General features: G+C 67.3%; 37 protein-coding genes. 16 read left to right on the top strand and 21 right to left on the bottom strand.

From position 1 onward, the window contains the following. The 5 genes from lpxB to N5E02_RS08245 all read left to right on the top strand — a co-directional run. A partial coding sequence (gene lpxB / locus N5E02_RS08265) for a lipid-A-disaccharide synthase (RefSeq protein WP_279946164.1) occupies positions 1-1,167 on the top strand: 1,167 nt, incomplete at its 5' end. Further along, positions 1,164-1,823 carry a ribonuclease HII gene (locus tag N5E02_RS08260; RefSeq protein ID WP_005415842.1) on the top strand — a complete coding sequence of 220 codons (660 nt, stop codon included), beginning with the start codon at positions 1,164-1,166 and terminating at the stop codon, positions 1,821-1,823. The genes lpxB and N5E02_RS08260, both read left to right, overlap by 4 nt. 237 nt (positions 1,824-2,060) lie before the next feature. Continuing rightward, positions 2,061-5,654: a DNA polymerase III subunit alpha gene (dnaE, locus tag N5E02_RS08255; RefSeq protein ID WP_065177437.1), complete on the top strand. Its 3,594-nt coding sequence runs from the start codon at positions 2,061-2,063 to the stop codon at positions 5,652-5,654. A gap of 55 nt (positions 5,655-5,709) precedes the next feature. Next, on the top strand, positions 5,710-6,579 hold the full coding sequence (locus N5E02_RS08250) for a hypothetical protein (protein WP_171955921.1): 870 nt from the start codon (positions 5,710-5,712) through the stop codon (positions 6,577-6,579). Positions 6,580-6,692: 113 nt separating this feature from the next. Continuing rightward, positions 6,693-7,652: an acetyl-CoA carboxylase carboxyltransferase subunit alpha gene (locus N5E02_RS08245; protein WP_065177439.1), complete on the top strand. Its 960-nt coding sequence runs from the start codon at positions 6,693-6,695 to the stop codon at positions 7,650-7,652. Positions 7,653-7,965: 313 nt separating this feature from the next. Here N5E02_RS08245 and N5E02_RS08240 read toward each other — a convergent pair whose 3' ends face one another. Further along, on the bottom strand, positions 7,966-8,421 hold the full coding sequence (locus tag N5E02_RS08240) for a CopD family protein (protein WP_279946163.1): 456 nt from the start codon (positions 8,419-8,421) through the stop codon (positions 7,966-7,968). A gap of 187 nt (positions 8,422-8,608) precedes the next feature. On the opposite strand from N5E02_RS08240, the gene N5E02_RS08235 reads away from it, so the two are divergent. Both N5E02_RS08235 and phaZ read left to right on the top strand, forming a co-directional pair. Continuing rightward, complete coding sequence (locus N5E02_RS08235) at positions 8,609-9,199, top strand: class I SAM-dependent methyltransferase (RefSeq protein ID WP_065186374.1); 591 nt, start codon at positions 8,609-8,611, stop codon at positions 9,197-9,199. Between the two features lie 93 nt (positions 9,200-9,292). Next, positions 9,293-10,600, top strand: coding sequence for a polyhydroxyalkanoate depolymerase (gene phaZ, locus N5E02_RS08230; RefSeq protein WP_065177441.1), 1,308 nt, complete (start codon positions 9,293-9,295; stop codon positions 10,598-10,600). A gap of 108 nt (positions 10,601-10,708) precedes the next feature. Here phaZ and N5E02_RS08225 read toward each other — a convergent pair whose 3' ends face one another. Together N5E02_RS08225 and N5E02_RS08220 are read right to left on the bottom strand one after the other, a co-directional pair. Next, positions 10,709-11,698, bottom strand: coding sequence for a sensor domain-containing protein (locus N5E02_RS08225; RefSeq protein WP_065177442.1), 990 nt, complete (start codon positions 11,696-11,698; stop codon positions 10,709-10,711). Further along, positions 11,695-12,060, bottom strand: coding sequence for a PadR family transcriptional regulator (locus N5E02_RS08220; protein WP_004150914.1), 366 nt, complete (start codon positions 12,058-12,060; stop codon positions 11,695-11,697). Before N5E02_RS08220 ends, N5E02_RS08225 begins: the two co-directional genes overlap by 4 nt. A 136-nt stretch (positions 12,061-12,196) precedes the next feature. Here N5E02_RS08220 and N5E02_RS08215 point away from each other — a divergent pair, with 136 nt between their 5' ends. Continuing rightward, positions 12,197-13,099 (top strand): peptidylprolyl isomerase, encoded by a 903-nt coding sequence (locus N5E02_RS08215; RefSeq protein ID WP_279946162.1) that lies wholly within the window; start codon positions 12,197-12,199, stop codon positions 13,097-13,099. A 590-nt stretch (positions 13,100-13,689) separates the two neighbouring features. Here the strand turns inward: N5E02_RS08215 and N5E02_RS08210 are convergent. Continuing rightward, entirely contained in the window at positions 13,690-14,562 is an 873-nt protein-coding gene (locus tag N5E02_RS08210; RefSeq protein ID WP_065177444.1) for a DMT family transporter, read from the bottom strand. Between the two features lie 115 nt (positions 14,563-14,677). Between N5E02_RS08210 and N5E02_RS08205 the strand changes: the two genes are divergently transcribed. After that, positions 14,678-15,622, top strand: a complete 945-nt coding sequence (locus N5E02_RS08205) for a LysR substrate-binding domain-containing protein (protein ID WP_279946161.1) — start codon at positions 14,678-14,680, stop codon at positions 15,620-15,622. Positions 15,623-15,690: 68 nt separating this feature from the next. Further along, positions 15,691-15,984, top strand: a complete 294-nt coding sequence (locus N5E02_RS08200; RefSeq protein ID WP_279946160.1) for a hypothetical protein — start codon at positions 15,691-15,693, stop codon at positions 15,982-15,984. A gap of 31 nt (positions 15,985-16,015) precedes the next feature. Here N5E02_RS08200 and N5E02_RS08195 read toward each other — a convergent pair whose 3' ends face one another. Both N5E02_RS08195 and N5E02_RS08190 read right to left on the bottom strand, forming a co-directional pair. Next, positions 16,016-16,831 (bottom strand): DUF4349 domain-containing protein, encoded by an 816-nt coding sequence (locus tag N5E02_RS08195; protein WP_065186376.1) that lies wholly within the window; start codon positions 16,829-16,831, stop codon positions 16,016-16,018. Next, the gene (locus N5E02_RS08190; protein WP_053497067.1) at positions 16,828-17,184 is read right to left on the bottom strand and encodes a GFA family protein; all 357 of its coding nucleotides are present in this window, start codon (positions 17,182-17,184) and stop codon (positions 16,828-16,830) included. The genes N5E02_RS08195 and N5E02_RS08190 overlap by 4 nt, the downstream gene beginning before the upstream one ends. A gap of 112 nt (positions 17,185-17,296) precedes the next feature. On the opposite strand from N5E02_RS08190, the gene N5E02_RS08185 reads away from it, so the two are divergent. Then, positions 17,297-19,105 (top strand): DUF885 domain-containing protein, encoded by a 1,809-nt coding sequence (locus N5E02_RS08185; RefSeq protein ID WP_065186377.1) that lies wholly within the window; start codon positions 17,297-17,299, stop codon positions 19,103-19,105. 86 nt (positions 19,106-19,191) lie between these two features. Here the strand turns inward: N5E02_RS08185 and N5E02_RS08180 are convergent, their stop codons facing one another. The 4 genes from N5E02_RS08180 to N5E02_RS08165 all read right to left on the bottom strand — a co-directional run bounded on the left by N5E02_RS08180 (position 19,192) and on the right by N5E02_RS08165 (position 24,664). Beyond that, positions 19,192-19,626 (bottom strand): hypothetical protein, encoded by a 435-nt coding sequence (locus tag N5E02_RS08180; protein WP_005415827.1) that lies wholly within the window; start codon positions 19,624-19,626, stop codon positions 19,192-19,194. Positions 19,627-19,777: 151 nt separating this feature from the next. After that, the gene (gene agp, locus N5E02_RS08175) at positions 19,778-21,046 is read right to left on the bottom strand and encodes a bifunctional glucose-1-phosphatase/inositol phosphatase (RefSeq protein WP_005415826.1); all 1,269 of its coding nucleotides are present in this window, start codon (positions 21,044-21,046) and stop codon (positions 19,778-19,780) included. 67 nt (positions 21,047-21,113) lie between these two features. Next, the gene (gene smrA / locus N5E02_RS08170; RefSeq protein ID WP_065186380.1) at positions 21,114-22,946 is read right to left on the bottom strand and encodes a multidrug efflux ABC transporter SmrA; all 1,833 of its coding nucleotides are present in this window, start codon (positions 22,944-22,946) and stop codon (positions 21,114-21,116) included. 155 nt (positions 22,947-23,101) lie between these two features. After that, on the bottom strand, positions 23,102-24,664 hold the full coding sequence (locus N5E02_RS08165; protein WP_279946159.1) for a serine hydrolase: 1,563 nt from the start codon (positions 24,662-24,664) through the stop codon (positions 23,102-23,104). A 110-nt stretch (positions 24,665-24,774) separates the two neighbouring features. Here N5E02_RS08165 and N5E02_RS08160 point away from each other — a divergent pair, with 110 nt between their 5' ends. Together N5E02_RS08160 and N5E02_RS08155 are read left to right on the top strand one after the other, a co-directional pair. Further along, positions 24,775-25,218, top strand: coding sequence for a VOC family protein (locus N5E02_RS08160; RefSeq protein WP_065177450.1), 444 nt, complete (start codon positions 24,775-24,777; stop codon positions 25,216-25,218). Next, positions 25,215-26,087, top strand: a complete 873-nt coding sequence (locus N5E02_RS08155; RefSeq protein ID WP_164093554.1) for a DUF72 domain-containing protein — start codon at positions 25,215-25,217, stop codon at positions 26,085-26,087. The genes N5E02_RS08160 and N5E02_RS08155 overlap by 4 nt, the downstream gene beginning before the upstream one ends. Here the strand turns inward: N5E02_RS08155 and N5E02_RS08150 are convergent. Beyond that, complete coding sequence (locus N5E02_RS08150) at positions 26,008-26,622, bottom strand: Pr6Pr family membrane protein (RefSeq protein ID WP_164093555.1); 615 nt, start codon at positions 26,620-26,622, stop codon at positions 26,008-26,010. The genes N5E02_RS08155 and N5E02_RS08150 overlap by 80 nt on opposite strands. A 79-nt stretch (positions 26,623-26,701) precedes the next feature. Between N5E02_RS08150 and N5E02_RS08145 the strand changes: the two genes are divergently transcribed. After that, complete coding sequence (locus N5E02_RS08145; RefSeq protein WP_279946157.1) at positions 26,702-27,649, top strand: DMT family transporter; 948 nt, start codon at positions 26,702-26,704, stop codon at positions 27,647-27,649. Positions 27,650-27,679: 30 nt separating this feature from the next. Here the strand turns inward: N5E02_RS08145 and N5E02_RS08140 are convergent, their stop codons facing one another. The 6 genes from N5E02_RS08140 to N5E02_RS08115 form a co-directional block, all read right to left on the bottom strand. Next, a complete protein-coding gene (locus tag N5E02_RS08140; RefSeq protein ID WP_279946156.1) occupies positions 27,680-28,840 on the bottom strand; it encodes an AAA family ATPase in 1,161 nt (386 codons plus the stop codon). Between the two features lie 117 nt (positions 28,841-28,957). Continuing rightward, complete coding sequence (locus tag N5E02_RS08135; RefSeq protein ID WP_065186382.1) at positions 28,958-30,028, bottom strand: sensor domain-containing diguanylate cyclase; 1,071 nt, start codon at positions 30,026-30,028, stop codon at positions 28,958-28,960. 133 nt (positions 30,029-30,161) lie between these two features. Then, the gene (locus N5E02_RS08130; RefSeq protein WP_005408708.1) at positions 30,162-30,884 is read right to left on the bottom strand and encodes a pseudouridine synthase; all 723 of its coding nucleotides are present in this window, start codon (positions 30,882-30,884) and stop codon (positions 30,162-30,164) included. Between the two features lie 34 nt (positions 30,885-30,918). Beyond that, positions 30,919-32,583 carry a GGDEF domain-containing protein gene (locus tag N5E02_RS08125; protein WP_065177455.1) on the bottom strand — a complete coding sequence of 555 codons (1,665 nt, stop codon included), beginning with the start codon at positions 32,581-32,583 and terminating at the stop codon, positions 30,919-30,921. 108 nt (positions 32,584-32,691) lie between these two features. Further along, on the bottom strand, positions 32,692-35,115 hold the full coding sequence (locus tag N5E02_RS08120) for an EAL domain-containing protein (RefSeq protein WP_262090880.1): 2,424 nt from the start codon (positions 35,113-35,115) through the stop codon (positions 32,692-32,694). Positions 35,116-35,333: 218 nt separating this feature from the next. Beyond that, the gene (locus tag N5E02_RS08115) at positions 35,334-37,280 is read right to left on the bottom strand and encodes a DEAD/DEAH box helicase (protein WP_005415815.1); all 1,947 of its coding nucleotides are present in this window, start codon (positions 37,278-37,280) and stop codon (positions 35,334-35,336) included. A 268-nt stretch (positions 37,281-37,548) separates the two neighbouring features. Here N5E02_RS08115 and N5E02_RS08110 point away from each other — a divergent pair, with 268 nt between their 5' ends. Further along, positions 37,549-37,770: an RNA-binding S4 domain-containing protein gene (locus N5E02_RS08110; protein ID WP_014036469.1), complete on the top strand. Its 222-nt coding sequence runs from the start codon at positions 37,549-37,551 to the stop codon at positions 37,768-37,770. Positions 37,771-37,781: 11 nt separating this feature from the next. Here the strand turns inward: N5E02_RS08110 and ubiM are convergent, their stop codons facing one another. From ubiM to N5E02_RS08090, 4 genes are all read right to left on the bottom strand, one after another. After that, complete coding sequence (gene ubiM / locus N5E02_RS08105) at positions 37,782-38,960, bottom strand: 5-demethoxyubiquinol-8 5-hydroxylase UbiM (protein ID WP_262090879.1); 1,179 nt, start codon at positions 38,958-38,960, stop codon at positions 37,782-37,784. 79 nt (positions 38,961-39,039) lie between these two features. Next, a complete protein-coding gene (locus N5E02_RS08100; RefSeq protein WP_262090878.1) occupies positions 39,040-39,429 on the bottom strand; it encodes an MAPEG family protein in 390 nt (129 codons plus the stop codon). Positions 39,430-39,440: 11 nt separating this feature from the next. After that, the gene (locus tag N5E02_RS08095; protein ID WP_005415810.1) at positions 39,441-39,986 is read right to left on the bottom strand and encodes a DUF4019 domain-containing protein; all 546 of its coding nucleotides are present in this window, start codon (positions 39,984-39,986) and stop codon (positions 39,441-39,443) included. Positions 39,987-40,044: 58 nt separating this feature from the next. Then, complete coding sequence (locus tag N5E02_RS08090; protein WP_065177460.1) at positions 40,045-41,208, bottom strand: hypothetical protein; 1,164 nt, start codon at positions 41,206-41,208, stop codon at positions 40,045-40,047. 426 nt (positions 41,209-41,634) lie between these two features. Here N5E02_RS08090 and N5E02_RS08085 point away from each other — a divergent pair. After that, a partial coding sequence (locus N5E02_RS08085) for an Ada metal-binding domain-containing protein (RefSeq protein ID WP_279946165.1) occupies positions 41,635-41,739 on the top strand: 105 nt, incomplete at its 3' end.

Raw genomic sequence — 41,739 nt, 5'->3', positions numbered from 1 at the left:
GAGCGCCCGTTGCGGATCGCGCTGGTTGCCGGCGAAGCCTCCGGCGACCTGCTCGGTGCGGGCCTGGTGCGTGAACTGAAGGCACGCTTCCCGAATGCCGAGTTCGCCGGTATCGGCGGCGATGCCATGCGCAGCGCCGGCTGCCAGACCTGGCACGATGCCAGCGAGCTGGCGGTGATGGGCCTGACCGAAGTGCTGCGCCACCTGCCGCGCCTGCTCAAGCTGCGCTCGGCGTTCCGCCAGCGTGCGCTGGACTGGCAGCCGGACGTGTTCATCGGCATCGACGCCCCCGACTTCAACCTGGGCATCGAGCGCTGGCTGAAGCAGCGTGGCGTGCGCACCGTGCATTACGTCAGCCCGTCGGTCTGGGCCTGGCGCGAAAAGCGCGCCGAGAAAATCGGCAGCAGCGCCGACCTGGTGCTGTGCCTGTTCCCGATGGAGCCGCCGATCTATGCCCGGCACGGCATCGACGCGCGCTTCGTCGGCCACCCGATGGCCGATGACATTCCGCTGCAGGGCAACCGCGAGGAAGCACGCGCCGCGCTCGGCCTGCCGGCCTCGGCCAAGGTGCTGGCGGTGTTGCCGGGCAGCCGCCTCGGCGAGATCTCGCGCCTGGGCGAACCGTTCTTCGAAGCCGCCTGGCAGGTCTCCGAACGCATTCCGGGCCTGCATGTGGTGGTGCCTGCCGCCAACCCGGCCTGCAGGCAGCTGATCGAAGAACAGCTGTCGCGCTCGGCGCTGCCGGTGGCCTACTCGCACGTGCTTGACGGCCAGGCGCGCAACGCGATGATCGCCGCCGACGTGGTGGTGCTGGCCTCCGGCACCGCGACCCTGGAAGCCATGCTGGTGAAGCGGCCGATGGTGGTCGGTTACCGCGTCAACGAACTGACCTATCGACTGGTCAAGGCGCTTGGCCTGATCAAGGTCGACCGCTTCGCCCTGCCCAACATCCTGGCCGGCCAGGACCTAGCACCGGAGCTGATGCAGCACGACTGCACGCCGGACAGGCTGGCCGCGGCCATCCAGCAGTGGTTCGACCACCCGCAGCGGGTGATCGACCTGCAGGACACTTATGTGCGCCTGCACGAGCGACTGCGACGCAACGCCTCGGCGCGTGCCGCCGATGCCGTCGGCGAGCTGCTGATGCGCGACCAGGCGCAGGCATGAGCCGCCGCCACGCCGCAGCAGCAAGCCTGGCCCTGTTCGACGGTACGGCAGTGGTCGAGCCGGAGCGCCTGGTCGCCGGTGTCGACGAGGCCGGGCGTGGCCCGCTGGCCGGGCCGGTGGCGGTGGCGGCGGTGGTATTCGATCCGTCACGGCCACGGATCAACGGCCTGGATGATTCCAAGCAGTTGACCGCTGCCCGCCGCGAGCAGCTGCATGACCGCATCGTCGAGCGCGCCCTGGCCTGGCATGTGGTGCTGGTGGACGTGGACACCATCGACCGCCTGAACATCTACCAGGCCACCCTGCAGGGCATGCGTGACGTCGTTGCAGCGGTCGCCCACGTGGCCGGCTTCGCCCGCATCGACGGCAACGTGGTGCCCAAGGGCCTGGTACTGCCGGCGCAGGCGCTGGTCGGCGGCGATGGCATCGACCGCGCGATCATGGCCGCCTCGATCCTGGCCAAGGTCTCGCGCGATCGCTACATGCAGGACGTGCACGCCCGCCACCCCCAGTATGGGTTCGAGCAGCACAAGGGCTATGGCACTCCGGCCCACCTGGCCGCCCTGCGCGAGCACGGCCCCTGCGTGGAGCACCGGCGCAGCTTCGCCCCGGTGCGCGAGTGCCTGGAAGCGCCGGCTGTCGCGGCCATCGCCTGAGCCTGCTGGCGTTGTAGCGCCGAGCTCATGCTCGGCAGCTGTGGACAGCCGAGCATGGGCTCGGCGCTACAGAAGGCGGCCTCCCGCACGCCTGAATCCGGCGCCACGCCGTGCCCCTGTCAAGCCTTGTGGCAACCCCCTGCCCTCGCTACCCTGACCGGGCATTCCAGCGCTTCCCGACCCCGGCGACGAACCTCCGTCAGCACCCGGGGCCCGCGCGCTCCAACCTGGTCCGGCATGTCCAACTCCCGCTTCGTACATCTCCACGTCCACACCGAGTTCTCGCTGGCGGACTCGACCATCCGCGTGCCGGCCAAGCCGGACCAGGCGGACCCCAAGAAGGCCAAGCAGGCCAACCTGCTGTCGCGCTCGGTGGAGCTCGGCCTGCCCGCGCTGGCGGTGACCGATCTCAACAACCTGTTCGCCCTGGTCAAGTTCTACAAGGCCGCCGAAGGCGTGGGCATCAAGCCGATCGCCGGTGCCGACGTGCTGATCGCCGAGGAAGGCCAGGACCCGTGGCGGATGACCCTGCTGTGCCGCGACCGCGAGGGCTACCTGAGCCTGTCGCGGTTGCTGACCCGCGCCTGGATGGAAGGCCATCGCCCGGAAGGCGGTGTGGCCATCCACCCGGACTGGCTGAAGGCCGGCAACGCCAACCTGTTCGCGCTGGCCGGACGGCAGAGCCTGGCCGGGCGCCTGGCACTGGACGGCAAGCATGAACTGGCCGAGCAGCAGCTGGCCGACTGGCAGCGCGTGTTCGGCGATGGCCTGCACCTGGAGCTGACCCGTACCGGCCGCGAGGGCGAGGAAACCTTCAACCAGTTCGCGCTGATGGCCGCCGGCCAGCGCGGCCTGCCGGTGGTCGCCAGCAATGACGTGCGCTTCCTGTCGCCGTCGGATTTCAGCGCGCACGAAGCGCGCGTGTGCATTTCCACCGGCCGCGTGCTGGACGATCCCAAGCGACCGCGCGAGTACAGCGACCAGCAATACCTGAAGTCGGCCGAGGAGATGTGCGCGCTGTTCGCCGACATCCCCGATGCGATCGACAACACGCTGGCGCTGGCCGAGCGCTGCAACATCGAGATGCGGCTGGGCACCTACTTCCTGCCCAACTACCCGGTGCCCGACGACGAGACCCTGGACACCTGGATCCAGAAGATGTCGCGCGATGGCCTGGAAGAGCGCCTGGAGAAGAATCCGCTGGCGCCGGGCAAGACCCGTGAGGAGTACTTCGAGCGCCTGGAGTTCGAGCTCAACACCATCATCAAGATGGGCTTCCCCGGCTACTTCCTGATCGTGGCCGACTTCATCCAGTGGGGCAAGAACCAGGGCATCCCGATCGGTCCCGGCCGTGGTTCGGGTGCCGGCTCGCTGGTGGCGTGGGCGCTGAAGATCACCGACCTGGACCCGCTGCCGTACAACCTGCTGTTCGAGCGATTCCTGAACCCGGAACGCGTGTCGATGCCCGACTTCGACATCGACTTCTGCATGGACCGCCGCGACGAGGTGATCGACTACGTCGCGCGCAAGTACGGGCGCGAGCGCGTCAGCCAGATCATCACCTACGGCACCATGGCCGCAAAGGCGGTGGTGCGCGACTCCGGCCGCGTGCTCGGCTTCCCGTATGGCCTGGTCGACGGTGTTTCCAAGCTGATTCCCAACATCCTGGGCATCCACCTGAAGGATGCGCTGGGCAAGGGCAAGGAAGGCCCCAGTTCGGAAATGGCGTCGCCGGAACTGATCCAGCGCTATGAGACCGAGGACGATGTCCGCGACCTGATCGACCTGGCGCTGCAGCTGGAAGACCTGACCCGCAACGCCGGCAAGCATGCCGGCGGCGTGGTGATCGGGCCCGAGCCGCTGAGCGAGTTCTGCCCGCTGTACGCCGAACACGACGAGAACGGCCTGGGCAAGAACCCGGTCACCCAGTTCGACAAGAACGACGTGGAAGAAGTGGGCCTGGTGAAGTTCGACTTCCTCGGCCTGCGCACGCTGACCATCATCGACTGGGCGGTGAAGGCGATCAACAAGCGCCACGAACGCGCGGGCATTCCGCCGGTCGACATTGCCGCGATCCCGCTCGACGATGCGCCCACCTACAAGGACATCTTCGCCAATGGCAACACCGGCGCGGTGTTCCAGTTCGAATCCTCGGGCATGCGCCGCCTGCTGAAGGACGCGCGCCCCGACCGCTTCGAAGACCTGATCGCGCTGGTGTCGCTGTATCGCCCCGGCCCGATGGACCTGATTCCCTCCTTCAACGCGCGCAAGCACGGCCAGGAAGAGATCATCTATCCCGATCCGCGCACCGAAGCGATCCTGAAGGACACCTACGGCATCATGGTGTACCAGGAGCAGGTGATGCAGATGGCGCAGATCGTCGGCGGCTACTCGCTGGGCGGCGCTGACCTGCTGCGACGCGCGATGGGCAAGAAGGTGCCGGCGGAAATGGCCAAGCACCGCGAGATCTTCCGCGAAGGCGCAGCCAAGGGCGGCGTCGACGGCCCCAAGGCCGACGAAATCTTCGACCTGATGGAGAAGTTCGCCGGCTATGGCTTCAACAAGTCGCACGCCGCTGCATACGCACTGGTCAGCTACCAGACCGCCTGGCTGAAGCGCCATTACCCGGCCGAGTTCATGGCGGCCACGCTGTCTTCAGACCTGGACAACACCGACAAGGTGGTCGGCTTCCTCGACGAGGTGCGCAACCTCGGCCTGACCGTGCTGCCGCCGAAGGTGAACCAGTCGGCCTTCATGTTCGAAGCGGTCACACCGGACACGATCCAGTACGGCCTGGGCGCGATCAAGGGCGTCGGCCAGGGCGCCTGCGAAGCGGTGGTCGAGGAACGACTGAAGGGCGGACCGTTCAAGGATCTGCTGGACTTCTGCACCCGCGTCGGCTCGGCCAAGCTCAACCGGCGCACGCTGGAAGCGATGATCAACTGTGGCGCGCTCGATGAGCTCGGCCGCAACCGTGCCTCGCTGATGCTGCAGCTGCCGGAAGTGATCAAGGCCACCGACCAGATGGCACGCGAGCGTGCGTCCGGGCAGAATTCGCTGTTTGGCGGGCCCGATCCGAGCACCGTGTCGATCCAGCTGGACCTGCCCGAGGCCGAAGAATGGCCGCTGCTGCAGCGCCTCAACGGCGAGCGCGACACGCTGGGCTTCTACCTCAGCGGCCACCCGTTCGATCCCTGGCGCGACGATGTGCGCGACCTGGTCGGCAACGACCTGGGTTCGGTGGAGAAGATCTGGAGCGCCAACAGCGGCGGCGGCGGCGGTGGCGGCGAGAAGCGCTGGCGCCCGGAAGTGCAGACCGTGCTGGCCGGCCAGGTGGTCGGCGTGCGCCGCAAGGGTGAGAGCCAGATCTTCATCCAGCTGGAGGACGGTCGCGGCCGCGTGGAGTGCAGCGCGTTCTCCGATGCGATGGCCGAGTTCGGCCACCTGATGACCAAGGACCGCATCCTGGTGGTCAAGGGCGGCCTCCGCGAGGACGAATTCAACGGCGGCTACGCACTGCGCATCCGCCAGTGCTGGGACTTCGACGAAGTCTGCGCCAACTACGCCACGCGGCTGTCGTTGCGCCTGGACCTGCGCCAGCAGCGCCCGGTCTGGGAGCGCATCAATGCCCTGCTCGACCGCCATCGCCCGGGGCGGACGCCGTTGCGCCTGGACCTGCTGCTGAAGGGCCCGCACGGCGGTGTCGCCGGCATGCTGGATGTCTCCGGGCAGAGCGCAGTGCGCATCGATTCCAAGCTGATGGAGGCGCTGCGCGCCGACCCCGCCGTACGTACGCTGAAGGTGCGCTACAGCCCGCCGTGGGCCAGCTGAGGCTGGCTGCTTCGTGTTCCTGTTTTCCCGTTCCAGTCATCAAGGACGATCGCCAATGAAGACCCTGCTGTTCCCGTTCGTTGCCGCACTGGCGCTGGCCGCCTGCTCGCCGTCGAAGATCGAGTTCCAGATCGACAACCCGACCGACACGCCGCTGGCGCTGAGCATCGACGGCCAGGACCTGCCGGTGGCCGCGCACGGCTCGCGCCCGGTCTCGCTGGCCATTGGCGAGCATCGCCTGCATACCGACACGCTCGGCGACGTGCGCTTCATCGTCTACGTCGACGGTCGTGGCGGCCTGATCAACCCGACCCTGAGCGAATACGTGATCGCACGCGAGGTCTACGTCACCGACGAGAGCAAGCTGAAGAACTTCGGCACCGGCAAGGCCGGCATCGAGCTGGGCGGCGTCGACTTCGAGGGCCCCTTCGAGAAGCACCACGACCTGTTCATCGACAAGACCTGGACCTACGGCGTGCGCGAACCGTTCCCGAAGGAAAAGGTGGTCGCCCACGTCGATTCCAGTGGTGGCCAGATCATCGCCAAGGTGTTCACGGCACCGGATTTCATCGCCTACGTCGAGGAAGGCATGGGCGAGCCGGGCGCGTTCAAGCGCGAACAGCCGGCCGGCTACGTGGCCCCGGCATACAGCCTTGAACCGGCACCGGCCAGCCTGCCGGCGCTGGCACCGGCCTTCGAGGCGCATGCCGCGCCGCTTCGCGCGGTCTACGCGCGATGGCTGAAGGCCACCACCGCCGATGAACAGAAGGCCCTGCGCAAGCAGGACTTCGCTGCGCAGATGGCCTTCACCTCGGCCACTGCCACCCTGGGCAGCGGCCTGGGCCGGGAGGCCAACGAGGCCTACAACGACTTCGTTTCCCAGCGCAGCCAGTTGATGGGCCGCAGCGCCCTGGTGGTGCCCTGAGCTGACTGGCGCCGCCTGCCCGGCTGCGCTACCGTCGCCTTCCAGACGAAGGCGTACGGGTGGTTTGCACGCATTCGGCTAGAATTGCCCCCTTCTTTACACGACGGCTTCCGATGAATCCGAACTACCTCGACTTCGAGCAACCCATCGCCGACCTGGAAGCCAAGATCCAGGAACTGCGCAACGCCAGTGCCGGGCCGGCGGTCAATGTCGAGGCGGAAGTGCACGCGCTGCAGGACAAGCTGCGCATGCGCACCGCGCAGATCTTCCGCAACCTGACCTCGTGGCAGGTGCTGCAGCTGGCCCGGCACCCGTCGCGTCCGTACACCGCCGACTACATCCGCGTCATGTTCGATGAGTTCCAGGAGCTGGCCGGTGACCGCGCCTTCGCCGACGACAAGGCGATCATGGGCGGCCTGGCCCGCATCAATGGCCGCGCGGTAATGGTGATCGGCCACCAGAAGGGTCGCGACACCAAGGAAAAGATCAAGCGCAACTTCGGCATGCCCAAGCCGGAGGGCTACCGCAAGGCGCTGCGCCTGATGAAGATGGCCGAGCGCTTCGGCCTGCCGGTGCTGACCCTGATCGACACCGCCGGTGCCTGGCCGGGTATCGACGCCGAATCGCGCGGCCAGTCCGAAGCGATCGCGCGCAACCTGATCGAGATGGCCGAGCTGAAGGTGCCGATCATCTGCACCGTGATCGGTGAAGGCGGCTCCGGCGGCGCGCTGGCGCTGGGCGTGGGCGACCGCACCGTGATGCTGGAATACGCGGTGTACTCGACCATCACCCCGGAAGGCTGCGCCTCGATCCTGTGGAAGGACGCCAGCAAGGCCAAGGAAGCCGCCGAGCAGCTGGGCCTGACCGCGCCGCGCCTGAAGAGCCTGGGCCTGGTCGACAAGGTCGTGCGCGAGCCCACCGGCGGCGCCCACCGCAACCCGACCCAGATGGCCAAGCGCCTGAAGGCCGTGCTGCTGAACGAACTGGACGCGCTGGACAAGCTGTCCACCGAACAGCTGCTGGAGCAGCGCTACACCCGCCTGCGCAGCTACGGCACGTACGAAGCGGCCTGATTCATCGGCTTGTTACTTTCTTGCTCGTGCAAGAAAGTAACCAAAGAACACGCCGCCGAACGCGAACCGGTGCTATGTACCGGTTCCCTGCGCTTCTCGGTGAATCAGGGGACGGCGCCGAACTCGCTGCGCTCAGACATCGGCACCTCTTCGCCCCTGGTTCACCTGCGATGCTCGGCTCGCTCATGGCGGACCTGAACATCAAAAGCCACAGCTGCGCCCAGTAGATCCACGCCATGCGTGGATGCCTCTGCTTTGGCGAAGAATCACGCGAACCCGTAGAGCCAAGCATGGCTCTACGGATAACGGACGGTCAGAACGGCTTTGCCAGCACCAGCCACACGATCGGAATGAACGCCAGCAACGGAATCTCGTTGATCCAGCGCAGCGCGCGCGACGACGGCAGCGCCCTGCCCTTGGCCACGCCCTTCAACAGACTGCCGATCCAGCTGAAATACACCAGCAGCACCACCACCAGGCCCAGCTTGGCGTGCAGCCAGCCAGCGCCGCCCGGCGCGACCATGGTCGGGAAATCCGGGATGACCTTGTAGCCCAGCCACAGCACCAGGCCCAGCACAAAGGCCAGGCCGAACATCGAGTGGCCGAAACGGTACAGGCGCAGGCCCATCAGCTGCAGGCGCTCGGTCACCGCCGGCTGGCCTGCGGTCTCGGCCAGGTTGACCAGGATGCGCGGCAGGTAGAACACCGTGGCCATCCACGCCACCACGAACACGATGTGGAAGGTCTTGACCCAGTAGTAGCTCTGCATGCGCTCGCTCCGGCGGCTGGCGTAGATGGGCGCCTATTGTCGCAGTAGAGCCACCTCATGGGTGGCTGCCGCGTCCAATCGCCGCATCAGGACAGCCATGCATGGCGTGGCTCTACTGCGGGTCCGCCACACCCGGGGGCGCAACGCCGTACGATAGGCACCGTTTTCCCTGATCGCGCACCGCCCCATGGACAAGACCTACGACGCCGCCTACTTCCAACGCTGGTACCGCCGCGCCGACATCGGCGGCAGCGCCCGCCTGGCGCGCAAGGTCGCGTTGGCCGTGGCCAGTGCCGAGTACTACCTGGAACGACCGATCCGCAGTGTGCTGGACATCGGCTGCGGCGAAGGCGCCTGGCGCGCACCGCTGCTGAAGCAGCGTCCGAAGGTCGAATACCTGGGCTTCGACAGCAGCGAGTACGCTGTGCGCCGCTATGGCCGCACCCGCAACCTGCACCTGGCCAGCTTCGGCGATTTCGCCTGGCTGCGGCCCTGCGCGCCGGTCGACCTGCTGGTGTGTTCGGACGTGATGCACTACGTGCCCGACCGCGAGCTGCGCGCCGGCCTGGCCGGCGTGGCCGAGCTGACCGGCGGTGTGGCCTTCCTGGAGACCTTCGCCGCCGAGGACGCGTTCGAAGGCGACCACGACGGCTTCCAGGCCCGCCCAGCACGCTGGTATCGGCGGACGCTGGCCCGGCACGGCCTGCAGCCGGTAGGGTCGCACTGCTGGCTCGGCCCCGCCCTGGCAGGCGATGCCGCCGCGCTGGAACGGATGTGAATCCGGATTCATTATTTTCAGCCAACTTAACCTGCGGGACACCCGGATGGGATATGCTGCGCGGCAACATATGACCATACATATTCGGTCGTCATGCTCTATCAACTGCACGAACTGACCCGCAACCTGCTCGCCCCCTGGGTGCACCAGGCCCAGGCCAACGCCAAATTCTTCGCCAACCCGGGCCACTGGTGGTCGCAGATGCCCGGCGCCGATCGTCTGGCGGCGGTCAATGAGCTGTTCCACCGCATCGGCAAGGATTACGAGAAGCCCGAGTGGGGCATCAACGAAATCGAGGTCGACGGCGAGCGCGTGCCGATCGTCGTGCACGAGGAAGTGAGCAAGCCGTTCTGCAAGCTGCTGCGCTTCAAGCGCCACAGCAATGAAGCCGACCAGCTGCACACCATGCTCAACCAGCCGTTCGTGCTGGTGGTGGCACCGCTGTCCGGGCACCACGCCACGCTGCTGCGCGATACGGTGCGCACGCTGCTGCGCGACCACCGTGTGTACGTCACCGACTGGGTGGACGCGCGCATGGTGCCGGCCAACGAAGGCGAGTTCGGCCTGGACGACTACATCGCCTACATCCAGGAGTTCATCCGCCATCTGGGCGTCGAACGCCTGCACGTGGTCAGCGTGTGCCAGCCGACGGTACCGGTGCTGGCCGCGGTTTCACTGATGGCCAGCCGTGGCGAGCCGACACCGCGCACCCTGGTGATGATGGGCGGCCCGATCGATGCGCGCTGCAGCCCGACCGCGGTGAACAACCTGGCCACGCAGAACCCGCTGTCGTGGTTCGAGAACAACGTCATCCACACCGTGCCGGCCAGCTATCCCGGCGCCGGCCGCCGCGTGTATCCGGGCTTCCTGCAGCACGCCGGCTTCCTGTCGATGAACCCCAGCCGCCACTTCAGTTCGCACTGGGATTTCTACACCGACCTGGTCAAGGGCGACCTGGAAGACGCCGACGCGCACCGTCGCTTCTACGACGAGTACAACGCGGTGCTGGACATGCCGGCCAAGTACTACCTGGATACCATCCGCGTGGTGTTCCAGGACTTCCTGCTGCCGCGTGGCGAGTGGGTGGTCAACGGCGAGAAGGTCGACCCGTCGGCGATCCGCGATACCGCGCTGCTGAGCATCGAGGGCGAACTGGACGATATCGCCGGCCTTGGCCAGACCGAAGCAGCGCAGGCGCTGTGCACCGGCATTGCTACTGACCGCCGCGAGCATTTCATCGTCGAAGGCGCCGGCCACTACGGTATCTTCAGCGGCCGTCGCTGGCGCGAGGTGGTGTATCCGAAGGTGCGCGACTTCTTCGCTGCCCATGCCGAGGCACCGGCGGCGAGGGCCACGAAGAAGAAGAGCAACGTCACTCCGTTGCGGCGAAAGGCGGGCTGATTCCCGGCAGGGGTCGGATCCCTTTCCAACGGGAAGGGCACTGACCCAGCATGATGGGATCCGGGGTCAGAGCCCTGTTCTGCGAACAGGAATCCGACCCCTGGCCTGTTACAACCGCACCAGCAGGTTCTTGGCAATCAGCCCGTGCAGCTTGCCGATGCCCCGTGCCAGGTGCATCGTCAACAGCAGCAGCAGCACGCCCACAGCTGCGATCACGATGCCCACCAGCGGCGAGGCGGCCATCGGCAGCACGTTCACGCCATCGACGTAGACACCCGGAATGTCACCGCTGAACAGCGCGGCCACCGGCGCCCAGATGAACCCCAGCGACAGCGACAGCAGCGTCACCGCGATGGTGAAGTAGACCACGCCCAGCGGCAGCATCAGCACGAAGTACAGCAGGGTCAGCCAGGTACGGCCATCGGTGAACATGTCGCCGATGCGCTGCAGCCACGTGCGGCTGCGGTCGGTGTAGCGCGGACGGCGCGGCATGCGCTCGCCCAGCAATGCTTCCACCAGCCGCCCTTCCAGCAGCGCCAGCCCGCGCACCGAGCCGAAGAACAGCACGGTCAGCGGAATGCCGACGATCAGGATCAACAGGCCGAGCGAGAGCGACAGGCCGGTCACCACCCAGGTGAAGAAGAAAATGCCGGTGGCCAGCGACAGCAGCATGTAGAACAGCGCGCCATAGGTATGCGGATCGGCCACCACGCCGAAGAAGCGCGCCAGCAGCGAGCGTTGCACCGGCGCCGGCGGCGGTGAGGCCGGCTCGACGCCACTGGCTTCCGCCGCCGCACGCAGCACCGGCGCGGTATCCGCACGCGGCGTGCGCAGCGCGCGGTTCACTGTCACTTCGGTCTCGCGGTAGATGTCGGCCACTTCGTCCGGCGCGCCATAGCTGCCGGCAACGTCGGCGATCACCTCGGCCTCGCTGCGGCCGGGCTGCGCGGCCAGCTCCGAGCGCAGGTATTCCTCGGCGTCGTACAACGCGTCCTGCACCATCGCCGGATCGGCACCTTCCAGCGCAGCGCGCAGCTGCGCCAGGTACTGCGGAATGGTGGTCGGCAGGGCGCGGCCTGCCAGGCTCGGGTCGTTCATTGCGGTACCCCCTCCAACACGGAATCGACGGAATCGCGGGTGGCCTGCCACGCCTGGCGCCACTGCGCCAGCACCTCGCGGCCACGTTCATTGATGCGGTAGTAGCGCCGCGGCGGCCCGCTGCTGGACGGCTCCACATGGCTTTCCAGCAGGCCGGCGCCCTCCAGGTTGCGCAGCACCGGGTACAGCGCGCTCTGCTTGCCGCTCAGCACGCCCTCGCCCACCCGCTCCAGCTCCTTGGCAATGAGGTAGCCGTACAGCGGCTCCCCGGCCCGGGCCAGCACCGCCAGCAGGGCCAGCGACACCGTTCCGGCGCTGAGCTCCTTCTGGAACTTCTTCAGGTGGACATCGTCCTCGGACATGGCCGGCCCTCCACTACGTTGAAGTCCACAGTAGTGCGAAGTTCGGTATAGCGAATGTGTCGTTAGTCACTCTGCCGGTTGGCGTGACCGGATTGCTCGCGCAGAATCGAAGCCTCGTTCATGTTCCGGGGTTCCCATGCCGCACCGCCGTCGCTTTGCCCTGACCGCCCTCGCCCTCGCCTGCCTGCTGCCCGCCATGGCCAGCGCGGCCTCGCCTTACCGCAGCCCGCAGCAGATCTTGGACGCCTCGCCGGCCAGCGACTGGCGCACGCCGGACCCGGCCAACCTGCTGTACATGGACCTGCCGGCCGGGCGCGTGATCATCGAGCTGGCGCCGCAGTTCGCCCCGCGCCATGTCGCCAACATCCAGACCTTCGCCCACGAGCACTTCTGGGACGGCACCAGCATCTACCGCTCTCAGGACAACTTCGTGGTGCAGTTCGGCGATGCCGACGCCGATGACGCGGCCAAGGCCAAGCCGTTCGGCAGCGCCGCGCGCAAGCTGCCGGCTGAATTCGAGCGCGCCAGCGCTGGCCTGAAGGTCAGCGTGCTGCCGGATCGCGATGGCTGGGCCGCGCAGACCGGTTTCGTCGACGGCTTCCCGGTCGGCCAGGACCCGCAGGCCGGCAAGGCCTGGCTGGCACATTGCTACGGCATGCTGGGCGCCGGCCGCAGCAACGAAGAGGACAGCAGCATCGGTGCCGAACTCTACGTGGTGACCGGCCAGTCACCGCGTCAGCTCGACCGCAACATCACCCTGGTCGGCCGCGTGCTGAAGGGCATGGAACTGCTCAGCGCGACCCCGCGCGGACCGGCGCCGATGGGCTTCTACACCGACCCGAATCTGCGCACGCCGATCGTGGCGATCCGCCGTGCCAGGGACGTGCCGGCGGCCGAGCGCACACCGATCCAGGTACTGCGTACCGACTCGAAGACCTTCGCCGATACGGTGGAGGCGCGGCGCAACCGCGTGGATGATTTCTACAAGCGCCCGGCGGGGCATATCGACCTTTGCAATATTCCGGTGCCGGTGCGGTGATGGTTTCCGCACGTTACGCGTGCTGAAGGTACTTCACTGTTCATGGGCGTCACTTTTCTTTTCGCGCGAAAAGAAAAGTAACCAAAAGAAACGCGCCGCCAGGTCGCGAGCCGCCGTGCTTCGCACGTCGGTCCCCTGCGCTTCTCGGTGAATCAGGGGACGGTGTACAGAAGGCAGCCGACTAACAGTCGGCTCTACAGGACATCGGCGCCTCTTCGCCCCTGATTCCCCTGCGATGCTCGGCTCGCTCAAGGCGGACGCAGTTCAAAGGCCACAGCTGCACCCAGTAGATCCACGCCATGCGTGGATGCTCTTGCTGTTGATCTTGACCTTCCAGTCCGCCTTGAGCGAGCCGAGCACCGCAGGTCCGGCGAGGGCGAAGAGGCGCGGGTGTTTGAGCGCAGCGAGTTCCCGCGCCGTCCCTCGACGGGCCGAGGAGCGCAGGGTACCGGTGCGCAGCACCGGCTCGCGACCTGGCGGCGTGTTTCTTTGGTTACTTTCTTTGCACGAGCAAAGAAAGTGACACCTCCCCGCAGGCGCGGAAATGGGCCCGCCGGGCATGGCGCGGTGCTACCGCTGCGCGCGCGCGCTCAGCCCTTCTGACTCACCGCCACGCTACCCAGAATCAACGCACCGGCAATCAGCATCTGCAGCGTCACCGGCTCATCCAGGAACAACCACGCAAACGCCGCACCGAACAACGGAATCAGGTAGGTCACCGTCGACGCCCGCGACGGGCCGATACGACCGATCAGGCGATAGAACATCAGGAACGCCAGGCCGGTACAGGCCACGCCCAATGCGATCGCCGCGCCCCAGGCCTTCAACGGAATCGCCGCCTGCGGCCAGTGGCTGACCGCCATCGGCAGCATCCACAGCGAGGCGCACGACAGCGTTGCCGCCGCGGCGGCGGCCGACGGCAACCCGGTCATGTGCCGCTTCACCAGGTTCACGCCCAGGCCGTACAGCAGCGATGCCGCCGCACCGGCCAGCACTGCGGTGCCGATGCTCAGGCCGGAGACCTTGGCCGTGGCCAGCACCACCACGCCGGCGAAGCCGACCAGCAGCGCCCCGGCACGACGCATGCCGATCTTCTCGCCGAAGAACAGGAACGCGATCAGCGCGGCGAACAGCACCGTCATCGCATTGCAGATCGCACCGATCGCGGCCGGCGCCTGCTCGGCGGCGTAGGCAAACAGCACGAACGGCAGCGCTGAGTTGATCAGGCCGATCGGTGCCAACCACAGCCAGCGGCGCGGCGGGAACTGCGCGCGAGCGCGCCACAGGAACGGCAGCAGCACCAGCGCGCCCAGCACCAGCCGTACCTCGACCAGCGCGAATGGGCCGAACGACGGCACCGCCACCCGCATGAACAGGAACGAGCAGCCCCAGATGGCGCCCAGCAGGGTCAATTCCAGCGGCGTGCGCCAGTCGCGCTCGGCCGCCTGTGGGATCGCATTCATGTCCTGCCTCCGTCCATCGTCTGTTCCTCGCCAAGGCAGACAGGATCAGGCGCAGACGCCCGCCGCACAAGCGCGTAGTATCGCTGTCAGCCACAAATATGGTTTGAGGCTCGACATGCTGCTCCGTCCTTCCCTGCTCCCCGCACTGGCCGTGTTCGCGGTCGCCGCACGCCACCAGAACTTCGCCCAGGCCGCGCAGGAGCTGCACCTGACCGCCAGCGCGGTCAGTCACCACGTGCGCCGCCTGGAAGAAGTACTTGAAGTTCGCCTGTTCCTGCGCCACGCCCGCGGCGTGCGCCTGACCGCCGAGGGCCGGCAGCTGGCCGACGCCGCCAGCGCCGCCTTCACCGATGTCGCGGCGGTGGCCCATCACCTGCAACCGGATGCCGACAGCGTGCTGCTGCGGATCACCACGCTGCGCTCGCTCTCGTACTGCTGGCTGCTGCCGCGACTGCCACGCTTCACCCAGGCCTATCCACACATCCGCATCGAGCTGCACACCGGCAGCGGGCTGGATCGCTACGACGACAACGGACCGGAAGTCGGCATCCGCTACGGGCTGGGCCAATGGCCGGGCCTGCGTGCGCAGCACCTGATGGATGACTACCTGTTCCCGGTGGCCTCACCGGCACTGGCCGGGGTCGAAACGCTGGTCGATCCGGCGCGCATCGCCGAGCTGCCGCTGCTGACCGACCTGTCGCCGCAGGGCTGGCGCGACTGGTTCCGCCACGCCGGCGCGCGCCCGCCGTCGCCGATGCCGCCGATGCACACCTTCGCCGACAGCACCGACGCGATGCGTGCAGCGGTGTATGGCATGGGCGCGGTGCTGGCGCGCACCCACATCGCCCAGCCCTACCTGCAGCGCTACGAGGTGGTACGCCTGCCCGGCCCGGCATTGAAGGCGCGCTATGCCTATCACGTGGTGCACGCAGAAGGGCAACCGCCGAGCCCGGCCGCGCGCCTGTTCATCGACTGGTTGCTGGAACAGGCGCAGGACGAGCGCACGCCGATTCCGGCATTGCCGGACAGCCTGCTCGGGCGGCCGGCAACGCACGCCTGACTGCGCCCTCACCCGTTCTTTGCCTCACGCTGGCTAGGCTGCTGGCGAACCCACAACGTACCTATGCCATGGCCATGCTGCGACTGCGCATCACCGGAACCGAAGACGACGCCCGCGCCATCAGCGACCTGCTGCTCGGCCTGGACCGCATCGAACATGTCGAAGAAACCGACGACCTGATGCCGCACATGGACGACGACGATTCCAGTTCGGCCGGGCTGTCCGATGACATCGGTCCGGGCATCCACGAGCTGGAAGTGGAAGTCGGCAATGAAAGCACCGCGCAGAAGGTGCGCGATGCGGTGCAGGAACTGGCGCTGGAACTCGATGTGTTCGTCGAGTACGAGACCGACGAGGGCTGATGCCGGCTGACGGCCGGCATCGGCCTTCATCTCAGGGGTTGGGCGGTAGCTTGCGACGGCGGCGACGCCACCATGCCCGCACACCCCAGGCCGCGATCAAGGCCAGCACCGCCACCGGCAGCAGCGCGGCAGCAGCGCGGATCAGGAACGCAATGCTGGTGCTGAGGATGCTGCCCGACTCGCTCAGCGCCTCGCCGATCTCGCTGCGGCTGCGCTGGCCAGAGGTGGTGTCGAAGTGGATCGCCACCAGCTGAGTATCGATGCGCCGACGCTGCTGCGCGGCGTCCTTGTTGGCCTGCTCGACACCCGCCTCGATCTCCGACAGGCGCGTGGTGATCGCCATCAGGTCGTCGACCTTCAGGTCCTTGCGGTCCTGGTAGGACAGCAGGCGGGCGTGCTCCTTTTCAAGCCGCGCCTTGGTCAATGCCGTGTCGGCCACCGCCTGCGCGAGATCCTCGGCGCGCGTATTGCGGGACTGCAGCTTGCCGCCTTCACCAGCCATCGCGATCAGCGGCTCGGTGCCCTTCGGGGCGATGCGCACCTTCACTTCACCGCTGGGCTGCTCGCCGCCGTGCTGCTCGACCTGCAACACTGCACAGTCACCGAACTTCGCGCTCTGGCAGGCCTGGGCGATCTGCTGGATGCGCGGTGCGATCTGCGCCGCCTCCAGCTGCACCTGCACGTCGTGTTCGTAGGCCAGGAAGGCGCCTTCCGGCGAAGCGATGGCCGCCTCCGCGGCCGTGGCGCCCGCATCCCCCACCATGTCGCCCTGCTTGGCGCAGGCGCCCAGCGCCAGCAGCAGTACCGGCAGCGCCGCCCTGCGCGTCCACGCTCGCACCGGCCTCACAGTGCCGCTCCGTCGTAGGAGGTCACCGAAAGGCCAGCCAGATCCACCTGCGGCACGCAGCGCACGTTCACCGCCACCATCGGTGTGCCGGTGCGAGGGTCGACCGCTTCGCTGTAGGGAGCGATACCACACTGGCGGCAGTGGTGGTGGTCGATGTGGGCCTTGTTGAAGTGGTAGGTGGCCACGTCAGCCGGATCGGTGGCCAGCTGGAACGCCGCACGCGGGGCGAACCACAGCAGGCTGCCGCGACGCCGGCACATCGAACAGTTGCAGTCGATGACGTCGCTGATCGGCGCCTCGGCCTGTACGGTGAATGCGATCCTGCCGCAATGACAGCTTCCTTGGTATTCCATGTCCTGCGCTCCTTTGGAGGGTCCTTGAATCCGCCCATGGTAATCCTATGGCACGGGGACAAAGCAGCGACGGGGCCCTATGCTCAGGGTTTGACCCCGTACAGGAATGCCGATGCGCCCGCATCTTCTTGCCCTCGCCCTGGTCGCCGCGCTGGCCGGTTGCCAGCCGGCCGACGCCCCGACCAATGCTTCCACCCCGGCCGCCAGCCAGCAGGCCGGTGACGCGGCGGTCGACGCCGCCTTCGCCGATCTGTCCAAGCGCGCGCTGGACACCTGGATGCAGCTGTCGCCAGTCAGCGCCACCCAGATCGGTGACCACCGCTACGACAGCGAGCTGGACGACCTGAGTGCCGCCGGCCAGCAGAAGACCGTGGCCGCCTACAAGGCGCTGCTGGGCGAGCTGGACAAGATCGAGGTGGCCAAGCTGGGCCGTGAGAACCAGGTGGACGCAGCGATCCTGCGCAACCAGCTGCAGTCGGAAATCTGGAACGCCGAAGTGCTGCAGTCCGGCAAGTGGGACCCGCAGCTGTACAACGGCATCGCCGGCAGCGCGATCTACGGCCTGATGGCGCGCGAGTTCGCACCGCTGCCGGAGCGCCTGAAGGCGGCCACCGCGCGCATGGAGAAGCTGCCGGCGATCTTCGCCCAGGCCCGCGAGAACCTGGACCCGGCCCGCGTACCGAAGATCCACGCCGAGACCGTTGCCAAGCAGAACAAGGGCATCCTCAGCATCGTCGATACCTTCATCACCCCGCACATCGGCGAACTGCCGCAGGCCGACCAGCAGCGTCTGCAAGCGGCCATCGACGGCCTGAAGAAGGCCGTGGACGAGCAGCAGACCTGGCTGGACAAGACCCTGGTACCGAACGCCAAGGGCGACTTCCGCATCGGTGCGGAGAAATACGACCAGAAGCTGAAATTCGCGCTGAGCTCCTCGCTGTCGCGCCAGGAGATCGGTGAGCGTGCGCGCGCCGAACTCAAGCGCGTGCGCGAGGACATGTACGGCATCGCGCAGACCGTGCTGAAGGACAAGCCGGGTGCACCTGAGATGCCGGCCCAGCCGACCGACGAGCAGCAGCAGAAGGCGATCGAGGCCGCGCTGGAACTGGCCTACGCCGACAAGCCGGCACGCGACAAGGTGGTCGACGATGCCAAGGCCGCGCTGGAGCAGTCCACCGCGTTCGTACGCGAGCACGATCTGATGACGCTGCCCGATGCGCCGGTGGACATCATCCTGATGCCGGAATTCCAGCGTGGCGTGGCAGTGGCCTACTGCGATTCGCCGGGCCCGCTGGACAAGAACCTGAAGACCTTCTACGCCGTGTCGCCGATTCCGGACGACTGGAACGAGAAACAGGTCGACTCGTTCCTGCGTGAGTACAACTCGCGCATGATCCACCTGCTCAGCATCCATGAAGGTACTCCGGGCCATTACCTGGAAGGCTGGCACTCGGCCAAGTTCCCCTCGACCCTGCGTGCGGTGTTGCGTTCAGGCCTGTTCGCCGAAGGCTGGGCGGTCTACACCGAGCGCATGATGCAGGAGCAGGGTTACCTCAACAACGATCCGCTGTTCCACCTGGTGCAGCTGAAGTTCTACCTGCGCACGATCTCCAACGCGATCCTCGACCAGGGCGTGCACGTGGACAACTGGGATCGCGAGAAGGCGATGCACCTGATGACCCACGACGCGTTCCAGCAGGAAAGCGAAGCGGCGGGCAAGTGGGTGCGTGCACAGCTGACCTCGGCACAGCTACCGACCTACTTCGTCGGTGCGCAGGAACACTTCGACACCCGCAAGGCGGTGCAGGAGAAGCTGGGCGACAAGTTCAACCTGAAGGCGTACCACGACCAGGTGCTGTCCTACGGCGCACCCCCGGTGCGTTTCGTACGCCAGCTGATGCTGGACCAGCCGATCGAGTGATCGGGGTGGTGTAAGTTGGAAACGGAACGGCCCGGGCAAACCCGGGCCGTTTCTGCAGGCCGCCCCGAAATGACGGAACGGAGAACTCAGACGACCACTGCTGAGTAGACTCGAGCGGCGAGATCATGCGCGACGCCCATATTGACCAGTGCAAAATCAGACTCGTCTTCCCCACCGGTCTTTTTGACAATCTCCTGCAACTGGTACCTGCGCTCATACGAGGCCAGCACATCGCCAACGTCGCCTTTCGAACGGGCAGCACAAACGATCACCTTGCATCCTGCCTGTGCAAGTTGGTCGATCAGACCATCCACGGTTCCGGAAACATCACCACGGTTGAAAATTCCGATCTTGCATCCGTTGATCTGAACTATTGCACTGAAGTCGAGCTTGTGGCCAATAGCCTCAAACGAAATCAATCGCGTGGCAGAGTGCGCAGCCAGCAGTCGGTACAACATGAGAAGCGTCGAGCTCTTTCCCGAGTTGCTGGCGCCACGAAGCGCGATCAGCTGTTTTTTCATTTTCGAAGTCCATTTTCAGGGTTGAAATAATGCTGCCGGAACCTGGCAGCGAGCACACACATCATGCCACCGAGTTGCACCGGATTCAGCGGCATTGAATGGCGGCAATCCAAGTGTCGGCACCCGCCTGGTTCACGGGACTCTGCGGTCTTCAGACACCATCGACAGCCCTTTTGCCATCTCCGCTGAAGGCCCTCACTTTAGCTCCAAGTAGTTGCCTAAACTGCGCTTCAGTGCACCCAGTCTTCGCACACCCTTGCGGCACCAGCGTCGCCCGTACCGGCGGCTGCATTTCACTCAGTGGCACCGCGTCACGCAACTGCTCCTTGGTGGGATAGACATATACCAACCGGTAGTGCGCCCTCCCGCTGTGCCCACGCCAGCGTTCGAACTGCAGCAGGCCACCGATCGGTGTCTTCTCGTACTGCCCCGGCAGGCTGTAGTCGCTGATTCCCAACGCCGCCAGCACCGAGCCGATGTTGGAATCGTGACCGACCAGCAGGGTCACCTTCGGCGACGCCGGGTCGTCGAACAACGCATTCACTCTTGTCAGCAGCGGAGCGGCCACATCACGCGCCACCTCGGGCGTTCCGAACAGGATGTCCTGGTAGCGGTTGCGGATCTGCGCCAGCGCCTGCCATTGCGCCTCGGTGGTCAACCGGCCCCAGCCTTCGCGGGGGATGCCACTGCCCTGGTAGTGCTCCATCAACAAGGCATCGACCAGCCCGCTGGCCAGCGCCAGTGATCCGGACGCGCGAGGCTCCTTGCCCGGTTCCGTACTGAAGGTGGTATCGGCCAGCGCCAGATGGCAGTCGCTGTGCCCCTTGCATGCCGCCGACTGCGGATAGCGGGTGATCTCCTCCACCACGGACAAAGCCGGTGCCAGGTCCACTGCGGCCAGCTCTCGCTGCATTGACTCCAGCACGCGCGTGCGGAATGCCGCGTCGTCGTTGTGGATCACCGGATCGAACAGCGGATCCATCGTCCCCAGCGCCATGCGCTGTTCGACCGTGACATGGCAGCCCGGAAACGCACCGGCAATGAAGAACTGCGCGGTGGCCTGGGTGCGCTGCAGGCTGTTGGCGTACGCGTGGAAGTCATCCTCCTGCGGGCAACCCGACACCGGCAACAGCTGCGCCTGGCGCAGCCACTGGCCGATGTAGCGCCCCATGTAGACCTCCAGCACACCGCCCTTGGTGGTCAGCTCGCCCGGTGCCACCTCCCAGCGCGGCCAGTCCTCGGGCGTCGCATTGGCCAGCGCACCGGAGGCGACCACTGGCGCGCGCAGGTTGTGGCGGCTGAGCAGGACGACCTGCTCGAGCTGGTCGCCGTCCATCGGTGCCGGCGCAGCCGTGGCAACCGTAGCAACCGTGGCAACCAGGCTGAGTGCCAGCAACAGGGAGCGCAGGGGGCGGATCATGCAGGTCTCCGGAAACACGCTAGGGTCAGAGCCCTTTCCTGCGGAAAGGGATCCGACCCCGAAACGATCATTGATCGGCAGCAACAAATCCACCGGTCTGTCGTGCCCACAACCGTGCGTACAGACCACCGGCCGCGATCAGTTCGGCATGGCTGCCGGTCTCGACGATGCGGCCCTGGTCCATCACCACCAGCCGGTCCATGCGCGCGATGGTCGACAACCGGTGCGCGATTGCGATCACCGTCTTGCCGCCCATCAGCTCATCCAGGCTGTCCTGGATCGCCGCTTCGACTTCCGAGTCCAGTGCCGAGGTCGCTTCGTCCAGCACCAGGATCGGCGCGTCCTTCAGCAGCACGCGGGCAATGGCGATGCGCTGGCGCTGGCCACCGGACAGCTTCACCCCGCGCTCGCCGACATGCGCGTCGTAGCCACGACGCCCCTGCCCGTCCACCAGCGTATCGATGAAGGCTTCGGCACGCGCCTTGGCTACGGCAGCACGCAGCTGCTCCTCGGTCGCATCGGGGCGGCCGTACAGCAGGTTGTCGCGGATCGAGCGATGCAGCAGCGAGGTGTCCTGGGTGACCACGCCGATCTGCTGGCGCAGGCTTTCCTGGGTGACGCAGGCGATGTCCTGGCCGTCGATCAGGATGCGGCCACTCTCCAGGTCGTACAGGCGCAGCAGCACGTTCACCAGGGTCGACTTGCCGGCACCGGAAGGACCGACCAGGCCGATCTTCTCGCCCGGCTTCACCACCAGGTCGAGGCCGGCGATCACGCCGCCCTTCTTGCCGTAATGGAAGTGGATGTCCTGGAACTGCACGCCACCGCGGGTCACCTGCAGCGGCACCGCGTCCCCGCGGTCCTGCACGGTCAGCGGCTGGGCGATGGTGGTGATGCCATCCTGCACCGTGCCGATGTCCTCGAAGATGCCGTTGATGGTCCACATGATCCAGCCGGACATGTTGTGGATGCGGATCACCAGACCGGTCGCCAGCGTGATCGCGCCCACGGTGATATGACCGCCATTCCACAGCCACAGCGCGAGCCCACAGGTGCCGGCAATCAGGAAACCGTTGACGATGGCGATGGTCAGGTCCATGCCGGTGGTTATCCGGGTCTGCGCGCGGTGCTTGACCGCCAGTTCCTGGATCGACTCGGCCACGTAGGCCTGTTCGCGCCCGCCATGGGCGAACAGTTTCAGCGTGGGAATGTTGGTGTAGCCATCGACGATCCGGCCCATCGCCTTGGAGCGCGCTTCGGACGCAATCCAGGCCCGTTCCTTCGCGCGCGGCACGAAGTAGACCATGATCACCGCATAGGCCAGCAGCCACAGGACCAGCGGCACCATCAACCGCCAGTCCGCCTGCGCGAACAGGTACAGCGCCGTGCCGGTATAGACCACGATGTACCAGAGCGAGTCGACCATCTGTACCGCCGACTCGCGCAGCGAGGTACCGGTCTGCATCACCCGGTTGGCGACGCTGCCGGCGAAGTCGTTCTGGAAGAAGCTCAGGCTCTGCCGCACCACGTAGTTGTGCATCAGCCAGCGCGAGCGGTTGCTCAGGCCGGGCACGATCGCCTGGTTGACCAGCAGGTTGTGCAGGCCCACCAGGATCGGCCGCGCGATGACCGTGATGAACAGCATCCAGCCCAGTTCATTGGCATGGCGCTTGAAGAAATCGGCACCGGGCTGCTCGGCGACCATGTCGACGATGCGGCCCAGGTAGTCGAACATGGCCACTTCCACCAGCGCCAGCAGCAGGCCGGCAATCAGGGTCGCCAGCAGCACCGGCCAGACCGGGCGCAGGTAGTGCAGGTAGAACGGCAGCACCTTGCGCGGTGGCATGCGCCCATCCACGGGCGGGAAAACCGGGATCAGGGATTCAAACCAACGGAACATCGCATTCCCTCGCCATCAAGAGCCGGCGGAGTATCCCACGCCGGATGTGTACGCCGGCCGACGATGCCGCGGCGCCGGTAGTGCCGGCCGCTGGCCGGCAACCTCGCGACGTTTCCAGGGATCATGAGGTTGCCGGCCAGCGGCCGGCGCTACCCTCATTCTTTGACCGGGGTGAACAGCAGGTCCTGGAAATCGAAACTGAAATCGGTCAGGTCGGAAATCGGCTGCATGCGCACCTCGCGCACCTTGCCATCCGGGTCCAGGCTGAAGTTCACGAACGCATCGGCGTTGAGCGAACGGTCGTCCCAGCGCACGATGAAGGTGTCGTGCTGCCAGTGCTCCAGGCGCCCGCTCAGCTGCGCGGTCTTCGCAAAGCGCAGGCGCAGGCCCTTGCCTTCGGCGCTGATCTGCATGTCGCCATACCAGCGGTCACGGAAGCTGCCGGTGTAGCCGGCCAGCGCCAGCGATGGCCTGCTGCCCTTGTCGCGTGCGCTCTGGTGCTTGGCCCAGGCCTCGTCGGCCTTGTCCTGCCCCTTGGCCACGGCCTTGGCATAGGCATCCACCCAATCGTGCTTTTCTCCGCCCAGGTAAGCGTCAAGCACGCTCAGGGTGATCGCATTGAACGCCGCGCCCACTTCCTGGTTGGTCAGCACCACCACGCCCAGCTTCTCGCCGGGCACCAGGGTCAACCGCGAGACCATGCCCGGCCAGCCACCGGTGTGCCAGACCAGCTTCTGCCCGCGGTAGTCGCTCAGGCTCCAGCCTTCGCCATAGCCGGCGAAGTTGGCCCGCGCCGGTGCCAGCTCCGGCACGCTCGGCGCCGGGATCGACTGCGGGGTGATCATCCGCCACATCTGCTGCTGGCTCTTTTCACTGAACAGCACCGTGCCATCGGCGAGCTTGCCTCCGGCCAGCTGCACCTGCATCCAGCGCGCCATGTCGTGCGCGCTGGAATAGATGCCACCGGCGCCGGCATTGTTCGACCAGGTCAGCGGTGCAACGGTGCGCAGGTCCTTGAAATCGTACTTGGCGTGGCCGACCGCCGCCTTGTCACCTGGCTTCAGGTGGTCGGCGTTGTAGCGCGTGCCGGCCATCCCCACCTTGTCGAAGATGCGCGTCTGCAGGAACTGCTGGTAGCTCATGCCGGACACGCGCTCGATCACCTGTTGGGCGACCGCGTACAGGATGTTGTCGTAGGCATAGCTCTCGCGGAAGCCGCCCTTCAGCGGCACCCTGCCCAGTCGCTCCACCACTTCGGCGTTGCTGTAGGAGGTGGCCGGCCAGAACAGCAGGTCACCGGCGCCCAGGCTCAGCCCGCTGCGATGCGACAGCAGGTCGCGGATCGTCATCTGCCCGGTCACGAACGGATCGGACATGCGGAACGACGGCAGGTGATCGATCACCTTGTCATCCATCTTCAGCTTGCCGTCCTCGGCCAGCAGGTTCAGCGAGGTGGCGGTGAACGCCTTGGTATTGGAAGCGATGGCAAACAGGGTGTCGGCCCGCACCGGTTCCGGCTTGCCCTGCTCGCGCACGCCCCAGCCACGTTCCAGCACCACCTGGCCATCCTTGACTACGGCCACGGCGATGCCGGGCACGTCGAACTGCGTGCGCACGCGCTCGACGGTCGCATCCAGGTCCTGCAGCTGCTGCGGGGTCGCCGCATTGGCCATGGTCGTGCACGCCAGCAGCACGGCTCCTCCGATCCAGGTTTTCATCCAGCACCATCTCCGAACAGGGGTAGCGGCCATGTGCAGGCCGTCACCGGGGTTTCGCAGGATGGTAACGGTCGTCGATGCACCCTGCCCCGTGCCATAGGAGGGGTGTCATGGGCGGGAATGGCCAACCAAGCAACGGCTCCACCATCATTCCGTGCCTGCGCTACCGCGACGCGCTGGCCGCCATCGACTGGCTGCAGCGGGCCTTCGGCTTCCATGCCCAGGCCGTGTATGCCGATGGCGATACGGTTTTCCATGCCCAGCTCACCTTCGGCAGCGGCATGATCATGCTGGGCTCGGCCAGCAACCAGAGTGCGTGGAGCAAACACGCGGCCCTGCCTGACGAGGTCGGCGGCCGCCAGACCCAGAGCGCCTGCGTGATCGTCACCGATGTCGATGCGCACTATGCGCGGGCCAAGGCGGCTGGAGCGCGCATCGTCATCGACATTGCCGACCAGGACTACGGTGGCCGCGGCTACGCCTGTGCCGATCCTGAAGGCTACCTGTGGTGGTTCGGCAGCTACGACCCCTGGCGCGAGGACCACAGCCAGTGACCGCTGCCGGCCAGATGGCGATCCGCTGCGGTATTGGCGGCTGGGTGTTTCCCGAGTGGCGCGGCGGCATGTTCTATCCGGTGGGACTGCCGCAGCGCGAGGAACTGGCCCATGCCAGCCGCGCCCTGCGCTGCATCGAGATCAACGGCACCTTCTACCGCACGCCGACTGCGGCCCAGTGCGCGCAGTGGGCCGCGCAGACGCCGGAAGGCTTCCGTTTCTCGATGAAGGCGCCACGCTACCTGGTGCAGCGCCGCGACCTGGCCAGCACCGTGGAAGCGGCCACGCCATTCCTGCAGGCGGCACTTGCGCTCGGTGACCGGCTCGGCCCGCTGCTGTGGCAGTTCGATCCGCACCATCCGGCCGACGCCGATGCATTGGAAGCGCTGATGGCGCAGCTGCCGAAGCAGCTCGAGGGCGTGCCGTTGCAGCACGCTCTGGAAGTGCGCAACGCCAAGGCACATGGACCGGCTCTGGTCACCGCCGCGCGCCGCCACGGCGTGGCGCTGGTGATCGAGGACAGCGACGAGGCGCTATTGCATGGCGATGTCAGTGCGGGCTTCGTCTACGCGCGGATCAAGCGCAGCCAGGCCCGCTTGAACGAGGGCCTGCCTGCGTCCGTCCAGCAGCGCTGGGCTGAACGCGCACGACGCTGGTCACGCGGCGAGCCGGTGGACGACCTGCCCTGCCTGACCGGGCCCGCCCCGGAAACCCCGCGCGAGGTCTACCTGCTGTGCATCGGTGCCGGCAAGGCCCGCAACCCGGCCGCAGCGATGGCCCTGCAGCGCCTCATCGACGGCGCCAGCGGTCCAGCCCCCACAGCAGGGTCCAGCCCACCACGAAGACGCCCGCAACGCGCAGCACGTTGAGCAGGAAGGCCGCCAGGCCCAGGCGTTGCAGTTCGAGGAATGGATACGGCGCCTGTCCGGTCATTGCAGCGACCAGCATCGCCCAGCCAAGGTAGACCAGCGGTACCAGCAGCACGCCGCCCAGCGCGCGCCAGCGCAGCGCCCCATGCGGCAGCAGCCACCACCACCCCAGCAGGTACAGCGCCGGCACAGCGTAGTGCAGGCCGGCATCGACCCACCATTGCAGCCCGGTGGGCTGCCACAGCCCCTGCAACGCCAGCATGTAGATGCACGCGGTCACACCGATGCACAACGCGATCACCGCGGCGACAGTCGTGTCCAGCACACCCGCACGGATCAGCCTGACGCATCCCAGGCACACCGCCAGGTTGCTGAGAATCGTGAAGTAACCAACGAAGCGCAGTGTCGCCATGCCGACCCCGGCAGCCGCCCCGGGGCCGCGTAGCAGCAACAGGTATTGCAGCAGCAACGCGGTGGCGGCCGCCAGTGCAGTCAGTGCTGCCCATGCACGCAGGGCGGAGCGGTTGGCAGCCATTGCAGGGTTCCCCTGAGGAGTTTCCGCGAGCATGCCACAGGCGTCGCCGGCGACCGTACGATTGCCTCACAATAGGCCGATGAGCACACCCGACACCCGCAAAGCGCTGTGGCAGATCCATTTCTGTGTCCTGCTGTGGGGCATCACGGCCATCCTCGGCAAGCTGATCACCCTGCCCGCACTGCCGCTGGTGTGGTGGCGCATGCTGCTGGTGACGGCGATGCTGGCCCTGCTGCCGCGGGTCTGGCGCGGGTTGCGCACCCTGCCCCTGCGGCTGGTGGCAGGCTACGCCGGCATCGGCGCGCTGGTCGCCCTTCACTGGCTGACGTTCTACGGCGCGGTGAAGCTGGCCAATGCCTCGGTGGCTGCCACCTGCATCGCACTGGCACCGGTGTTCACCTCGATCATCGAGCCGTGGGTGGCCAAGCGGCCGTTCCAGCTGCGTGAGCTGGCGTTCGGCCTGGCGGTGCTGCCGGGTGTTGCGCTGGTGGTCGGTGGCGTGCCCGATGGCATGCGCCTGGGTGTGTTGATCGGCGCGATCTCGGCGCTGCTGGTGGCGGTGTTCGGTTCGCTCAACAAGCGCATGGTCAGCCATGCCGATCCGCTCACGGTCACCACGCTGGAGCTGGGTGCCGGCACCCTCACCCTGACCCTGCTGGCGCCGCTGATGCCCTATCTGCTGCCGGCGCTGGCCAGCCCGCTGTGGGTGGTCCCGAATCTGCACGACGGGATCCTGCTGCTGGTGCTGGCCGGGTTCTGCACGCTGCTGCCGTTCGCCCTGGCCCTGGTCGCACTGCGCCACCTGAGCGCCTACACGGTGCAGCTGGTGACCAACCTGGAGCCGGTCTATGCGGTGGTACTGGCGGTGGTGCTGCTGCGCGAGCAGCACGAAGTCACCCCGTGGTTCTACCTGGGCGTGGCGATCATCGTCGGCGCGGTGTTCCTGCATCCGCTGCTGAACCGCCGCAAGCCGGTGCAGCATCCGGAAATCCTTGGCACGGCCGAAGCGCGCAACATCGCCGATTGAGTGCATCCACGCATGGCGTGGATGGCCGCATCAACGCTGCGGCCAATGCCAGGCCGGCGCATCCAGCAGGCCCTGCCCGCTCAACAGCGTGCGGCCCTGGTCCTTGTACAGATGCAGCGAATGGCACCCTGGCGCCTGTTCCAACGCCGCGATCAGCCGGCTGGCGTGCGACACCACCCATACCTGGCTGCGCGCACTGGCTGCGATGATGAGCCGCGCCAGCGCCGGCAGCAGGTCCGGGGGCAGGCTGGTCTCCGGTTCGTTGAGCACCATCAACGGCGGTGGGCGTGGTGTGTGCAGCGCCGCCGCCAGCAGCAGGAAGCGCAGCGTGCCGTCGGAGAGCTCGGCCATCGACAATGGCCGCAGCAACCCAGGTTGGTGGAAGCGCAGCGCCAAGCGTCCATCCAGCGCCTCGAAATCGACCGTGGCGCCCGGGAACGCGTCATCGACGCTGCGTGCCAACGCAACCGGGTCCCCGATCTCGAGGATGGTCACCCAGGCCGCCGCCAGGTCCCGGCCATCGTGATGCAGCACCGGCGTGCGCGTGGCCATCGCCGGTTGCCGCGCCGGGGCGTCGCCATCGCTGCGGAAATGGTCATAGAAGCGCCAGCAACGGATGTACTCACGCAGGGTGATCGTTTCGGGCATGCGCTGCGGATCGCCGACCTGGGTGAACAGGCTGTCGAACAGCGACAACCGGTCATCCACCAGATCCCAACCGCGCGCATGGCGCTGCCGCACCATCCCCCCGCGACGATCGACCAGCAGGTTGGCGCTGCGCAGGAACGGCCCGGCCCAGATCGCCTCGGCCTTGATCTGCGGATCCAGCGCAAACGGCGAACGGCTGGGCGGCGGATAGCCGAGATCGATGGCATAGCCCAATTCTTCGGTAGTGAAACCCAGCTTCAGCCCCACCGACACCTGCCGGAGCCCGCCCTGCAGCGGAATCTCGCCGGCCGCAACCCTGCGATCGATGGATTCGGGACCTGCCCACAGCGCCGAACCAAGCCCACCTTCGCGGGCCAGCACCGCCGCGACTCCGCCCTGTGCGGTCTCCGCCAGCAGGCGCAGCGCGCGGTACAGGCTGGACTTGCCACTGCCGTTGTCGCCGGTCACCACATTCAACCGCTGCAGCGGCAGTACCAGCCCATGCAACGAGCGATAGTGGGCGATGGCCAGGGTCTGCAACATGGTCGGCGTCCGGGAAGACAAAGCGTCATGCTGCCCACTCTTGATCGCAGGCGCTGCGACGCGATGTGAATCGGGAAGAGCATCCACGCATGGCGTGGATCTACCGGGCGGGGCACTTCAGCCCGCTACTTCCACCCGGTTGCGGCCATTGCCCTTGGCCCGGTACAGCGCCTTGTCGGCACGTGCCAGCGTGTCGTCCACGCTTTCACCGGGCTGGTGCTGGGCGATGCCGATACTGATCGTGACCGGGACGCCCAGCGGCAGGTCGGCCACGGCCAGGCGCAGGAACTCGCACTGAAGTTCGGCGGTGCGCAGGTCGGTTGCGGGCATCACTGCCACGAACTCCTCGCCGCCGTAGCGCGCCGCCATGCCACGGCCGGCGAAGTGCGAACGCAGCAGTGCGCCCAGTTCGGCCAGCACGCGGTCGCCGGTGGCGTGGCCCTGGAAGTCGTTGATGTGCTTGAAATGATCGATGTCCAGCAGCGCGACGCAGGCCTCAGCGGGCTGCTCCCCGGTCATCGCCACGGCCTCGTCCAGCGCCGCTGCCATCGCGCGGCGGTTCGGCAGGCCGGTCAGCGCATCAGTGCGGCTCTGCTCGGCCAGGTCGGCGTTCTGCGCCAGCAGCACGTCGTGGTACTCCGACAGCAGGCGCTCATAATCATCGCGTTCCAGCATGTGGTTCTGGATGTCGAGCGCGAAACGGCGCAACTCCATCACCAGCATCACCTGCCGCGACAGTGCGGCCAGCGCCTCGGCCTTGTCGCTGGCCAGGTGTTGCGGCTGTGCGTCGAACACGCACAGCGTACCCAGCGGCAAGCCGTCGGAGCTGATCAGCGGCGCGCCGGCATAGAAGCGGATGTGCGGATCGCCGACCACCACCGGATTGTCGTGGAAGCGCGCATCCTGCAGCGCATCCTCGACCACCATGATCTGCTGCGGCTGCAGGATGGCATGGCCACACATCGATTCGCTGCGCAGGTTTTCCGCCGCATTGATGCCCTGGATCGACTTGAACCATTGCCGTTCGACATCGATCAGGGTCACCGCCGCCATCGAGGTGCCGCAGACCGCCTTGGCGATCACCACCAGGTCGTCGAAGGATTTTTCTCGCTCCGAATCGAGGATGCGGTAGCGATACAGCGCCTCGAGCCGAAGGGCTTCGTTGGCGGGCTTGTCGGGCTTGATCATGCAACGTCACGTTCCGGCAGGTCACCGCGAAGTCTAGCGGAAGCCGGTGAGCAATCCGCATGGCGGTGGTGCCGGCCGTTGGCCGGCATCCCGGATACATCGCGCGCCCATTGCAGCCGGCCAGCGGCCGGCACTACCAGTCCAGCTGCTTCGGCAGCAGGCCCTGCAGCTCCTGCTCGGTCAGGTTGCGCCACTGGCCCGGCTTCAGCGCACCAATCTTGATGTTGTCGATGCGCACGCGGCGCAGCTGGGTCACGCGATAGCCGAACTCGGCGGCCATCAAGCGGATCTGCCGGTTCAGGCCCTGCTGCAGGGTGATGCGGAAACCGAACTTGGCGATGCGCGAAGTCTTGCATGGCAGCGTCATCTGGTCGTGGATGCGAACACCACGCGCCATGCCGCGCAGGAACTCATCGGTGACCGGCTTGTTCACCGCCACCAGGTATTCCTTCTGGTGGCCGTTCTCGGCCCGCAGGATCTGATTGACGATGTCGCCGTTGCTGGTCATCAGGATCAGGCCTTCGGACTCCTTGTCGAGGCGGCCGATCGGGAAGATGCGCTGTTCATGCCCGACGAAGTCGACGATGTTGCCCTTGACCGACGTCTCGGTCGTGCAGGTGACGCCGACCGGCTTGTTCAGCGCGATGTAGACGTGGCGGCGGGCGCCGGGCTTGCGGGCCACGCGCGCGCGCAGTGGCTGGCCATCCACCAGCACCTGGTCTTCCTCGCCCACCACCGCGCCGGTGCCGGCCGGATGGCCGTTGACGGTGACCCGGCGGGCGGCGATCAGGCGATCGGCCTCGCGGCGGGAGCAGAAGCCGGTGTCGGCGATGTGTTTGTTGAGTCGGGTGGTCATCGCCCTATTATCCGGCATCGCCGCCCGCCGCGCTTCATGCCAGGCCGGGTGGATCGAGTTCTTCGCCGTCGAACACCCGGTTGCGGCCGGCACGCTTGGCCACGTACATGGCATGGTCGGCCCGGCGCAGCAGCGCGGCGAGATCGTCCTCGCCCGGCCGCCACTGCGCCAGGCCGATGCTGGCGGTGACCTCCAGGCCGGGCACCTGCAGCGCCCGGGCCGCCTCCGTGATGTGCCGGCGCAGGCGATCCAGGCGCGCCGACGCCGCCTCGCGGGGCATGCCCGGCATCAGCAACAGGAACTCTTCGCCCCCCATCCGCACTACCTGGTCCTGGCTGCGTACCGCGGCACGCAATGCGCGCGCCACCGCCACCAGCACCTGGTCCCCCACGGCGTGGCCATGGCGGTCATTGATGTCCTTGAACAGATCGATATCGAGGAAGCCGATCACCAGCGGGCCACGCTCGCGGTCAACCCGCTCCAAGTGGCGGGCCAGCTGCTGCAGGCCGGCACGGCGGTTGGGCAGGCCGGTCAGGCCATCAGTCTCGGCCAGCTGGCGCAGTTCATCGCGCTGCTGGCGCAGGCGACCCAGCCGCTGGTTCAGTGCGTAGGCGGCCATCATCAGCAGCCAGGTCACCGCCAGCTGCAGGGCCTCCACGCGGTATTCCAGCAACCACGCCGCGCGGCAGGCGTCGGCCAGGATCAACACCAGCATCGGCGCCAGCGCCGCCAGCCCCGCCTGCGCCCAGCGGTCACCGCGCAGCCGTGCCCACACCCCGGCCATCAACGCCAGGCCACAGCCCAGCAGATAGGACACCTGCAGGCCCTGCGCCACCCAGGCCAGGCTGTCCCATGGCAGCCAAGGCACCAGTGCAGCCAACGCCAGCAATCCCCAAAGCGCCACCAGCTGGAACGGACGCGAACGCGGCAACAGGCGATCACCGCCATTCAGCCGCCACAGCGCCGGCAGCACCAAGGCCTGCGTGGCCGCAGTCAACACCAGCAGCCACCAGGCACCGCGCTCGCCCACCGGCAACCAGGGTTCCGGATAGCCGCTGAGGCCACCGAGGATGGCCTGCCAAAGCACCAGCACGGTGGTACCGGCGATGTAGACCAGGAAACTGCGGTCGCGGGTGGTGAGGAAGGCCATCAGTGCCGACAACGCCAGTGCGATCGCCACGGCGATGCAGGCCGCGCGCACCAGCAGGCGGGCGGTATCGTTCTGCTGCACTGGACTGGGCGCGCCCAGCCGAAGGGTGGGTACCCAACGCGCCTTCAACGGCGTCTGCCACGACACCAGGAATGGATCGTGACTGCCCGCTGGCGGCACCGCCACCAGCCCGATGCCTGCGCGGAAGCGTGAGTCTCGGGTACGGGCATCGTGCATGTTGCCGCAGATCTCGCGATCGCCATACTGCACGCGGACTTCGCCAGCGAACACATTGAACACGTCCAGGGCCTGCGGTTGCCCCGACCAGCCGCCCGGCGGCGCAGGCACCTGCACCTGCTGCCGGTGACCGGCCAGCATGTCCGGCGTGCATGCGCGATGTGGAGTGGGTTCATCGGTGGCTGCGCCGACCAGCAGGTAATCGCGGCCGGCTTCGACGGCAGCAGCCCACAGTGGCCACGGCGTGGCCAACCACACCAGCAGCACGACCAGCACCGCCCCTGTTCCGTACTGCCACTGCCTGCCGCCCACGCCACGTCCTGTTCCTGCTTACGCCCGCGCCCACTGCGCGTCGCCCCTGGCAGGCATTATCGCAGCCGCGGCTGCAACGCATGTGTAGACCAAAGTCGCCGACGGCGTTCAACCTGCGGCAGGCGGGCCCTGCACCGCCACCAGGCGCACCGGCCGCAGGTCGGCCAGGGTCATCCGTTCCAGTGGCTGCGGTCGCTCGACCGCATAGCCCTGCAGGCCCTGCACCCCAAGCCGGGTCAGCGCGGCGGCGACTTCGGCGGTCTCTACCCATTCGGCCACCACCTCCATCTGCAGCTCGCGCCCAAGTTCACTGATCGCGCGCACGGTGGCGTGGCTGACCGGATCGGTATCCATGTCGCGCACGAAGGCCCCGTCGATCTTCAGGATGTCGGCCGGCAGCTGGCGCAGGTAGCCGAACGAGGACAGCCCGGAGCCAAAATCGTCCAGCGCCATCCGGCAGCCGCGCGCCTTCACCGCATCGATGAACGCGCGCGCCTGGCTGAGGTTGCTGATCGCTGCGGTCTCGGTGATCTCGAAGCACAGCTTGGAGGCCAGCGCGCGATTGCGCTCCAGCAGGTCGCAGACGAAGGCGAGGAAGCCGGGTTCGGCGATCGACTGCGCCGACACGTTGACGTTGCACAGTCCCAGCTGCCGCACATGCGCCGGGCACACCTGCAGGTGCCGGAACAGCAGGCCGAGCACGTGCCGGTCCAGCGCCACGGCCATGCCATAGCGCTCCACCGCCGGCATGAACTGGCCCGGCAGGTGCAGGCTGCCATCGCTGCCGCGCATGCGTACCAGCACCTCGTAGTGCAGGTAGGTGGGATCGCCGACGCGGGCGATGCGCTGCGCATACAGCACCATGCGGTTCTCGGCCATGGCCAGGCTGACGCCCTGCAGCCGCTCGGCTTCCCGGCGCCGTTCCTCCAACGCCATGCGGTTCTCGTTGAAGCAGTGCACGCGGTTGCGCCCGGCCTGCTTGGCCGCATAGCAGGCACTGTCGGCGGCGCTCATCAACCAGTTCACATCCGGTGCATCGGCGCTGACCTCGACCACGCCGATGCTGCAGCTCAACTGCGGGCTGCCCTCGCTCACCGGGAACGTCGCCTGCCCCAGATTGCGGATCACCCGCTGCAGCACGCGCTTGGCCTCGTCCTGCCCGGCATGGGCGAGGAACACCGCGAACTCGTCCGCACCCAGCCGGCCCACCCAGTCACCATCGCGCACCGCCGCCACCAGGTAATCGGCGAAGCTGCGCAGCATCTGGTCGCCGGCGGCATGGCCGAAGCTGTCATTGACCAGCTTGAAATGGTCCAGGTTGATGTAGCACAGCGCGTGCGTACCACCTTCGCTGCGCACCTGCAGCAGCGCGCGTTCGAGCAGGCGTTCGATCTCGCGCCGGTTGATCAGGCCGGTCAGCGGGTCATGGCTGGCGTGGTGCTCGATCTCGCGCGCCAGTGCATGGTTCTGGCTGACGTCTTCGATGATCGCGAACACCGACAGGGCGCCGCCGGCGCTGCGCACACCGGTGCCGCTCCAGCGGCCCCAGACCAGGCTGCCATCACGACGGCGGAAGCGCAGCTCGCTCGGGCGCAGCTGGCGGTCCCAATCGATGCGCCCCACCCCGTCAATGACCAGCTCGCCGTCCATCAGCAGGTCAGCCAGCGACAGCTGCAGCAGCACGTCGCGGCGATGATCGAGGATGTCGGCCATCGCCTGGTTGGCCTCGATCACCTTGCCTTCGGTATCGAGCTTGAGCATGCCGACGTTGGCCTGGTAGAACGCTGCGCGGAAGCGGCTCTCGTGTTCGGTCAGGTCCTTGCCGACGCGGCGCGCCAGGGCCACCGCCATCAGGCTGATCGCCAGCACCGACAGGCCCGCGACCATCAACGTCGCCAGCCTCACCAGCGTCGCCATCCGCAGCAGCGCCTGCGAGAACGCCTGGCTCTGCACCTTCATCCGGCGGTCGAGATCACGCAGTTGCTGCAGGTACTGGTCTCGTGTGGCTGTCAGTAAGGGGCCACCCTCGTGCCGCCGCTGCAACTCATCGACCAGGCGCTGCAGCGCCATCAGGTCCCCGTCGGTCTGCCGCCATAACGCGGTCGCTTCGCGGAAAGCACCGATATCGCGCGCGTAGCGGAACGAAAACACCAGGCGCGGAATGTCGGCGTGCGCGTTGCCCCCCTGCAGGAAGCCCTGCCGGGCCTTCTCTTCGTCAGGCTCCGCCTGTTCCAGCGCCAAGCGCGCCTGCAGATCGCCCAACGGCACCTGCAGGGCCTGGCGTGCATCGTCCAGGTCCTGGACATTGCCGCGCGCCAGGTAGCGACTGAGCGCGGCGGTCGCATCCTGCTGGCCGCGCGACCAGTATCCCTGGCCGGCGATCCAGGCGGTGGAGGCCGCCTGCAGTTCCTGGATCAACGCCGACAGTGCGACCAGTCCGATCGCCATGCCGGTCAACAACGCAAATCGCAGTCCCAGCCCCCGGGTCATCGGCACCCGCCGGCTCTGTTGGTCCGTGCCACTCCTACCCATCCTGGATCCCCCCGAATGTGCTGCGGTGACAACCTCCTTTGGAACCGGACCAGCCTATGACCGGCAATGTGTTGACCGTGCGAAAAAGGGGACGGAGGGGATTAAGTCGTTTTCGGCATAAGCGCATGGCCTGCCATATACGACTTAATCCCCTCCGTCCCCTTTTCCTGTACACCGGCCCGGGGGCCGGCGTTGCTCTGGACGGCTGTGGGTGCGGCTTAGAAGCTGCGCGGGCCGCGCGGCTTGAAGCCATCACGACGTGGCGGGCGGCTGTCGCGGTCACCGCCGCGGTCGCCCCCATGGCCACCCGGACCACCCGGACCACCACGACGCGGGCCACCGGGGCCGCCCGGACCACGCTTGTCGAAGCGCGGCTTGAACGGACGCGGGGCCGGGTTGATCTCTTCACCGGCCGCCAGCGGACGCATCTGCAGCTGCTGGCCGGACACCCACACCTTCTGCAGGTGCGACAGCACGTCCGGCGGCATCTGTGCCGGCAGGTCCAGCAGCGAGAAGTCGTCGTGGATGTCGATGCGGCCGATGAAACGGCTTTCCAGGCCGGCTTCGTTGGCGATGGCGCCGACGATGTTGGCCGGCTTCACGCCGTGCTGGTGGCCGACCGAAATACGGTAGGTCTCCATGCCCTGCTCCGGCGCACCACGCGGCGGAACCTCGCGGCGCGGACGCGGCTCGAAACCACCTTCGGCGTCGTCGCGACGCGGGCCACGCTCGAAGCGCGGACCCCGCTCGTTGCGGTCGAAGCGATCGCCACGCTCCGGGCGGTCGCCACGGTCGAAGCGCTCGCGCGGCGCGCGCTCTTCACGCGGGGCACGCACCGGCGGCTGCAGCAGGAACGGGGTATCGCCCTGCAGCATCCTGGCCAGCGCGGCCGCGATCTCGATGGCCGGCACGTTCTGCTCGTTCTCGAAGCGCTCCAGCAGCTGGCGGTAGAAGTCCAGGCCGCCGGCGCCGAGCGTTTCGGTGATGCGCGAGGTGAACTTGTTGATGCGGGTGTCGTTGACCGCCTCCACGCTCGGCAGCTGCATCTCTTCGATCGGCTGGCGGGTAGCGCGCTCGATCTGGCGCAGCATGCCCTTCTCGCGCGGGGTGGCGAACAGGATCGCCTCACCGCTGCGGCCGGCACGGCCGGTACGGCCGATGCGGTGCACGTAGCTCTCGGTGTCGTACGGGATGTCGTAGTTCAGCACGTGGCTGATGCGCTCCACGTCCAGGCCGCGGGCGGCCACGTCGGTGGCGACCAGGATGTCCAGCTTGCCTTCCTTCAGCATGGCGATGGTGCGCTCGCGCTGGGCCTGCTGCATGTCACCGTTGATGGCGGCAGCGGCCAGGCCACGCGCCTGCAGCTTGCTGGCCAGTTCTTCGGTGCCGGCCTTGGTGCGCGCGAAGATGATCATCGCGTCGAACGGCTCGACTTCCAGGATGCGGGTCAGCGCGTCCAGCTTGTGCATGCCGCTCACCCACCAGTAGCGCTGGCGGATGTTGGCCGAGGTGGTGGTCTTGGCCGCGATGGTCACTTCCACCGGGTCCTGCAGGTAGGTCTGCGCGATGCGGCGGATCTGCGGCGGCATGGTGGCCGAAAACAGGGCCACCTGGCGCTGCTCCGGCAGCTTCTTCAGCACGGCTTCCACATCGTCGATGAAGCCCATGCGCAGCATTTCATCGGCTTCGTCCAGCACCAGGGTCTTCAGCTCGGACAGGTCCAGGGTGCTGCGGTCCAGGTGATCGATCACGCGGCCGGGGGTGCCGACCACGATGTGCACGCCACGGCGCAGCGCCGACAGCTGCTGGCCGTAGGGCTGGCCGCCGTACACCGGCAGCACGCGGAAGCCCGGGATCTTCGACGAATAGGACTGGAACGCCTCGGCAACCTGGATGGCCAGTTCGCGGGTCGGCGCCAGGATCAGGGCCTGGGGCTTGATCTGCTGCAGGTCGATGTTGGACAGTACCGGCAGTGCGAACGCAGCGGTCTTGCCGGTACCAGTCTGGGCCTGGCCCAGCACGTCGCGGCCTTCCAGCATCGCCGGGATGGTGGCGGCCTGGATCGGCGACGGGGTTTCGTAGCCGATGGCGGTGACCGCCTGCATCACGGGCTCGGACAGGCCGAGCTGCGCGAACTGCAGCGGCGCTTGGGAATCTTGGGACATGGGGAACTCCGAAGGCACTGCCGTCTTCCTGGCAGTGCGATAAAAAGGGTGATGGTCCGCGCTTTGGGCGCCCTTCTTATCGCGTGCCCTGGCGCTGCTCGGTCGGAGGAGATTTCACTCGCTCAGAGCGGAATGATACCGCATTGATCCTGAACGAGGCGTACAGCTTTCCATGCGCGTGCCGTCGTGCCCCGTGCTGGCGCACAATACGCGCCCGCTTCCCGGCCCGGCCGCTGGCCTGCGCCCTCTTTCCAGGACCCCTCGCTCCATGCAGATTCTCGAATTCGACCTCGACGGCGACTACGTCGAACTCAAGCAGCTGCTGAAGCTGGCCGACCTGGTCACCAGCGGCGGCGAGGCCAAGATGGTCATCAGCGAGGGCCAGGTGCGGGTCGATGGTGAGGTCGAACTGCGCAAGGCCTGCAAGATCCGCGCAGGCCAGGTGGTCGAGTTCGCCGACAGCCAGATCCGCGTGCTGGCCGCTGGCTGATCCGAGAGTGTTCAGGCCACGCGCTGGGTCAGGTGCGAGGCAATCAGCTGTCTGAACGGTGCCACGCCCTGCGCCACGCGCAGGCCCGCGGCCCGCAGCAGGCGTGCCGGGCGGCGATCGTCGGTGTACAGGCTGGCGATCGCATTGGTGGCCTCGTACAGCGGCCGCGACGCCAACCGATGACCGCGCTGGTAGCTGGCCAGCATGCCGGCGGCGGCAAAGTCGGCACCGCGCCGCTGCTGCGCGGCGATGCCCTGTGCCAGCCGCTGTGCGCTGGCCAGTCCCAGATTGAAGCCGTGCGCGGTGACCGGGTGCATGCCCACCGCGGCATCGCCGATCAGCGCGGAACGCTCGCCGACGAAACGGTGCGCGTACACACCTACCAGCGGATACGCCTGCGGCGTGGCCACCGGCTGCATGCGGCCCAGCCGATGCTCAAAGCAGGCACTGATGGCATCGCCGAAGGCCACCTCGTCCATCGCCAGCAGTTCTTCGATCTGCCGCGGCGGCAGCGTGATCACCGCCGATGCCTGGCCCTCGTTGAGCGGCAGCAGCGCCATGGTACGGCCGTAGCCGAACCACTCCCAGGCCGTGTGGTGATGGTCGCGCTCGACCTGCATGCGGCATACCAGCATCGACTTGCCGAAGTCGCGCATCTGCGCACCGATGCCGAGCATGCGGCGGGTGGCGGAGAAGCGGCTGTCAGCCGCGACCAGCAGTCGCGCGTGCAGTTGACTGCCGTCATCGAGTCTGACCACGTGGCCCTGCGCATCGGCCTGCACGCCCAGCACCTTGCGCCCATCGAACAGCTCCAGCGCATCCTGGCCCTGCACGGCATCCCAGGCGGCGCGGCGGATCAGGTGGTTGGGCACCAGCCAGCCCAGCGGCTGGCCATCAACCTGGCTGCTGGCGAAGGTCAACGCGAACGGCGAGCCGCCGTTCATCACCCTGGCATCGCGCAGCTCGGCGACTTCGGCCTGCGGCAGGCGCTGCCACAGCCCCAGTTGCTCCATGCTCTGCCGCGAGGCATGGGTCAGCGCGATCTCGCGGCCATCGAAGGCGGCTTCGGCCAGGGCCTGGCGCGGCTGCACTTCGACCAGCCCGACCTGCAGGCCACTGCCGGCCAGCGCACGCGCGAAGCACAGGCCCGCCGGTCCAGCGCCGACCACCACCACGTCCATCCTGCGCATGCGCGCCTCCTGCCGTTGATTCAGTCCGGGCCAGCATAGCGCCGCGCGCATGACTGGCCTTGATCTGGATCAGGCCCGGCTACAGCAGTGCGAACACCAGCGCCAGGATCGACAGCAGCGATACGAGCCAGACCAGGCTGCGCAGGTAGGGCACGCCTGCGGCATACAGCGGCAGGTAGACCACACGCGCCCAGACGTAGGCCTGCGCAGCCAGCGCCGTGGTGTCGTTGCTGCGCCCGGCCACGACCACCGCGATGGCGGCAGCGGCGAAGAACGGGAACGTTTCCAGGAAGTTGGCCTGCGCACGCTGCAGGCGACCGGCCAGCGCGCTGAGCGGCTTTGCATCGCCATCGCGTGCCGAGGCATTCCACTTCATCCCGCGCTCGCGGGTGACCACGGTGGAGGTGGCGAAGATGTAGACAAAGCCCAGCAGCACCGACCAGGCCAGCATTGTCAGCTCAGTTGCCATCGTTCATCTCCTCAGGGTGCCGACGCGCGCAGGCTGTAACCGGCCAGGCGCCAGACCTGGTCTTCGTCGAAGCGGAACGAGACCAGCTCGCGCACCGGCTGCGCGCTGTTGGCGAAACGGGTCGGGAAGCTGACGTTGATGTACAGCCCTTCCGGCACTGCGGCGCCGGGGCTGTACTTGACCCGGGTGATGGTCGGCTGGCCACGCCCGGCCAGCGCACCCAGGCGCGTGCGCTCGGCGGCCAACTGGCTGACGAAGGTGGCTTTCGGCACCGCACGGCGCGCGACGGCCGAAGCGCCATCCCACAATTCGCCGGCGCGGTTGGCATCGACCAGCTGCGCCGCCTTCAACGCAGCCGCGCCCATTTCCGCGTCCTGCTTCTGCACCTGGGCCTGCTGCGCAGCGGTCAACGCCGGGGCACCGGCAGTGGCGGGCTTCGCAGCCGCCGGCGATGCGGGGGCCGGGCGTGCCGGAGCTGGTGCAGGCGTGGCCGGCGCAGGTGCCTGCGCCAACGCAGTCAGGGGCAGCAGGGACAGCAGCAGGAGCACGCGCTTCATGGACACCGCCGGTTTTCTGGAGAGAACCGCAGTCTACGCCAGCGCGGTGACTATGCTGTCAGCGTGCCGGGGCGTCGCCCTCCACCGCTGCCGCATCAGCCTGCGCGGCGGGCGCGGCGGCGTTCCCTGGCGCCTGTTCGGCCACCGGCGGGGGCTCCGGCGGCGCTGGTGGCAGCGTCGCCACATCGATCTCCGACAGCGGGCTTTCGTCGGGACAGACCGCGTCCGGGAAGCCGAAGCGCTGCTTCAACGCCTGGCCACAACTGTTGATCGACTCCATGTCGGCGCCTTCGCGCTTGCACTGCTGGTCGAAGGCGACCAGGAAGGCGTCCTTGCGCTGCACGAAATCGTCGCCGCAGGCACGCATCTGCTTGATCCGTTCCAGATCGTCCTGCACCGCATTGGTGCCATCCAGGCCGTACTGGCGCAGTTCGTCCGGGGTCAGCAGGCGCAGGCTGCGGTTGGGCACGGTCATCATCAGATCGGCCACACCGACCGCCACGCCGTTGCGCTGCAGGTAGTCCTTCACGTTGTCGTAGACCTCGTGCAGCTCGCGGTTGAGCTCGGCGCGCGAGGTGGCCTTGGAGCTGATGCGCATCATGCGGTGGATGCCGACCTTGCCCGACAGCAGGCGGTTGTCGCCGGCGGCCAGCACGAACACGCAGGCGCTGTGGCAGATCGAGCCTTCGCGCACCCAGATGGTCCAGCCCGATTCACCGATGCTGTCACCGGCGACGATCGCCGACTCCACCTGCCCGCCACTGGAATCCAGGTCAAGGATGCGCTTGTGGATCTTCTGCTGGTCGGCCACCACCGCCAGACGCCACATCATCTCGGCGAAGCCCGGATTGATCTTGCCGGCGTAGCGCACGCGCATCAGGCCACGCTCGGCGCACGGGGCCAGGGCCTGGGTGATCTGCTCGCGCTGCAGGCCTTCCAGCTCGACACCGTCGCCAGCTTCGCCGGCGTACTCGGTGCTGCAACTGATCCAGGCGCGTCCATTCTCCAGCTGCGCCTGCGGCCACGGCCGGTCCTCCCGGCTGCGCGGCGGTGCCGGCGGCGGCGGTGCGTCAGCCGCATTGATCGACACCATGTTCTCGCCATCGCTGGACGGCGCCCGCGCGGCCTTGTCGGCGGCAGTCACATTGCCCGGATTCTCCAGCTGGCTGCAGCCCGCCAGGGCCAGGCACAACAGGGGCAACCAGCGGAGTTTGGCGGACATCGGGCAACCGGTCTTCACGTGAGCAAGAGCCACAGTCTACCCGTCCAGGCCGCGCATTCAGTGCGTGGTGATGAACCCCTTCTGACCCTTGGGGAAAAAGCGTGTCGACCAAGGTCGACACCTACCAGAGCGGGATGCCCTTCCGACAGATCGCAGGAACCTGTCGAAGGCGGGGTGGGTCCGGTTGCGGGAGTGTCCGCGGCATGGATGCCGCGGCCAAGCCCCCAAGGACGGGTTTACGGCGTCTCCCGCAACCGGGCCCACCCCGCCTCCCCACAGAAAACCAGCTTCTGCCGTTGCCGTTGCCGTTGCCGGCCAGCGGCCGGCACTACCGCGGGTGCCGGGCGCAGCCCAGCCTGCCCCCCTTTCAGCATCCATGTCCGAATGTGGCGAGTATCGCCGCCCGCGCGGGCCTAGACTGGCGCCATGGACACCGCCCTCGCCCTCGACACCGCCGCCTGCGACCGCGCCCGCCTGGCCCGCGACGCACGCTTCGACGGCGTGTTCTTCACCGCCGTGCGCAGCACCGGC

The sequence above is a fragment of the Stenotrophomonas sp. GD03777 genome (assembly GCF_029842485.1).
Taxonomy (GTDB): Bacteria; Pseudomonadota; Gammaproteobacteria; order Xanthomonadales; family Xanthomonadaceae; genus Stenotrophomonas; species Stenotrophomonas sepilia.
The sequence above is the reverse complement of the archived record's forward strand: the minus strand, read 5'-3'. Positions and strand labels throughout refer to the sequence as shown.

Bases quoted from the DNA above. Each gene is read 5' to 3' on its own strand.
- N5E02_RS08260 (WP_005415842.1), top strand. From the start codon at position 1,164: ATGAGCCGCCGCCACGCCGCAGCAGCAAGCCTGGCCCTGTTCGACGGT.
- dnaE (WP_065177437.1), top strand. From the start codon at position 2,061: ATGTCCAACTCCCGCTTCGTACATCTCCACGTCCACACCGAGTTCTCG.
- N5E02_RS08250 (WP_171955921.1), top strand. From the start codon at position 5,710: ATGAAGACCCTGCTGTTCCCGTTCGTTGCCGCACTGGCGCTGGCCGCC.
- N5E02_RS08245 (WP_065177439.1), top strand. From the start codon at position 6,693: ATGAATCCGAACTACCTCGACTTCGAGCAACCCATCGCCGACCTGGAA.
- N5E02_RS08240 (WP_279946163.1), bottom strand. From the start codon at position 8,421: ATGCAGAGCTACTACTGGGTCAAGACCTTCCACATCGTGTTCGTGGTG.
- N5E02_RS08235 (WP_065186374.1), top strand. From the start codon at position 8,609: ATGGACAAGACCTACGACGCCGCCTACTTCCAACGCTGGTACCGCCGC.
- phaZ (WP_065177441.1), top strand. From the start codon at position 9,293: ATGCTCTATCAACTGCACGAACTGACCCGCAACCTGCTCGCCCCCTGG.
- N5E02_RS08225 (WP_065177442.1), bottom strand. From the start codon at position 11,698: ATGAACGACCCGAGCCTGGCAGGCCGCGCCCTGCCGACCACCATTCCG.
- N5E02_RS08220 (WP_004150914.1), bottom strand. From the start codon at position 12,060: ATGTCCGAGGACGATGTCCACCTGAAGAAGTTCCAGAAGGAGCTCAGC.
- N5E02_RS08215 (WP_279946162.1), top strand. From the start codon at position 12,197: ATGCCGCACCGCCGTCGCTTTGCCCTGACCGCCCTCGCCCTCGCCTGC.
- N5E02_RS08210 (WP_065177444.1), bottom strand. From the start codon at position 14,562: ATGAATGCGATCCCACAGGCGGCCGAGCGCGACTGGCGCACGCCGCTG.
- N5E02_RS08205 (WP_279946161.1), top strand. From the start codon at position 14,678: ATGCTGCTCCGTCCTTCCCTGCTCCCCGCACTGGCCGTGTTCGCGGTC.
- N5E02_RS08200 (WP_279946160.1), top strand. From the start codon at position 15,691: ATGGCCATGCTGCGACTGCGCATCACCGGAACCGAAGACGACGCCCGC.
- N5E02_RS08190 (WP_053497067.1), bottom strand. From the start codon at position 17,184: ATGGAATACCAAGGAAGCTGTCATTGCGGCAGGATCGCATTCACCGTA.
- N5E02_RS08185 (WP_065186377.1), top strand. From the start codon at position 17,297: ATGCGCCCGCATCTTCTTGCCCTCGCCCTGGTCGCCGCGCTGGCCGGT.
- N5E02_RS08180 (WP_005415827.1), bottom strand. From the start codon at position 19,626: ATGAAAAAACAGCTGATCGCGCTTCGTGGCGCCAGCAACTCGGGAAAG.
- agp (WP_005415826.1), bottom strand. From the start codon at position 21,046: ATGATCCGCCCCCTGCGCTCCCTGTTGCTGGCACTCAGCCTGGTTGCC.
- smrA (WP_065186380.1), bottom strand. From the start codon at position 22,946: ATGTTCCGTTGGTTTGAATCCCTGATCCCGGTTTTCCCGCCCGTGGAT.
- N5E02_RS08165 (WP_279946159.1), bottom strand. From the start codon at position 24,664: ATGAAAACCTGGATCGGAGGAGCCGTGCTGCTGGCGTGCACGACCATG.
- N5E02_RS08160 (WP_065177450.1), top strand. From the start codon at position 24,775: ATGGGCGGGAATGGCCAACCAAGCAACGGCTCCACCATCATTCCGTGC.
- N5E02_RS08150 (WP_164093555.1), bottom strand. From the start codon at position 26,622: ATGGCTGCCAACCGCTCCGCCCTGCGTGCATGGGCAGCACTGACTGCA.
- N5E02_RS08145 (WP_279946157.1), top strand. From the start codon at position 26,702: ATGAGCACACCCGACACCCGCAAAGCGCTGTGGCAGATCCATTTCTGT.
- N5E02_RS08140 (WP_279946156.1), bottom strand. From the start codon at position 28,840: ATGTTGCAGACCCTGGCCATCGCCCACTATCGCTCGTTGCATGGGCTG.
- N5E02_RS08135 (WP_065186382.1), bottom strand. From the start codon at position 30,028: ATGATCAAGCCCGACAAGCCCGCCAACGAAGCCCTTCGGCTCGAGGCG.
- N5E02_RS08130 (WP_005408708.1), bottom strand. From the start codon at position 30,884: ATGACCACCCGACTCAACAAACACATCGCCGACACCGGCTTCTGCTCC.
- N5E02_RS08120 (WP_262090880.1), bottom strand. From the start codon at position 35,115: ATGGGTAGGAGTGGCACGGACCAACAGAGCCGGCGGGTGCCGATGACC.
- N5E02_RS08115 (WP_005415815.1), bottom strand. From the start codon at position 37,280: ATGTCCCAAGATTCCCAAGCGCCGCTGCAGTTCGCGCAGCTCGGCCTG.
- N5E02_RS08110 (WP_014036469.1), top strand. From the start codon at position 37,549: ATGCAGATTCTCGAATTCGACCTCGACGGCGACTACGTCGAACTCAAG.
- ubiM (WP_262090879.1), bottom strand. From the start codon at position 38,960: ATGCGCAGGATGGACGTGGTGGTGGTCGGCGCTGGACCGGCGGGCCTG.
- N5E02_RS08100 (WP_262090878.1), bottom strand. From the start codon at position 39,429: ATGGCAACTGAGCTGACAATGCTGGCCTGGTCGGTGCTGCTGGGCTTT.
- N5E02_RS08095 (WP_005415810.1), bottom strand. From the start codon at position 39,986: ATGAAGCGCGTGCTCCTGCTGCTGTCCCTGCTGCCCCTGACTGCGTTG.
- N5E02_RS08090 (WP_065177460.1), bottom strand. From the start codon at position 41,208: ATGTCCGCCAAACTCCGCTGGTTGCCCCTGTTGTGCCTGGCCCTGGCG.